49 protein-coding genes are annotated in these 57,371 nt (G+C 73.5%); 18 read left to right on the forward strand and 31 right to left on the reverse strand.

Annotated features, from left to right (window positions below; translation table 11 throughout):
• Positions 1-218: 218 nt before the first annotated feature.
• Together AB0H37_RS39665 and AB0H37_RS39670 are read left to right on the forward strand one after the other, a co-directional pair.
• Entirely contained in the window at positions 219-1,553 is a 1,335-nt protein-coding gene (locus tag AB0H37_RS39665; protein ID WP_329085639.1) for a UDP-glucose/GDP-mannose dehydrogenase family protein, read from the forward strand.
• Positions 1,554-1,603: 50 nt separating this feature from the next.
• Entirely contained in the window at positions 1,604-2,023 is a 420-nt protein-coding gene (locus AB0H37_RS39670) for a CoA-binding protein (protein WP_179837518.1), read from the forward strand.
• Positions 2,024-2,048: 25 nt separating this feature from the next.
• Here the strand turns inward: AB0H37_RS39670 and purE are convergent, their stop codons facing one another.
• Complete coding sequence (gene purE, locus AB0H37_RS39675; RefSeq protein WP_179839061.1) at positions 2,049-2,516, reverse strand: 5-(carboxyamino)imidazole ribonucleotide mutase; 468 nt, start codon at positions 2,514-2,516, stop codon at positions 2,049-2,051.
• Between the two features lie 49 nt (positions 2,517-2,565).
• On the reverse strand, positions 2,566-3,723 hold the full coding sequence (locus tag AB0H37_RS39680) for a 5-(carboxyamino)imidazole ribonucleotide synthase (protein ID WP_360617825.1): 1,158 nt from the start codon (positions 3,721-3,723) through the stop codon (positions 2,566-2,568).
• Between the two features lie 255 nt (positions 3,724-3,978).
• On the opposite strand from AB0H37_RS39680, the gene AB0H37_RS39685 reads away from it, so the two are divergent.
• Complete coding sequence (locus AB0H37_RS39685; protein WP_360617791.1) at positions 3,979-4,566, forward strand: GtrA family protein; 588 nt, start codon at positions 3,979-3,981, stop codon at positions 4,564-4,566.
• 18 nt (positions 4,567-4,584) lie between these two features.
• On the opposite strand, the gene AB0H37_RS39690 is transcribed toward AB0H37_RS39685, so the two are convergent.
• From AB0H37_RS39690 to glgX, 5 genes are all read right to left on the reverse strand, one after another.
• A complete protein-coding gene (locus tag AB0H37_RS39690; protein WP_329085634.1) occupies positions 4,585-5,856 on the reverse strand; it encodes an ATP-binding protein in 1,272 nt (423 codons plus the stop codon).
• 99 nt (positions 5,857-5,955) lie between these two features.
• A complete protein-coding gene (locus tag AB0H37_RS39695) occupies positions 5,956-6,627 on the reverse strand; it encodes a response regulator transcription factor (RefSeq protein WP_019629095.1) in 672 nt (223 codons plus the stop codon).
• A 123-nt stretch (positions 6,628-6,750) separates the two neighbouring features.
• A complete protein-coding gene (gene treZ, locus AB0H37_RS39700; RefSeq protein ID WP_360617794.1) occupies positions 6,751-8,616 on the reverse strand; it encodes a malto-oligosyltrehalose trehalohydrolase in 1,866 nt (621 codons plus the stop codon).
• Complete coding sequence (gene treY, locus AB0H37_RS39705; protein WP_360617796.1) at positions 8,613-11,006, reverse strand: malto-oligosyltrehalose synthase; 2,394 nt, start codon at positions 11,004-11,006, stop codon at positions 8,613-8,615. Before treY ends, treZ begins: the two co-directional genes overlap by 4 nt.
• 16 nt (positions 11,007-11,022) lie before the next feature.
• Entirely contained in the window at positions 11,023-13,188 is a 2,166-nt protein-coding gene (glgX, locus tag AB0H37_RS39710; protein WP_329085606.1) for a glycogen debranching protein GlgX, read from the reverse strand.
• A 234-nt stretch (positions 13,189-13,422) separates the two neighbouring features.
• Between glgX and AB0H37_RS39715 the strand changes: the two genes are divergently transcribed.
• The gene (locus AB0H37_RS39715) at positions 13,423-13,734 is read left to right on the forward strand and encodes a (2Fe-2S)-binding protein (protein WP_360617797.1); all 312 of its coding nucleotides are present in this window, start codon (positions 13,423-13,425) and stop codon (positions 13,732-13,734) included.
• A gap of 94 nt (positions 13,735-13,828) precedes the next feature.
• A complete protein-coding gene (gene bfr / locus AB0H37_RS39720; protein ID WP_329085604.1) occupies positions 13,829-14,326 on the forward strand; it encodes a bacterioferritin in 498 nt (165 codons plus the stop codon).
• Between the two features lie 3 nt (positions 14,327-14,329).
• Here bfr and AB0H37_RS39725 read toward each other — a convergent pair whose 3' ends face one another.
• On the reverse strand, positions 14,330-15,337 hold the full coding sequence (locus tag AB0H37_RS39725; RefSeq protein ID WP_329085602.1) for an adenylate/guanylate cyclase domain-containing protein: 1,008 nt from the start codon (positions 15,335-15,337) through the stop codon (positions 14,330-14,332).
• 123 nt (positions 15,338-15,460) lie between these two features.
• Entirely contained in the window at positions 15,461-16,345 is an 885-nt protein-coding gene (locus AB0H37_RS39730; RefSeq protein WP_329085600.1) for a biotin--[acetyl-CoA-carboxylase] ligase, read from the reverse strand.
• Between the two features lie 81 nt (positions 16,346-16,426).
• Here AB0H37_RS39730 and AB0H37_RS39735 point away from each other — a divergent pair, with 81 nt between their 5' ends.
• Entirely contained in the window at positions 16,427-17,200 is a 774-nt protein-coding gene (locus AB0H37_RS39735) for an enoyl-CoA hydratase-related protein (protein ID WP_360617799.1), read from the forward strand.
• A gap of 110 nt (positions 17,201-17,310) precedes the next feature.
• On the opposite strand, the gene AB0H37_RS39740 is transcribed toward AB0H37_RS39735, so the two are convergent.
• Positions 17,311-17,772 (reverse strand): GNAT family N-acetyltransferase, encoded by a 462-nt coding sequence (locus AB0H37_RS39740; protein ID WP_360617800.1) that lies wholly within the window; start codon positions 17,770-17,772, stop codon positions 17,311-17,313.
• Positions 17,769-20,369, reverse strand: coding sequence for a phosphoenolpyruvate carboxylase (locus AB0H37_RS39745; protein ID WP_360617826.1), 2,601 nt, complete (start codon positions 20,367-20,369; stop codon positions 17,769-17,771). The genes AB0H37_RS39740 and AB0H37_RS39745 overlap by 4 nt, the downstream gene beginning before the upstream one ends.
• 165 nt (positions 20,370-20,534) lie before the next feature.
• Between AB0H37_RS39745 and AB0H37_RS39750 the strand changes: the two genes are divergently transcribed.
• From AB0H37_RS39750 to AB0H37_RS39765, 4 genes are all read left to right on the forward strand, one after another.
• A complete protein-coding gene (locus AB0H37_RS39750) occupies positions 20,535-22,127 on the forward strand; it encodes an acyl-CoA carboxylase subunit beta (RefSeq protein ID WP_179837530.1) in 1,593 nt (530 codons plus the stop codon).
• A 30-nt stretch (positions 22,128-22,157) separates the two neighbouring features.
• Positions 22,158-22,400: an acyl-CoA carboxylase subunit epsilon gene (locus AB0H37_RS39755; protein ID WP_329085592.1), complete on the forward strand. Its 243-nt coding sequence runs from the start codon at positions 22,158-22,160 to the stop codon at positions 22,398-22,400.
• A 90-nt stretch (positions 22,401-22,490) separates the two neighbouring features.
• Entirely contained in the window at positions 22,491-23,549 is a 1,059-nt protein-coding gene (locus AB0H37_RS39760) for an NYN domain-containing protein (RefSeq protein WP_329085589.1), read from the forward strand.
• Positions 23,550-23,654: 105 nt separating this feature from the next.
• Entirely contained in the window at positions 23,655-24,872 is a 1,218-nt protein-coding gene (locus tag AB0H37_RS39765; RefSeq protein WP_360617803.1) for a hypothetical protein, read from the forward strand.
• Between the two features lie 10 nt (positions 24,873-24,882).
• Here the strand turns inward: AB0H37_RS39765 and AB0H37_RS39770 are convergent, their stop codons facing one another.
• The 11 genes from AB0H37_RS39770 to AB0H37_RS39820 all read right to left on the reverse strand — a co-directional run bounded on the left by AB0H37_RS39770 (position 24,883) and on the right by AB0H37_RS39820 (position 35,557).
• Positions 24,883-27,939: a BTAD domain-containing putative transcriptional regulator gene (locus AB0H37_RS39770; protein WP_360617805.1), complete on the reverse strand. Its 3,057-nt coding sequence runs from the start codon at positions 27,937-27,939 to the stop codon at positions 24,883-24,885.
• Positions 27,940-28,003: 64 nt separating this feature from the next.
• Complete coding sequence (locus tag AB0H37_RS39775; RefSeq protein WP_229810744.1) at positions 28,004-28,471, reverse strand: TadE family protein; 468 nt, start codon at positions 28,469-28,471, stop codon at positions 28,004-28,006.
• Positions 28,468-28,926: a TadE family protein gene (locus tag AB0H37_RS39780; protein ID WP_360617806.1), complete on the reverse strand. Its 459-nt coding sequence runs from the start codon at positions 28,924-28,926 to the stop codon at positions 28,468-28,470. Before AB0H37_RS39780 ends, AB0H37_RS39775 begins: the two co-directional genes overlap by 4 nt.
• Positions 28,926-29,315: a TadE family protein gene (locus AB0H37_RS39785; protein ID WP_229810746.1), complete on the reverse strand. Its 390-nt coding sequence runs from the start codon at positions 29,313-29,315 to the stop codon at positions 28,926-28,928. Before AB0H37_RS39785 ends, AB0H37_RS39780 begins: the two co-directional genes overlap by 1 nt.
• Before the next feature lie 53 nt (positions 29,316-29,368).
• On the reverse strand, positions 29,369-29,590 hold the full coding sequence (locus tag AB0H37_RS39790) for a hypothetical protein (protein WP_089314798.1): 222 nt from the start codon (positions 29,588-29,590) through the stop codon (positions 29,369-29,371).
• 40 nt (positions 29,591-29,630) lie between these two features.
• Entirely contained in the window at positions 29,631-30,548 is a 918-nt protein-coding gene (locus AB0H37_RS39795; protein ID WP_179837536.1) for a type II secretion system F family protein, read from the reverse strand.
• On the reverse strand, positions 30,545-31,483 hold the full coding sequence (locus AB0H37_RS39800) for a type II secretion system F family protein (protein ID WP_360617808.1): 939 nt from the start codon (positions 31,481-31,483) through the stop codon (positions 30,545-30,547). The genes AB0H37_RS39795 and AB0H37_RS39800 overlap by 4 nt, the downstream gene beginning before the upstream one ends.
• A gap of 19 nt (positions 31,484-31,502) precedes the next feature.
• A complete protein-coding gene (locus AB0H37_RS39805) occupies positions 31,503-32,804 on the reverse strand; it encodes an ATPase, T2SS/T4P/T4SS family (RefSeq protein ID WP_329085576.1) in 1,302 nt (433 codons plus the stop codon).
• Positions 32,805-33,779: a hypothetical protein gene (locus AB0H37_RS39810; protein ID WP_360617810.1), complete on the reverse strand. Its 975-nt coding sequence runs from the start codon at positions 33,777-33,779 to the stop codon at positions 32,805-32,807.
• 2 nt (positions 33,780-33,781) lie between these two features.
• Positions 33,782-34,630 (reverse strand): hypothetical protein, encoded by an 849-nt coding sequence (locus AB0H37_RS39815; RefSeq protein ID WP_329085572.1) that lies wholly within the window; start codon positions 34,628-34,630, stop codon positions 33,782-33,784.
• A 225-nt stretch (positions 34,631-34,855) separates the two neighbouring features.
• Positions 34,856-35,557 (reverse strand): TetR/AcrR family transcriptional regulator, encoded by a 702-nt coding sequence (locus tag AB0H37_RS39820; protein WP_360617812.1) that lies wholly within the window; start codon positions 35,555-35,557, stop codon positions 34,856-34,858.
• A gap of 179 nt (positions 35,558-35,736) precedes the next feature.
• On the opposite strand from AB0H37_RS39820, the gene AB0H37_RS39825 reads away from it, so the two are divergent.
• Positions 35,737-36,681 (forward strand): NAD-dependent epimerase/dehydratase family protein, encoded by a 945-nt coding sequence (locus tag AB0H37_RS39825; RefSeq protein WP_360617813.1) that lies wholly within the window; start codon positions 35,737-35,739, stop codon positions 36,679-36,681.
• Positions 36,682-36,719: 38 nt separating this feature from the next.
• A complete protein-coding gene (locus AB0H37_RS39830) occupies positions 36,720-41,246 on the forward strand; it encodes an FtsK/SpoIIIE domain-containing protein (RefSeq protein WP_360617815.1) in 4,527 nt (1,508 codons plus the stop codon).
• Between the two features lie 132 nt (positions 41,247-41,378).
• On the opposite strand, the gene AB0H37_RS39835 is transcribed toward AB0H37_RS39830, so the two are convergent.
• The 4 genes from AB0H37_RS39835 to AB0H37_RS39850 all read right to left on the reverse strand — a co-directional run bounded on the left by AB0H37_RS39835 (position 41,379) and on the right by AB0H37_RS39850 (position 43,956).
• Positions 41,379-41,648, reverse strand: coding sequence for a WXG100 family type VII secretion target (locus AB0H37_RS39835; protein ID WP_089314806.1), 270 nt, complete (start codon positions 41,646-41,648; stop codon positions 41,379-41,381).
• 277 nt (positions 41,649-41,925) lie between these two features.
• On the reverse strand, positions 41,926-42,477 hold the full coding sequence (locus AB0H37_RS39840; protein ID WP_329085563.1) for a hypothetical protein: 552 nt from the start codon (positions 42,475-42,477) through the stop codon (positions 41,926-41,928).
• Between the two features lie 76 nt (positions 42,478-42,553).
• Positions 42,554-42,883, reverse strand: coding sequence for a hypothetical protein (locus tag AB0H37_RS39845; protein ID WP_329085561.1), 330 nt, complete (start codon positions 42,881-42,883; stop codon positions 42,554-42,556).
• A gap of 32 nt (positions 42,884-42,915) precedes the next feature.
• Positions 42,916-43,956: an SPFH domain-containing protein gene (locus tag AB0H37_RS39850; RefSeq protein WP_329085560.1), complete on the reverse strand. Its 1,041-nt coding sequence runs from the start codon at positions 43,954-43,956 to the stop codon at positions 42,916-42,918.
• 207 nt (positions 43,957-44,163) lie between these two features.
• On the opposite strand from AB0H37_RS39850, the gene AB0H37_RS39855 reads away from it, so the two are divergent.
• The gene (locus AB0H37_RS39855; protein WP_360617816.1) at positions 44,164-45,930 is read left to right on the forward strand and encodes a biotin carboxylase N-terminal domain-containing protein; all 1,767 of its coding nucleotides are present in this window, start codon (positions 44,164-44,166) and stop codon (positions 45,928-45,930) included.
• Positions 45,931-46,072: 142 nt separating this feature from the next.
• On the forward strand, positions 46,073-47,494 hold the full coding sequence (locus AB0H37_RS39860; RefSeq protein ID WP_360617818.1) for a hypothetical protein: 1,422 nt from the start codon (positions 46,073-46,075) through the stop codon (positions 47,492-47,494).
• Between the two features lie 14 nt (positions 47,495-47,508).
• Here AB0H37_RS39860 and AB0H37_RS39865 read toward each other — a convergent pair whose 3' ends face one another.
• On the reverse strand, positions 47,509-48,894 hold the full coding sequence (locus AB0H37_RS39865) for an NAD(P)H-quinone dehydrogenase (RefSeq protein WP_329085552.1): 1,386 nt from the start codon (positions 48,892-48,894) through the stop codon (positions 47,509-47,511).
• Between the two features lie 296 nt (positions 48,895-49,190).
• Here AB0H37_RS39865 and AB0H37_RS39870 point away from each other — a divergent pair, with 296 nt between their 5' ends.
• Genes AB0H37_RS39870 through AB0H37_RS39880 form a run of 3 tightly spaced genes read left to right on the forward strand, consistent with a single transcriptional unit; the run spans position 49,191 to position 52,199 of the window.
• Positions 49,191-49,643: a gamma-glutamylcyclotransferase gene (locus AB0H37_RS39870; protein ID WP_179837553.1), complete on the forward strand. Its 453-nt coding sequence runs from the start codon at positions 49,191-49,193 to the stop codon at positions 49,641-49,643.
• Positions 49,644-49,683: 40 nt separating this feature from the next.
• Entirely contained in the window at positions 49,684-50,484 is an 801-nt protein-coding gene (locus tag AB0H37_RS39875; protein WP_329085549.1) for a purine-nucleoside phosphorylase, read from the forward strand.
• The gene (locus tag AB0H37_RS39880; protein WP_360617819.1) at positions 50,481-52,199 is read left to right on the forward strand and encodes a phospho-sugar mutase; all 1,719 of its coding nucleotides are present in this window, start codon (positions 50,481-50,483) and stop codon (positions 52,197-52,199) included. Before AB0H37_RS39875 ends, AB0H37_RS39880 begins: the two co-directional genes overlap by 4 nt.
• Before the next feature lie 13 nt (positions 52,200-52,212).
• Here the strand turns inward: AB0H37_RS39880 and AB0H37_RS39885 are convergent, their stop codons facing one another.
• From AB0H37_RS39885 to AB0H37_RS39895, 3 genes are all read right to left on the reverse strand, one after another.
• Entirely contained in the window at positions 52,213-52,872 is a 660-nt protein-coding gene (locus AB0H37_RS39885; RefSeq protein ID WP_179837556.1) for a PH domain-containing protein, read from the reverse strand.
• Positions 52,873-52,879: 7 nt separating this feature from the next.
• A complete protein-coding gene (locus AB0H37_RS39890) occupies positions 52,880-53,971 on the reverse strand; it encodes an adenosine deaminase (protein ID WP_360617821.1) in 1,092 nt (363 codons plus the stop codon).
• Between the two features lie 98 nt (positions 53,972-54,069).
• Positions 54,070-54,939 carry an alpha/beta hydrolase gene (locus AB0H37_RS39895; protein WP_329085541.1) on the reverse strand — a complete coding sequence of 290 codons (870 nt, stop codon included), beginning with the start codon at positions 54,937-54,939 and terminating at the stop codon, positions 54,070-54,072.
• 84 nt (positions 54,940-55,023) lie between these two features.
• Between AB0H37_RS39895 and AB0H37_RS39900 the strand changes: the two genes are divergently transcribed.
• On the forward strand, positions 55,024-55,611 hold the full coding sequence (locus AB0H37_RS39900) for an ABATE domain-containing protein (RefSeq protein WP_360617823.1): 588 nt from the start codon (positions 55,024-55,026) through the stop codon (positions 55,609-55,611).
• Between the two features lie 51 nt (positions 55,612-55,662).
• Here AB0H37_RS39900 and AB0H37_RS39905 read toward each other — a convergent pair whose 3' ends face one another.
• Positions 55,663-57,333 carry an MFS transporter gene (locus AB0H37_RS39905; protein WP_329085535.1) on the reverse strand — a complete coding sequence of 557 codons (1,671 nt, stop codon included), beginning with the start codon at positions 57,331-57,333 and terminating at the stop codon, positions 55,663-55,665.
• Positions 57,334-57,371 lie beyond the last annotated feature (38 nt).

A 57,371-nucleotide genomic window follows, 5' to 3' on the forward strand; every position in this document is an offset into this window, starting at 1 on the left:
TCCGCCGCGAAAGGAGCAATCTTGGCCTCGGCCAGCTCACGCACCGTCCGCCGCAACAGCTCATGCTCCTCAGACGGCGCGTACGAGGGAAAGTCAGCATCCATGGCGCCGATGCTACCGGCCAGTAGGCAATGGCCGGCGACGCGGGTACCCGCCCGCAGCGGGCACGTGTCCAATAAGGCCGCTAGTCGGCGACAGCGAACGGAGAGGAGCAGGCCTTGTCCCACCGGCTGACGGTCATCGGAACCGGTTACCTCGGCGCGACCCACGCGGCGTGCATGGCCGACCTGGGTTTCGAGGTACTGGGTCTCGACGTGGACGAGGAGAAGATCGCGCGGCTCTCGGCCGGCGACCTGCCCGTGTACGAGCCGGGGCTCGAACCCGTGCTGCGCAGGGGGCTGGAGACCGGGCGGCTGCGCTTCACCACGTCCTACGAGGAGGTCGCGGAGTTCGGCGACGTCCACTTCCTGTGCGTGGGGACCCCGCAGAAGGCCGGGGAGTACGCGGCCGACCTGACCTACGTCGACGGCGCGATCGCGTCGCTGGCGCCGCTGCTGGAGCGGCCCAGCCTTGTCGTCGGCAAGTCGACCGTGCCGGTCGGGACGGCCGCGCGGCTCGGCGAGGCGCTCGCCAAGGCGGCCCCGGCGGGCGAGGACGCCGTGCTCGCGTGGAACCCCGAGTTCCTGCGCGAGGGCTTCGCCGTCCAGGACACCCTGCACCCCGACCGGATCGTGATCGGGCTGCCCCCCGAGCAGGGCGCCGCCGAGCACGCCGAGAAGGTGCTCCGCGAGGTCTACCGGACGATGATCGCCGAGGGGACGCCCTTCATCACCGCCGACTTCCCCACCGCCGAGCTGGTCAAGGTGTCGGCGAACGCGTTCCTCGCCACCAAGATCTCGTTCATCAACGCGATGGCGGAGGTGTGCGAGGCCGCGCACGCGGACGTGACGAAGCTCTCGGAGGCGCTGTCCTACGACGACCGGATCGGCGGCAAGTTCCTCGGCCCGGGGCTGGGGTTCGGCGGCGGCTGCCTGCCGAAGGACATCCGGGCCTTCATGGCCAGGGCGGGCGAGCTCGGCGCCGACCAGGCGCTGACCTTCCTGCGCGAGGTCGACGAGATCAACATCCGGCGCCGGATCCGGATGGTGGACCTCGCCCGGCAGCTGCTCGGCGGCTCCTTCGCCGGGCGGACGGTCGGCGTCCTCGGCGCCGCGTTCAAGCCGAACTCCGACGACGTGCGCGACTCCCCCGCGCTGGACGTGGCCGCCTCCATCCGCGCCCAGGGCGCCAGGGTGACCGTCTACGACCCGCAGGCCATGCGCAACGCGCGCCGCGCCCAGCCGACGCTGGAGTACGGCGAGTCGGCGATGTCGGCCGTCCAGGACGCGCACGCCGTCCTGCTGCTGACGGAGTGGGCGGAGTTCCGGGACATGAACCCGGCCACGGTCGCCGAGGCCGTGGCGGAGCGCAACATCGTGGACGGGCGCAACGCGCTCGACCCGGAACTGTGGCGCGCGGCCGGGTGGAACTACCGGGCCCTCGGACGTCCCTGACGCGGATCCAAAGCGGAACTAAAGCGGCCGCGGGCGGCGTTGTGGCGGACATGACCACTGACTTCGCCGACCAGGCGGTGATCCGCCGCCTGCTGAACGAGTCGAGGACGTGGGCCTTCGTCGGCCTCGGGGACAACCCGGAGCGGGAGGTCCACAGCCAGGCGCGGCTGATGCAGCAGCGCGGGAAGCGGATCATCCCCGTGCACCCGGCGGCGCGGGAGGTGCTCGGCGAGAAGGGGTACGCCTCCCTCGCCGACGTCCCGGACGCCTCCGAGGTGGACGTGGTGGGCGTCTACCGCCGTGCCGAGCACGCCGGGCAGGCGGTGGACGAGGCGATCGCGGCGGGCGCCAAGGCGGTGTGGCTGCCGCTCCAGGTGATCGACGAGGCGGCGGCCCGGCGCGCCAGGGACGCCGGGCTCGACGTCGTCATGGACCGCTGCCCCGCCGTCGAGTGGGCGCTGCGGCGCTGAGCGGTCCCGCGGCGGCGAGCGCGCTTCAGAGCCGCTCTCGCAGCCGCGCGCCCTTCGCCTTGGCCTGCCCGTAGAGGTCCTGCTGGAACACCGTCATCTTGGCCCGCAGGTCGGTGTCGGAGGCGGCCAGGATCCGGACGGCCAGCAGCCCCGCGTTGCGGGCCGCGCCGACCGCCACCGTCGCGACGGGGACGCCCGCGGGCATCTGCACGATCGACAGCAGCGAGTCCATCCCGTCCAGGTACTTCAGCGGGACGGGCACGCCGATCACCGGCAGCGGCGTCACCGAGGCCAGCATGCCCGGCAGGTGCGCGGCGCCGCCCGCCCCCGCGATGATCACGCGGAGGCCGCGGGCCGCCGCGTCCTCGCCGTAGGCGATCATGTCGTGCGGCATGCGGTGCGCGGACACCACGTCGGCCTCGTAGGGGACGCCGAACTCCTCCAGCGCCCGGGCGGCGGCCTCCATCACGGGCCAGTCCGAGTCGCTCCCCATCACCACGCCGACGACCGGGTCGCTCACGCGCGCCTCCCCTCGAACTCGCTCACTGATGATCTTTCATGGCGGGGCCCCAGCGCAGGTAGTCGGCGGCGTGCCGGGCGCGCTCGCGGACCTCGGCGAGGTCGGCGCCGAGCGCGGTCACATGGCCGATCTTGCGTCCCGGACGGGACTCCTTGCCGTACATGTGCACCTTGACGCCCGGGTCGTGGGCCATCACGTGGATGTAGCGGGGGTAGACGTCCGGGTCGTCGCCGCCGAGGACGTTGGCCATCACCGTGTACGGGGCGGTGGGCTCGGTGGAGCCGAGCGGCAGGTCGAGGACGGCCCGCAGGTGCTGCTCGAACTGCGACGTCCGGGCGCCCTCGATCGTCCAGTGCCCGGAGTTGTGCGGGCGCATGGCGAGCTCGTTCACCAGCAGGCCGCCGTCCGTCTCGAAGAGCTCGACGGCGAGGAGGCCGACGACGCCCAGCTCGTCCGCGACGCGCAGGGCGAGGCTCTGCGCGCCGGCGGCGAGGTCCTTCGACAGGCCGGGGGCGGGCGAGATCACCTCGGTGCAGATCCCGCCCTCCTGGACGGTCTCCACGATCGGGTAGGCGGCGCCCTGCCCGTAGGGGGAGCGCGCGACGAGCGCGGCCAGCTCGCGGCCGAAGGCGACGTGCTGCTCCACCATCAGGTCGACGCCCTCGGCCTGCAGCCGCTCGGCGACCTCGGCCTCCGCAAGGTCGCCGACGACCCAGACGCCCTTGCCGTCATAGCCGCCGCGGGTGGACTTCAGGACCAGCGGCCAGCCGTGCTCGCGGCCGAACGCCTCCAGGAACGCCCGCGGCTCGGGCGACGGGACGGGCGCGTAGGCGGGACAGGGAACGCCCAGCTCGGACAGGCGCTCGCGCATGACGAGCTTGTCCTGGGCGTGCGCGAGGGCGGCCGACCCGGGCCGGCACGGGACGCCCGTGGCCTCCAGCTTCTGGATGTGCGGCCCCGGGACGTGCTCGTGGTCGAACGTCACCACGTCGCAGCCCTGGGCGAACGCCAGCAGGTCGTCGAGCGCGCGGTCGTTGCCGACCCGCACGTCCGAGACGACCCGGGCCGCCGACTCCTCCGGCGCCCCGGCGAGCACGCGCAGCGGCACGCCGAGCGCGATCGCGGCCTGCTGGGTCATCCTTGCGAGCTGCCCTCCGCCCGCCATCCCGACCACGGGCATCTCACGAACCTTCACGTCGAAAGGCTATCGGGCGGACGGGCGAACGAATCACGCGGCGTCCGCGTCGAAGGTGCGTGAGGATCATCAACGGTGTGTGGGCGGCTCGGCAATGGGCACGGAACGGGGCGTGAGCGTGAAACGTTCATGTTCCGACGTCCCGGGGGCCACGGGCGTCTATCCTCGTGGTGCCTCCCCCGCAGTCGCCGGCCGCCGGCCGCGCCCCACAGTGCAAGCCCGGAAGGACGGTTTCGCTTCGTGAGCCTGGTCGCCAAGATCCACCGGCGTTTCGCGCACCTCGTGCGGGAACTGGCCCAGTTCGGCAGCGTGGGCGCCATCGCGTTCGTCATCACGTTCGCGATCGGCAACGGCCTGCACACCGGCCTGGGGGTGGGCCCGCTCACGTCGAACGGCGTCGCCACGGTGATCGCGACGACGTTCTCCTACCTGGCCAACCGCTACTGGACGTTCCGGCACCGCGACCGCACCGGCCTCGGCCGCGAGTACGTGCTGTTCTTCGCGCTGAACGGCGTCGGCCTGGTGATCACCGAGCTGTTCATCGGCTTCTCGCACTACGTCCTCGGGCTGGACGGCGCCGTCTTCTTCAACATCGCGCTGGTCGTCGGCACCGGGGTGGCGACGCTGTTCCGCTTCTGGTCCTACAAGAAGTGGGTGTTCCTGCCGGCGAGCGCCCCGCACGTCGATCCGGCGTCCGGGCTGCCGGAGGCCCCCGCGGGCGAGCCCGCCCCCGAGGGCCCCGGCGCGACCCGCGCCACCGCCCCGGGCCCCGCGCCCCGGCTCGCGCACCCCCTCGACCGCACCGCCGAGGACTACGCCGAGATCTGACCGGAGCCCGGCCGGCTCTCAGGCGGGGCCCATGACCACGCGTTCGGCGGCCAGCCGGACCTCGGCGGCCTGGCGCAGGAAGACCCCGAACACCGCGGGACGCGACTGGATCAGCTCCAGGCGCCCGCCGTCCACCACCGCCAGGGAGCGGGCCAGGTAGAGGCCGAGGCCGGTGCCGAGGCCCCCGGAGACGCTGCGCTCGAAGATGCGGGGCTCCAGCTCCGACGGGATCCCCTCGCCCTCGTCGCCGACCTCGACCACCACCGAGCTCGCGCCCGGCTTGGTGTGGATGGTCACGATGCCGGCGCCGTGCGTCAGGGAGTTCTCCAGGAGCGTGGCGACGATCTGGGAGAGGCCCTCGGGGTTGGTCATGCCGACGAGGCCCTGCTCGCCGATGATCCGCACGTCCCGGCCGGCCTTGCGGAAGCTCGGCCGCCACTCCTCGACCTGCTGGGCGATGATCTCGTCGATCGGGGACGGGACGGCGCCGCCGGTCCGGTCGTGCCGGGCGCGGGCGAGCAGCTGCTCGACGACCGCGACGAGCCGCTCGGCCTGCGCGAGCGCCGCCGCGCCCTCCTCCCGGACGACGTCGGGGTAGTCGGCCGCCTCGATCATCTCCTCCAGCCGCATGGACAGCGCTGTCAGCGGGGTGCGGAGCTGGTGGCTGGCGTCGGCCGCGAACTCGCGGCTGGCGACCAGCAGGTCGGTGATGCGGACGGCGCTGCGGTCCAGCACCTCGGCGACCCGGTCGACCTCGGGGATGCCGTAGCGGCGCGGGCGCGGCCGGGCGTTGCCGCTGCCGAGCCGGTCGGCGGTCTCGGCGAGGTCGACCAGCGGCAGCGTCAGCCTGCGGGCCTGCACCATCGCCAGGCAGACCGTGACGGCCACGCCGAGCAGGGCCAGGCTGCCGACGAGCAGGAGCAGTCGCAGCGCGGCGTCGCGGACCTGGGCCTCCGGGCGCGACACCCGCACCCGGACCCGGCCGTGCACGGCCGTCGACGACAGGACGCGCCCGCGCCGCTGCGGCCCGGCGGTGAGCGTCCGGCCGTCCGGCAACGTGATCGAGACGTGCCGGCCGGGGTACTCCCGGGCGAGGACCGCCGGGGTCACCGGCTGGCGCGCCTCCAGGCTGTAGCCGACGCCGCCGGCGATGGAGGACGCCTCCCGGTCGAGCGACCGGCCGGCCTCCTCGTAGACGAGCTTGTGTGCGGCGTAGGCGAGGGGTATGCCGAGCAGGAGCAGCGCGACCACCGCCACCGCGAGCGTCGACAGGAGCAGTCGGCGCCTCATCAGGGCTCCTTCGAGGGTGGGGCCGCGGACCGTGCGGCACGCGCCCCGGGGGCCTCTCGGGAAGGCCCCCGGCGTCCCGCCGGGCCGCGGCGGCCGGTGCTAGTCGCCGCGCTCGAACCGGAAGCCGACGCCCCGCACCGTGGTGATGTAGCGGGGACTGCCGGCGTCGTCGCCGAGCTTGCGGCGTAGCCAGGAAATATGCATGTCGAGGGTCTTGGTGGAACCCCACCAGTTGGTGTCCCACACCTCGCGCATGATCTGTTCGCGGGTCACGACCTTGCCCGCGTCCCGCACGAGGACGCGCAGCAGGTCGAACTCCTTGGTGGTGAGCTGCAGCTCCTGGTCGCCCATCCAGGCGCGGCGCGACTCGGCGTCGATCCGCACCCCCTGGACGATCGGAGTCTCGGTGCTGCCCCGGCGCAGTAGAGCCCGCACCCGCGCGAGCAGCTCGGCCAGCCGGAACGGCTTGGTCACGTAGTCGTCGGCGCCCGCGTCCAGTCCGACGACGGTGTCGACCTCGTCGGCACGGGCGGTCAGGATCAGGATGGGCACGCCGTGCCCCTCGGCCCGCACCCGGCGGGCCACCTCAAGGCCGTCCAGTTCGGGAAGGCCGAGATCGAGGACGATCAGGTCCACGCCGCCCCCGAGCGCCCGCTCCAGCGCCTGCGGGCCGTCGGGACTGACTTCGACGGTGTACCCCTCGCGACGCAGCGCGCGGGCGAGAGGCTCGGAGATGGACGTGTCGTCCTCGGCGAGCAGTACTGAGGTCATGAACCGATCGTATGACCAATCTTGACCTTTGCACGGCTGCCGCCGCGCTCTTGACCTGCGGTTTGCCACTCGTAGTACATACACGAACACCCCTTTTCGGGTGCGATCGGGAGGTAGGCCGTATCATGCCCGCAGTGCTCGGACCCCGGCCAGGTCGAGTACCGCGACCGAGGCGCCCGGCAGCACCACCGACGCCGTTCCGGAATCGCCGAGACCGACCGGGTCGAGGTGAATAGCCGGATCCGACGCGAGCAGGAGCCCCGGGGCGGCCCCGCCGGGACCGGGCAACGGAACCAGGACGGGCCGGTCGCCGAGGTTCGCCGCCACGCACACCGAGCCGCGCCGCACGGTCAGCCGGCGCGCCGCGACATCGTCCGCCTCACCGGCCGTCCCGTTGTCCGTCCCGTTGTCCGCCCCCTCGTGCGTCTCGACCGTCGTCGCGGTCAGCCGGGGGTCGTTCAGTTCGGGGCGGGAGCGGCGCAGCGCGATCAAGTCGCGGTGCCATCCGAGCAGGTCGGCGTGCGGCGGCCGGTCCGGTTCGGCCCAGTCGAGGACGGACCGGCGGAACGTGTCCACAGCCTGTGGATCGGGGACCTCGCCGCTCCAGCCGTGCCGGGAGAACTCGCGCCGCCGTCCCTCGCTGACCGCGCGTGCCAGTTCCGGGTCCTGGTGGTCGGTGAAGTAGCACCACGGGGTCGTCGCTCCCCATTCCTCGCCCATGAAGAGCATGGGCGTGAAAGGCCCGAGCAGGAGCAGCGCCGCACCGACTTTGAGCAGGCCGGGGGACGGCAGAAGGGCGCCGATGCGGTCGCCCGCCGCGCGGTTGCCCACCTGGTCGTGGTTCTGCAGGAAACCGAGGAATCTGTGCGCGGGCGTCTCCCGGACATTCACCGGACGGCCGTGGCGCCGCCCCCGGTAGGTCGACATCGTCCCGTCGTGAACGAACGCCCCGGTGAAAGCCTTCTTCAGCGTTTCCAGGGAGCCGAAGTCGCAGTAGTAGCCCTGCCTCTCCCCTGTGAGCGCCGCGTGCAGGGCGTGGTGGAAGTCGTCGCTCCACTGGGCGTCCAAGCCGTATCCGCCCGCTTCCCTGGACGTCACCAGGCGCGGGTCGTTCAGGTCCGATTCGGCGATGAGGAACAGTTCCCGGCCAAGATGGGCCGAAAGCGCAGCCACGGCGCGTCCCATCTCTTCCAGGAGGTGGACCGCGCCGTGGTCGGTGATGGCGTGGACGGCGTCGAGGCGCAGCCCGTCGAAGTGGTAGTCGCGCAACCACATCAGCGCGTTCTGGACGACGAACGCGCGGACCTCGTCCGACCCTTCCTGGTCGAAGTTCACGGCGTCGCCCCAAGGGGTGGCATGGGCGCTGGTGAAGTACGGGCCGAAGCTTCCCAGGCGGTTCCCGTCCGGCCCCAGGTGGTTGTAGACGACGTCCAGGACGACGGCCAGGCCGCGCGCATGGGCGGCGTCCACGAAACGCTTCAGACCGTCTGGACCGCCGTAGGGCTCGTGCGGCGCCCAAAGGTGAACTCCGTCGTAACCCCAGCCGTGATCGCCGGGGAAAGACGCGACCGGCAGCAGTTCCACGGCGTCTATGCCGAGCGCCACCAGATGGTCGAGCCGCTCGGTCGCCGCGTCGAACGTCCCCTCGGGCGTGAACGTGCCCACGTGCATCTCGTACAGGACACTGCCGGCGAGCGGGCGGCCGTGCCAGTGCTGGTCGGTCCAGGCGAACCGTCCGTGGTCGTAGACGCGGCTCCGCCCGTGCACGCCGTTGGGCTGCCAGGGCGAACGGGGGTCGGGCAGCACCTCGTCCGCCTCGTCCAAGACGAACCCGTAGTCCGTCCCATGAGAGACGTCCTCGACGTCGGCCTCCCACCATCCGGAGGACACCGAGCCGGAAGACCGCGCCTCCATGGCGTGACGGGCGCCGCCGGCCTCGACGTCCACGCGGCCGGCGGCCGGGGCCCACACCTCGAAACGGGTGCTCACCGATCGATCTCCCGGGGGACGAGCAGCGCGACGGGAAGGTGCTCGAACACACGCGAGGCGTCCAGGATCGGGCCCATGTGCGTGCAACCGGTCAGGACGTCCCGCCACCCCTGGCGGCGGACGTCCACACGCGTGCCCTTCCAGCCGCCGCGGCCTTCCAGGCCCACGGGGAGCCGGGTGGCCAGCGCGACGGCCTCGCCCCGGGCGAACCCCACGACGTGGTCGGCGGCGGGCCCGCGCGCGGTGACCGGCTCATGCCGGGAACCGGGGCCGAACCACTCCGGATGGGACCGGCGCAGCCGCAGCGCCCGGGACGTGACCAGCAGCTTCTCGTCGTCCACTTCCTTCGGCTGCCGCCCCGTGTCGAGCCGGAACAGGTGCTCGCGGCGCCGCCCGTAGTCGACCGGCCGCCGGTTGTCGGGGTCGACCAGCGACAGGCCCGTCATCTCGCAGCCCTGGTAGACGTCCGGGACGCCCGGCATCGCCAGCTGGACGAGCTTCTGCCCGAGCGTGTTCACGCGCGCGTACGGGGTCAGCTTCGCGACGAACGACGTCATGTCGGTCACCAGGTCCGGATCGGCCAGGACGCCGCGAGCGTACTTCAGGACGGCCTCCTCGTAGTCGGGATCCTGTTCGGCCCAGGAAGTGCGCGTCTTGGCCTCGCGCATCGCCTTGGTGAGGAACTCCTCCAGTCGTCCGATGGTGAGCGGCCACGCACCGACGAGCGTCTGCCAGAACAGGTATTCCAGGTCCGGTTCCAAGGGTGATGTGCCGGGACCCCAGTTCCGCCACCGATCCACCGATGCGGCCCACTCCGCGGGCAGTTCCGACAACACCGCCAGCCAGGCGCGCACATCCTCCTCGCGCTTGGTGTCGTGCGTGGACAGCGTCGTCATCGTCAACGGCCAGTCGCGGGCAAGCCGTATGCAGAACGAGTGGAAGTCGGCCTGGCCGACGCTGAACCGCCCTGGCGCACCGCCGACCTCGTTCAGCGCGGCCATGCGGTTCCACCGGTAGAACGCCGTGTCCTCCACACCCTTGGCGGCGAGCGGGGACGACGTCTGCTGGAACCGCACGATGAACTCGGCGTCAGTGCGCTCACCGCGTCCGAGGGCCAGATCCACGATGACCTCCAGGTCGCCGTGCATGTCCTCCGGCAGGTGTGCGCGCGCACGGCGGGCGGCCTCGTTCACGATGTCCACGGCCTGCTGGGGGGCGTCCTCCCCGGGCACGACGTACGCGCGGTAGACGGGCATGGCGACCAGCAGTTCGACCAGCGCCCGCTCAAGGCCGGGACGGCGCTCGCCCACGACCCGGTAGAGCACGCGCTGGAGCCGCCCGATCTCGGGGGTGAGGCCGTGCGTGGCGGCGTGCATCCGGGCGTCGCGCTCGACCTCCTCGAAGCCGGCCGGGGCGCCCGTGAGCGACACGTAGTAGTCGGTCAGCGGCTTCTCCCCGGCGGGGTCGAGGAACAGCCCGCCGATCATTCCGAGCGCGTCGTAGCCGGTGGTGCCCGCGCACGGCCAGTCCGGCGGCAGCCGCTCCTCCCCCTCGGTGATCTTCTCGACGAGCAGCCAGCGGTCCGGGGCGGCCTCGGAGAGCCACCGCAGGTAGCCGCGCGGGTCGGCGAGCCCGTCGGGATGGTCGACGCGCAGCCCGTCCACCAGGCCGTCCCGGACCAGGTTCAGCAGCAGCGCGTGCGTGCGCTCGAAGACCTCGGCGTCCTCCTGCCGCAGCCCGATCAGGCCGGAGATGTCGAAGAAGCGCCGGTAGTTGGGCTCGCCCTCGCCGGGCGGCACGATCCGCCCGCCGCCCGCCTCCCAGTCGATGTCGAACCACCCGGCGAACCGCGACCGCGGCCCCTCCGCCAGGACGTCCGCGAACGGCAGGTTCAGCTCGGCCGGCTCCGGGATCGCCATGTGGTTCGGGACGACGTCCACCAGCACCCGCAGGCCGTGCGCCCGGAACCGGGTCACCATGGCGCCGAACGCCTCGGGCCCGCCCAGCTCCTCCGACAGCCGGGAGTGGTCGACGACGTCGTAGCCGTGCGTGGAGCCCGGCGCGGCCTGCAGGACCGGCGACAGGTAGACGTGCGACACGCCGAGGGCCGCCAGGTAGGGGGCCAGCGCCGCGGCGTCGGCGAATCCGAAGTGCTCCTCGGGCGTCCCGCGGAGCTGGAGGCGGTAGGTGCCGGTCGGCGGCGCGGCGAGGGCGTCCTCCTCCGGGACGCCCCTGTCCACGTGTTCGGATGTCTCCGCCCGTTCGGGCCTGTGGTCCTCGGACACGGTTTCCTCGGGGGGTTCGGCGACGGGAAGCGGTTCCTCGGGGACGGGCTCGGCCTGCGTGCCGTCGTCCGCCGGCGCGCCCTCCGTCTGCGTGTCGTCGTCCATCTGCGTCATCCCTGCCTCAGACCCGGCGCATGACCTGGATGGAGCGGGCGCCGACCGGCACGTTCTCGCGGGACTTCACGACGGGCGACTCCTCCTCGGCGAGCAGCGGGTCGGCGGTGTCGAGCACTTTTATCCACATCTGCCCGTACAGCACGGGCGGAAGCGCGAACGCCAGGTCCCCGTCGTGGGCGTTGACGAGCAGCAGGAACGAGGCGTCCCTGACCTGCCGTCCGCGCCGGTCCGGTTCGCCTATCGCGTCGCCGTTCAGGAACACGGTCAGCGACTTGTTGAAGCCGGCGGACCAGTCCCCGCCGGTCATCTCCGTTCCGCCGGGCGTGAACCAGACGAGGTCCGGCAGATCCTCGGGCATCGTCCCCTCGCGGGTGCGCTTGGAGCCGTCGTCGCCGCCGCGGAAGAAGCGGCGCCGCCGGAACACCGGATGCTCGGTGCGCAGCGCGGACAACCGGCGGACGAAGTCGAGCAGCGGGCCGCGCTCGTCGAAGAACGTGTCGTCGCGCAGACCCGTCCAGTCGACCCAGGACAGCTCGCCGTCCTGGCAGTAGGCGTTGTTGTTCCCGCGCTGCGTCCGGCCGATCTCGTCCCCGTGCAGGAGCATCGGCACGCCCTGCGACAGGAACAGCGTGGTCAGGAAGTTGCGCTTCTGCCGCTCGCGCAGCGAGATGATGTCCAGGTCGTCCGTCGCGCCCTCGTGGCCGCAGTTCCACGACCGGTTGTCGTCGGTGCCGTCCCGGTTGCCCTCCCCGTTGGCCTCGTTGTGCTTGCCGTCGTAGGAGACGAGGTCGTGCAGCGTGAAGCCGTCGTGGCAGGTCACGAAGTTGATCGAGGCGATGGGGCGGCGGCCGTCGTCGGCGTACAGGTCGGACGAGCCCGTCAGCCGGGAGGCGAAGTCGGGCAGCGTGCCCGGCTGCCCGCGCCAGTAGTCGCGCGTCGTGTCCCGGTACTGGCCGTTCCACTCCGTCCACAGCGGCGGGAAGTTGCCGACCTGGTAGCCGCCCTCCCCGACGTCCCACGGCTCGGCGATCAGCTTGACCTGCGAGACCACCGGGTCCTGCTGGACGAGGTCGAAGAACGCCGACAGCCGGTCCACCGCGTGCAGCTCGCGGGCCAGCGTCGCGGCGAGGTCGAAGCGGAACCCGTCCACGTGCATCTCGGTCACCCAGTACCGCAGCGAATCCATGATCAGCTGCAGGACGTGGGGACTGCGCATCAGCAGGCTGTTGCCGGTGCCCGTGGTGTCCATGTAGTAGCGGGCGTCGTCCTCCGTGAGCCGGTAGTACGAGGCGTTGTCGAGGCCGCGGAACGACAGCGTCGGCCCGAGGTGGTTGCCCTCGGCGGTGTGGTTGTAGACGACGTCCAGGATCACCTCGATCCCGGCCGCGTGCAGCGACTTCACCATCGCCTTGAACTCCAGCACCTGCTCGCCGCGGTGCCCGGACGAGGAGTACTCGTTGTGCGGCGCGAAGAAGCCGATGGTGTTGTAGCCCCAGTAGTTGCGCAGCCCGCGGCTCGTCAGCGCGTCGTCGTGGACGAACTGGTGGACGGGCATCAGCTCGACCGCCGTCACCCCGATCGAGCGGAGATGGTCGGTGATCACCGGGTGGCCGAGCGCCGCGTACGTGCCGCGCATCGCCGGCGGGATGTCCGGATGCCGGGCGGTCAGCCCCTTGACGTGCGCCTCGTAGATCACCGTCTCGTGGTAGGGGGTGCGGGGCGGGCGGTCGTCCCCCCAGTCGAAGTACGGGCTGACCACCACCGACCGCATCGTGTGGCGCGCCGAGTCGGCGTCGTTGCGCGACCAGGGGTCGCCGAAGTCGTACCCGAAGCACGCCTCGTCCCAGTCGACCTGTCCTTCGACGGCCTGCGCGTACGGGTCGAGCAGCAGCTTCGCGGGGTTGCAACGCAGCCCGCGCGGCGGATCGTAGGGGCCGTGCACGCGGAACCCGTACCGGCGTCCCGGCATGACGCCCGGCAGGTAGCCGTGCCACACGAAGGCGTCCACCTCCGGCAGCGTCAGCCGCGTCTCCTCACCGTCGCCCGCCGGTCCGTCGAACAGGCACAGCTCCACCTTCTCGGCCACCTCGGAGAAGACGGCGAAGTTCGTCCCCGCGCCGTCGAACCGGGCCCCCAGGGGGTAGGCGTCACCCGGCCAAACCTGAGCCAATTGTTCCGCCCTTCGTAGGGTGCGGCGCCGCGCGCCCGACCGCGCACGTACCGCCGGCCGCACCCCCGAAGCTCTTCCCCCTAGGGGATAGATCACACCGATCAGGACCCCACTGGCCAGAACGGACATCAGTGGGTTACGTTAGGGGAGCCTTACCTTAATGAGGGCGCCCTTACCGGTGCCGGTGGGGCACGCTGCGAAGACGACGAGCCGCACGGAAGGTCTCCCACCGGAATGTACGTGTGCATCTGCAACGCCGTCACGGAGGACGACGTTCACGGCTGCATGGCGAGCGGTTGCACGACCGCCAAGGCCGTCAAGGCGGCCTGCGGCTTCAAGCCGGGCTGCGGGCTGTGCACCAAGCGCATCCACACGATGGTCAGCGAGTACCGCGACTCCACCGCCCTGGCGGACGCCCTGGCCGGTGGCCCGCACGCCCTGGCGGCCGTCCCCGAGGCGCCCCTCGCGAGCTCGCCGCTTCCCGCTCCCGCGCAGGTCGTGCACGGGGTGGGCGGCAGCGCCCCTGCCTCCTCGACCGCCGCCTGAACGCCCCTTTCCTTACCGTCCGTTTCTATATCGGAACGCACTGTGTGCGAATAGGTACTGTCCCGGATCCGGTCCGGCATGGAAGCATGGGGCCATGGAAGGCGACAACGACATCATCGCTCTGCTGAACGAGCAGCTCACCGCCGAGCTCACGGCGATCAACCAGTACTTCCTGCACGCCAAGATGCAGGAGAACTGGGGCTTCACCCGTATCGCCAAGCACACCCGCGACGAGTCCTTCGACGAGATGCGGCACGCGGAGCGGCTCACCGACCGGATCCTGTTCCTGGAGGGCCTGCCGAACTACCAGAGGCTCGGCACCCTGCGCATCGGGCAGACCATCGTCGAGCAGCTCAAGGCGGACCTGGAGGTCGAGATGGAGGCCGTGGCCCGGCTGCGGCCCGGCATCGAGCTCATGCGCTCGCGCGGCGACGTCACCTCCGCCCGGATCTTCGAGGACATCCTCGCCGACGAGGAGGAGCACATCGACTACCTGGAGACCGAGCTGAGCCTCGTCCAGGCCCTCGGCGAGCAGAACTACCTGCAGCGCCTCACCGACTCGCCCGGCGAGGGCGGCCCGAGCCCCGTCTGAGCCCTACGTCGCCCGCCCGCCGCTCCTGCGCAGCACGTACGGCTGGACGATGCCGAGGCCGCGCACCGGGCGCTTGACGATCCGCGTGACCTCGTAGCCCGGCGCCTTCTCCAGGCACGCCGCCAGCTCGGCGTCGATCACCACCGCGCCCGGCCGGGCGAGGGAGGTGAGCCGGGCCGCGAGGTTCACGGTCGTGCCGAACACGTCGCCCATCAGCGGCAGGACGGGCCCGTGGGCGACGCCGACCCGCACGTCCGGGACCTCGGTCTCGTCCTGGATCGCCGCCGCCACCGTCAGCGCGATCTCCGCGCCGATCTCCGGCGTCCCCGCGCTGAACAGCACCTCGTCGCCGAGCGTCTTCACCAGCCGGCCGCCGCAGGAGGCGATGATGTCGGCGGCGGTCTCCTCGAACCACTCCACCACGCGGGCCAGCTCGATCTCCTCCAGCTCCCGGCTGACCTGGGTGAAGGAGACCATGTCCGCGAACCCGACCGTGGTCATCGGCCGGCCCGCGGAATCGCCGTTCTCCCGGCTCGCCGCCGCGGCCAGCGCCCGCGTCCCCGCGGCAGCGAGCTGCCGCCGCCAGGCGTGCAGCACCAGCGGTTCGAAGTCGCCGATGTGCTTCTCGGCGATGTCCACCACCGTGTCCACCGCCTGCGCCGACGGCGTCTCGGTCAGATCCTGCGTCAGCATGCTGCGCAGCAGGTTGACCTGCCACTCGGCGAGCCTGGTCATCGTCTGGCCGAACGCCCTGACCAGGCGGATCACGCCGTCCTCGTCCAGGACCCCGTCATCGACGAGCCTGCGGAGGCGGTCCAGCGCCGCCACGTCGCCCTCGGTGTAGGCGATCGTCTCGTCCGGCATCGACGGGTAGCCGAACGCCCGCCAGATCCGGCCGGCGAAGTCCCGGGACACCCCGGACAGGCGGACCGCCTCGACGCGGTTGTACCGCAGCTCGCCTCCGAGCAGGAGCTCTTCGATCTCCTTCGGATCCGGCAATCCGGCCGCCATCATCCGCCCCTCAGTCCGCAGCCGCCGTGGGCCGTGGCGGCGGCGTCGTGGATCGGTACCCGCACATATCGTCGCAGATCAGCATCAACGTCAGCGGCCGGATGCCGGATCGTCCTGTCCCGTTCATCGGACGTGCACCACATCGCCCGCACTGACCGCCGTGTCGCCGTCCGGTCCGGCCACCACGAGCCGCCCCGCCTCGTCCACGTCCCGCGCCGTCCCGGTCAGCCGCTCGCCGCCGGGCATCTCCACCCGCACCTCGCGGCCGAGGGTCGAGCACAAGTCCCGGTACGCGGTGCGCAGCCCGCTGGTCTCCGGATCACCGCCGAGCGCCGTCCACTCCTGGTACCAGGTGCCGAACTCGCGCAGGATCGCGCGCAGCAGCGGCGCCCGGTCGCTGTGCGGCGCGCCCTCGATCGCGAGGGACGTCGCGGTCGGCACCGGCAGCTCCTCCTCGCGCAGCCCCACGTTCAGCCCCACCCCCACCACGAGCCCGTCGTCGACCATCTCGGCGAGGATCCCGGCGAGCTTGCGGTCCCCGACCAGCACGTCGTTCGGCCACTTGAGGCGCACGTCCACCGCGGCGTCACCGGCCTCGTCGCCGCCGTCGCCGCCGCCGTCGCCGAGGAACCCCTCCCCCGCCTGCGACCAGGCGGTCATCCGCCGGAGGGCGGTGGCGACCGCGACGCCCGTCAGCAACGACGCCCAGGCGAACCGCGCCACCGGCAGCCGAGGGCGCAGCAGCATCGAGAACATCAGCCCCGACCGCGGCGGCGCCGTCCAGGTCCGCCCGAGCCGCCCGCGGCCCGCCGTCTGCAGCTCGGTGACCAGCACGGTCCCCTCCGGTGCGCCCTCCCGCGCCCGCTCCGCGAGGTCGGCGTTGGTGGATCCGGTCTCCTCCACCACGCGGACGTCCCGCCACAGCCCGCCCTCCCGCACGAGCGCGCGCCGCAGCGCCGCCTCGTGCAACGGCGGCCGGCCGAGATCCCCATACCGTGATGCGCTCACACCACCAATCCAACCCCATGACGAATTCGATCTTGGGACCGGCGTCCGGCCGCGGCGGCCGCGCTCGTTAGGGTGCCCCCTATGGATGGTGTGACGCTGCGGCGCGACGGGCACGTCGCGGAGATCGTGCTGGACCGCCCCGAGGCCCTCAACGCCCTGTCGACCGCGATGGCCCGGCGCCTCGCGGACGCGTACGCCGAGATCGCGGCGGACGCGGTGGTCCGCGCGGTGGTCCTCAGCGCCGCCGGGGAGAAGGCGTTCTGCGTGGGCGCCGACCTCAAGGAGCGCAACGCGATGACCGACGAGGAGATCCTCGCGCAGCGCCCCGTCTTCCGCGCCGCGTTCGGCGGCGTCCTGAACCTCCCGCAGCCGGTCGTCGCGGCCGTGCACGGCTACGCCCTCGGCGGCGGCTGCGAGTTCGCGCTGTCCGCCGACATGATCGTCGCAGACGAGTCGGCCGTGTTCGGCCTCCCCGAGGTGAGCGTCGGCCTCGTGCCCGGCGGCGGCGGAACCCAGCTCGCCCTGCGCCGCCTCGGCCCCGGCCGGGCCGCCGACCTGGTCTTCACCGGCCGCCGCCTCGGCATCGAGGAGGCCCTCGCCTACGGCCTCGCCGACCGCCGCGTCCCCGCGGGCACCGCCCGCGAGGAGGCCCTCGGCATCGCCCAGGTGATCGCCCGCAACTCCCCCACCGCCGTCCGCGCCGCCAAGCGCGCCATGCGCCTGGGCGGCGGCACCACCCTGGACGCCGCCCTTGACCTCGAAGAGAACGCCTGGCGCACGGCCGCCTTCTCCGCCGACCGACGCGAAGGAATCGCCGCCTTCAACGAAAAGCGCAAACCCAACTGGGGCGGCTAGACGCCTTTTCCCAGGGGGCGACCCCCTGGAACCCCCGTCACGAGCCGGGCGACCCGCGCCCCGGCTCTGGTTCCCTCCAAGAGCGTCGGGGCGCGGCACGTCCCAGAGCGCTAGGGGCTCTCAGCCGGGTTCGGGGCGAGGTCTTTGGCCATGTGGACGACGTTGCGGCCGCCTATGTCCTCGCGGGTCGTCTCCTGGTAGCCGAGGCGCTCGTAGAGGGCGATGTTGGGGGTCATCAGCTCGTTGGTGTAGAGGCGCAGGCTTGGTAGGGACAGAGCGCGGGCGTGGTCTTCGGCGAAGGCCAGGAGGGTGCGGCCCACGCCCTGGCCGTGGCGGGCCGGGTCCACGGCCACGTTCTCGATCAGGAGGGTGCCGTCCTCGGGGATCAGGACGATCAGGCCGTCCCCGGAGTCGGTCACGAAGACCTGGCCGGCGGCGATCAGGGTCGTGTAGTCGGCGTCCATGGGGATCGGGCGCGCGCCGATGATCTCGGCCCAGGGGGCGTAGGCCGCCTCGACGATCTCCTCGATGCGGGGGCGGTCGGGCTGGGCGGCCGGTCTGATCATCGTCATCCCGTGTTCTGGAGTCCGGCGGCGACGCCGTTGACCGACAGCAGGAGGAGTTCCTCCAGGTGGGCGCGCTCCGCGTCGTCCTGCACGCCGGCGCGCAGCACCTTCAGGGCCCGCAACTGCAGGTGGGAGAGGGCGTCCACGTAGGGGTTGCGGAGCTCGACCGCGCGGGAGAGGACCCTGCGGTTCTCCAGGAGGCGGTCGTGGCCGGTGACCGCCAGGACGAGGCGGCGGGTGCGGTCGTACTCGGTCAGGACGGTCTCGGAGAGCTCGGGGCGCTCCCCGAGGGCCAGGTAGCGCTCGGCGATCGCGCGGTCGGACTTGGCGAGGCTCATCTCGGCGTTGTCGAGGAGGGTGTTGAACAGCGGCCACGCCTCGTAGGCCTCGCGGAGCTCGGCGAGGTCGCGGCCGTCGTCGGAGACGGCGGCGAGGCCGCTGCCGAGGCCGTACCAGCCGGGGAGGTTGACGCGGGTCTGCGTCCAGGCGAACACCCACGGGATGGCGCGCAGGTCCTCCAGGCCGCGGGCGGCCTTGCGGCGGGCGGGGCGGGAGCCGATGCGCAGCTGGGCGATCTCCTCCAGGGGGCTGACCCGGGCGAACCAGACGGCGAAGTCCTCGGTCTCGATGAGGGCGCGGAACGCGGCCCTGGCCGCCTCGCTGATCTTGTCGGCGAGGGGGCGGAAGCGGGCGGCGGCCTCGCGGGCGCGGTCCTGGACGGCGTCGGTCGAGGCGAGCAGGACGGCGCTGGTGACCTGCTCGACGTGCCGCTTGGCGATCTCGGCGTGGCCGTAGCGGGCGAAGATGACCTCGCCCTGCTCGGTGACCTTGAAGCGGCCCCCGACCGAGCCCGGCGCCTGCGCGAGGATCGCCCGGTTGGCGGGCCCGCCGCCGCGGCCGAGGGAGCCGCCGCGGCCGTGGAACAGCGTGAGCGTGACGCCGCCCCGGGCCGCCCACGCGGCGAGGGCCTCCTGCGTGTCGTACAGCCGCAGGGTGGCGCTGGTCGGGCCGAGCTGCTTGGCGGAGTCGGAGTAGCCGAGCATGACCTCCAGGCGGCGGCCGGTGTCCTCCAGGCGGCGCCGGACGGCCGGGATCTCCAGCATCCCGTCGAGGACGGACGGCGCGCGCTCCAGGTCCTCGCCTGTCTCGAACAGCGGGATCACGTCCAGGACGGGGGCGCCGCCGCCGAGGGTCTCGGCGAGGGCGTGCACGTTGGCGATGTCCTCGGCGGAGCGGGTGAAGGACACGATGTAGCGGTGGCAGGCGCGGACGCCGAACCGCTGCTGGATCCAGGCGATGACCCGGAGCGTCTCCAGGATCTCCTCGGTCATCTCCGAGCGCGGGCCTCCCGAGCGGACCTCCGCAAGGGCCTTCTCGTGCAGCTCGGAGTGCTGGCGGATCTCCAGCTCGGCGAGGTGGAAGCCGAACGTCTCGACCTGCCAGATGAGCTGCTGGACGCGCCCGTAGGCCTGCCGGGGGGCGCCCGCGGCGGCGAGGGAGTCCTGGACGGTGCGCAGGTCGGCGAGCAGCTCCTCCGGGGAGGAGTAGGCGAGGTCGGCGTCGCGCTCGCGGGTCGCGGAGATGCGGGCGGCGGCGTGCAGGAGGAACTGGCGGTGCGGCTCGCCGGGCGAGCGCTTGGCCGTCCCCCCGACCAGCCGTGGGTGGGCGGTGCGGGCGGCGGCGAGGGCGTTCAGCAGGTCGCCGGACGCGGGGGTGGTCGACTCGTGGACGGTCAGCTCCCGGCCGATCCGGGCGCACGCCGCCTCCAGGGCGCGCAGGACGTGGTCCGCCTGGATCATGACGGCGTCCCGGGTGACCTGAGCGGTGACGTGGGGGTTGCCGTCGCGGTCGCCGCCGATCCAGCTGCCGAACCGCAGGTACGGGCGGGCCTTCGGCGGGCGGGCGCCGAGGGTCTCGCCGGCGGCGTCGCCCTCCAGGGCGCGGTCGAGGGACCGGTAGACGTGCGGCACGACCCGGAAGATCGTCTCGTCGAACGCGGCCATCGCGGTGCGGACCTCGTCCAGCGGGTCCATCTGCGAGACCCGGCGCAGCGCGGTCCGCCACAGCAGGTCGATCTCCTCGCGGAGGCTGCGCTCGGTCTCCTCGCGCTCGCTCGCGCCGGGGTCGCCGTTCAGCCGGGCCAGCAGGTCGCTGATCCGCTGGATGGCGGTGACGACCGCGCGGCGGCGGGCCTCGGTGGGGTGGGCGGTGAAGACCGGCCGGAACTCCAGGCCCTCGACGACTGCGTCGAGCCGGCCGTCGCCCCCGGCGCGGATCTCCTCGACCGCGGCGGCCACCGACCCGGCGACGGCGCCGCCGGTGTCACGTTCCCGGAGCGTCCGGATGCGGTGGTGCTCCTCGGCCAGGTTCGTCAGGTGGAAGTACACGGTGAACGCGCGGGCGACCTGCCCGGCGCGTTCCGGCGACCAGGCGTCGACGAGGGCGGCGACCTCGTCCCCGCCCGTCTCGCCGCGGCGGGCCGCGATCACCGCGTGGCGGAGCCGTTCGACGTCGTCCAGGAGCCCCTGGCCGCCGTACTCCACGAGGGAGTCGCCGAGCATGGCGCCGAGCAGCCGCACGTCGCGGCGCAGCGGTTCGGGCATGTCCTGCCGGAGGTTGTCTCGCGTCTTCGTAGCCACCCGCCCAAGGGTAACGAGAGGCCGCGAGGCGCCTGCCCACCGGGCCGCGCCTCCCCCCGAGCCGCGTCCGTCCCGGTCAGCGGGCCCCGGCGGCGAGCGCGGTATCAGCGGGCGGTTACCCTGGCGCGCATGGCGACGGAAGCCCCTGAACCCCCGGTGGACTACGACATCCACACCACGGCGGGAAAGATCGCGGATCTGGAACGGCGCCGCTACGAGGCGGTGCACGCCGGCTCGGCGCGCGCCGTGGAGAAGCAGCACGCCAAGGGCAAGATGACGGCCCGGGAGCGAATCGACGCGCTCCTGGACCCAGGCTCGTTCGTCGAGTTCGACGAGATGGCGCGGCACCGCTCCACCAACTTCGGGATGGAGAAGAACCGCCCCTACGGCGACGGCGTCGTCACCGGGCACGGCACGGTGGACGGACGTCCCGTCGCGGTCTTCAGCCAGGACTTCACCGTCTCCGGCGGCTCCCTCGGCGAGGTCTTCGGCGAGAAGATCTGCAAGGTCATGGACCACGCGGTCACGACCGGCTGCCCGGTGATCGGCATCAACGACTCCGGCGGTGCGCGGATCCAGGAGGGCGTGGTCGCGCTCGGCCTGTACGCGGAGATCTTCAAGCGGAACGTGCACGCCTCCGGCGTCATCCCGCAGATCTCGCTGGTCATGGGGCCGTGCGCGGGCGGGGCCGTGTACTCCCCCGCGATCACCGACTTCATCGTCATGGTGGACCAGACGTCCCACATGTTCATCACCGGGCCGGACGTCATCAAGACGGTCACCGGCGAGGAGGTGACCATGGAGGAGCTCGGCGGCGCCCACTCGCACAACGCGCGCTCCGGGGTCGCCCACTACCAGGGGTCGGACGAGGACGACGCGATCGAGTACGTCAAGGCGCTGCTGTCGTACCTGCCGTCGAACAACCTGTCCGACGCGCCCGCGTTCGACGTGCCCGTCGACCCCTCCGAGGTGGACGCGGAGCTCGACTCCCTCATCCCCGACTCGCCGAACCAGCCGTACGACATGCACACCGCCATCGAGCACGTGCTGGACGACGGCGAGTTCCTGGAGGTCCAGGCGCTGTACGCGCCGAACATCATCGTCGGGTTCGGCCGGGTCGAGGGCCACTCGGTCGGCATCGTCGCCAACCAGCCGATGCAGTTCGCCGGGACGCTCGACATCGACGCCTCCGAGAAGGCCGCCCGGTTCGTCCGGACGTGCGACGCCTTCAACATCCCGGTGCTGACCTTCGTGGACGTCCCCGGCTTCCTTCCCGGCACCGACCAGGAGTGGAACGGGATCATCCGGCGCGGCGCGAAGCTGCTGTACGCCTACGCCGAGGCCACCGTCCCGCTCGTCACGGTCATCACCCGCAAGGCCTACGGCGGCGCCTACGACGTCATGGGGTCCAAGCACCTCGGGGCCGACATCAACCTGGCGTGGCCGACCGCGCAGATCGCCGTGATGGGCGCGCAGGGCGCGGTCAACATCCTGTACCGGCGCGAGCTGGCCGCCGCGGACGATTCCGACGCACGCCGCGCCGAGCTGATCACCGAGTACGAGGACGCGCTCGCCAACCCCTACATCGCGGCGGAGCGCGGCTACATCGACAACGTGATCAAGCCGTCCGAGACGCGCGGGCAGGTGGTGCGGGCGCTGCGGGCACTGCGGGAGAAGCGCAAGACGCTCCCGCCCAAGAAGCATGGGAACATCCCGCTCTAGCGGGAACACGCCCGGAAGGTGGGAGATCTCGTGACCGCCGACAGCAAGCCGTTCCTGCGGGTCGTCCGCGGCGACCCGGGGCCGGAGGAGGTCGCGGCGCTCGTCGCCGTGCTGACCGCCCGCGCCAGGGCGGCCGCCGCGTCCCGGGACGGCGCGGCCCCGCCCGCGCCGTCGCGCTGGGCCGACCGCTCCCGGCTCGTCCGCGCCACCCTCGCGGGCGGGCCGAGGCCGCGGGGGCCGGGCGCGTGGAAGGCGAGCGGCCTGCCGCGCTGACGCCCGACGCGGGCCTCGCCGGGGCGCCCCGCGACATGTAACCGTGGTTCGCACCCGGCGGGGCGCTCCGCACGAATAGGGTGGAAGGCCATGGCCACCTCGGAGTACGTCCCACAGCCCGCGCGATACGCGATCTTCGTCGACGCGGGATACCTCTACGCGGCCTCCGGGGCCCTGCTGCTCGGCTGTGGTTCGCGGCGTGAGTACCGGGTCGCCGCCGAGAAGCTGATCAAGGCGCTCACCGACCACGCCGACGAGCAGCGGCGCGGCGAACTGCTCCGGGTGTACTGGTTCGACGCCGCGCCGAAGCGCCAGCCGACCGTCGACCAGCGCGTGATCGCCAACCTGCCGCTGGTGAAGCTGCGCCTCGGCAACCTGAACGCGCAGGGACAGCAGAAGGGCGTTGACGCCCAGCTGCGCGCCGACCTGGAGGCCCTGGCCCGGCACCGCGCGATCACCGACGCGGTGCTGCTGGCCGGCGACGAGGACATGCTGCCCGCCGTGGAGGCCGCGCAGCGCTACGGCGTCCGCGTGCACCTGTGGGGCGTGGAGCCGACGCACGGCTCCAACCAGGCCGAGTGGCTGGTGTGGGAGTCCGACACGGTCGAGGTGCTGCCCGCCGAGTTCCTGCGCCCGTACTTCACCAAGGCCAAGGTGCTGCCGGCGCCCGCGCCCGGCTCCGCCGCCGCGGTCCGCGACGCCGCGGCCGCCGCGCAGCGCTCCAGCCCCGTCCCGTCGCCGTCGCAGGTGTTCGCGGGACGCCCCCCGGCGGTCAAGCCGACGCCCGCGGCGGCCCGCGCGGCCGTCCCGGTGCCGGGCGCCGTCACGCCCGCCACGGTGGCCGCGTCGCTGAACTCCGCCACGGCGGCGCCGTCCGACGGCAAGCTCGGCCCCGACCGCGACCACATGCTGGAGATCGGCGAGCACGTCGCCCAGAAGTGGATCTTCGAGCGGGGCCGGGACAACATCCGCGACCTGCTGCCCGGCCCGATCCTGCCGCCCGTCATCGACAAGGAGCTGCTGATCGAGGCGGAGAAGGAGCTCGGCGGCTCGCTGCGCCCCTACCAGGAGGCCCGCACCTGGCTGCGGGACGGCTTCTGGGAGCGCGTCTACCGCGAGTTCGGCATAGGCATCGGCAAGTCCGACTAGCCGATACCGCGTTACCGCCGCCGCGGGGAACGCGTTTGGCAATGAGCCGGATACCGAGCGTCGTCCCTAGGTAAGGTCCCCGCCGTGACAGGGGGAGACCTTCGCATGCAACCTCACCAGGGACGATCACGGGCCGTCGCGCTGCCGCTCGCCGCGGTCCTCGCGCTGACCGGCCTGGCCGGATGCGAGTCGCCCGTCCCCTTCTACCGGCCTGGGGAGGGCACCCCGGACGGCCCGGTCGTCGGGCTCGGCGGGCCGGCGCCCTACCTGCCGGCGCACCCGGGCGGCACCGCTCCGCGCGCGTCCGAGGCGGCGCCGCCGGGCGGGGTGCCCGTCGCGCCCGCGGGCGGACGCGTCTACGCCGCCACCGGCCCCGGGATGCTCGCGCCGACGGCGCGCGGACTGCCGCCGCGGCTGTACGTGCCGAACGGCCCTTACATCGACGTCCTCGACCCCGCCGGGCTCCGGCTCGTCGGCCGGTTCCACACCGGGGCGACGGCGGCGGGGGTGGCGCCGTCGTGGGATCTGCGGCGGCTGTGGGCCACCGACCGCGTGAACGGCCTGCTCGTCCCGCTCGGGCCGCGCAGCGGGAGGCGGGGCCGCGCGGTCGGGGTCACCGCGCCGACCAGGCTCTACTTCTCCCCCGACGGGCGCGACGCGCTGGTCCTGGCGCGCCGTCCGGACCGGATCGACCTGCGCGACCCGCGCACCATGGCGCCGCGGGCGTCGGCGCCCCTGCCGTGCGCGGCCGGCCACGCCGACTTCACCCCGGACGGCGCGTCCCTGGTGGCCACGTGCACCGCCGCCGGCCTGCTCGCCCGCGTCGACCTGGCGGGCCGCGCCGTCACCGGCACGGTCCGGCTGCCGGACGGGGCCCGGCCCGGCGACCTGCGGCTCTCCCCCGACGGGTCCGCCTTCTACGTCGCGGACGCCCGCCGCGGCGGAGTGTGGCTGGTGGACGCCCGCCGGTTCGCCCTGGTGGGGTTCGTCCGGACGGGGCACGGCGCGCGGGGCCTGGCGATCAGCAGGGACGCGCACCGGCTCTTCGTCGTGGGCGGCGGCGCCGTCACCACCGTCGAGTTCGGGTCGCGGCGGGTCACGGCCCGCTGGCCGCTGCCCGGCGGCGGATCACCGGCGCCGGGCGGGGTGTCCTCGGACGGGACGGCGCTGTGGCTCGCCGACCCCGCCGGGCTCGTCTACGCCGTCTCGACCCGGACCGGGCGGGTCGTCCAGTCCGTCCGGGTCGGCGGGCGCCCGGCGGGGCTGTGCGTGCATCCGCAGCCCGGCCGTTACTCGCTGGGCGGCACCGGCCTGTACCGCTAGCGCGGACCGGCTAGCGCGAACCGACGTGGTGCCAGTCGGGGAGCAGCTCCTCGACGAGCGCCTCCGTCTCCGGCTGGAGCCCGTCGAACAGCGGATCCCGGCCGACGCGGCCGCGCAGCTCGTCCACGGCCACCTGGACCTGCGCGACGTCGCCGGTCGCGTGGGTGGCGCGGAGCAGGTCGCGCCACAGGCCCTCGTCCTCGGGGGCGAGCCGCAGCCCGGCGCGGGCCGCGCTCACCGCGCCGCGCGGGTCGCCCTCCTCCAGCCGCAGCACGACGAGGCGGTGCGCGACGTCGATGACCCGCGCGGGCGCCTCGAACTCCAGGTCGTGGTCGGCGAGCCAGGCGTACCGCCCGCGCGGCCGGTCGGCGAGGAGCGGGCCGCGGACGAGGTCCAGCGCGTAGGCCATGTAGGCGGTCTCGGACGCGGGCTCGGCCGCGGACCGCCAGATCAGCCAGCGGAACACGTTCAGGTCGACGCGCACCTCGGAGCCGAGCCGGATCCGGCCGCGGTCGTCGTAGTACAGGTTGGGACGGCCGCGGGCGTCGCGGCCGAGCCAGTCCGACACGCGGGCCACGCACGCGTCGCGGACCCCGGTGCTGACGCCGCGCGGCCAGACCGCGCCGGACAGCACCGTCGGGTGGACGCCCTCCGGGTGCGCCGCGAGGTACACCAGCAGCTCCGTGCACAGCTCGCGGCGGGACTCGTCCATCGGCCCCGGCGCCTCGACCTCGATCGGGCCGAGCAGCCGGACCTCCACCGACGACTGCTGCGCGGTCGGCGGCTCCTCGCCTCCGGCGAGGCCGGGCAGCTCCACCGGCTCCAGCCGCGCGGCCGTCCGGAACAGCTCGAACACGCCGCGGTAGTCGTCGTCGCCGACGAGCTGCGCCTCGACGTCGAAGCCGAGCACGCCCGCCTGCAGGCGGCCGGCGGCGTCGGCGTCCCACGTCCACGTGGCGCCCTGCACGTCCCCGGGGACGAGGTAGCCGGCGGCCATCCGGGTGCCGGTTCGGGCCAGCGCGACGAGCCGGTCCGCCTCCCGCTCCGGAGGCTGGTCAGCCATGATCAGGTAGTGCGGCATCCACGCCTCGCCGAACACGCCGCGGCAGCGCCCGGTGAGCACCGAGTCGACGCCGGACGCGGCGAGCGCCTGCCGCACCTCCTCGCTGCGCCCCTCCAGCTCGGGCAGCGCGTCCTCCAGCGTCGGGACGGACCGGACGCGGTCCGGGGCGATCTCCGCCAGGCCCTCGCCGAGCTCGGCGTCGAACCCGACGAGCGTGATCCGCATGTGGTCGGACCAGCGGTTGGTGGCCAGCTCCAGCGCGACCGCCGACAGCACGGCGCGGCGGATGTCCTCGGGCCCGCGCAGCGCGATCAGCCCGTGCGCGGCCTCCAGGTCGACGAGGATGCGGCCGTTGTCGTTGGTGCCGATCGAGACCAGGCCGGGGTAGGGGGCGAGGACGTCGACGAGGTCGGAGGCCTCCAGGCCCGGCAGCGCGTCGGCGCTCAGCCGCCACACCTGCCCGTCGTCGAACGCCTGCCAGGGCGCAGGCGGGTTCCGGTCGGCGGGCGCGATCCACAGGTCGAGGCTGCCGTGTCCGAGGTGCACCCCGTAGATGGTCGGCAGGGCGCGCCCGCCCGCCGCCATCGACTTGGACATGTGCCGCAGCCCGAGGTCGAGCAGCCGCGCCGCGTCGTCGTCGGCGCCGATCCGCAGCGCGCGCTCCGCCTCGGCGGCCGCCCCCTCCGGCCGGACGATCATGTGCCCGAACGCGCGGTTCCACATCTGGGTGCGGCGCCGCCGGCCGAGCGCGCCGAGCAGCCCGGCGGCGAGCAGCGACGCCGCCGCGAGGCCGTGCGGCCAGCTCACGTCGAACGTGCCGCCGGTCTCGCCCGTGGGCCTTTCCGCCCCGCCGTCGTGCGCGGGCGGCTGCGCGGTCTCTGATTTCTCCGGCGCGGGCGTCTCCGGCACGGGCGTCTTCGGCTCGGTGTGCTGCGGCGCCGGGGTCTGCGGGGCCGACGGCCGCGGGACGGCCGGCGGAGCCTGGGAGGCGGGCGGCTGCGTCGGCGGCGCCTCGTGCGTGGGCGGCTGATGCGTGGGCGGCGCCTGATGGGACGGCGGCGCCTGCTGCGGCGGTGCCTGCTGCGGCGGTGCCTGCTGCGGCGGTGGCGTCTGCTGCGCCGGCGGGGTGGGCTTCGGCGCCGTGGGCGGGGCCGGGCTCGGCCTGGCGGGCGCGTCGGGGACGGCGTGCCCGTGCTTGAAGTAGTCGTGGAGGTCCTTGGTGGGGATGACCTGCGCGTGCTTGGCGTCCGCGGGCATCTCCAGGATCCAGCCGGGACGGATCAGGCTCGCGATCGTCAGCCGCGTCCCGTCCGGCTGGATGTGGCCCTTGTTGAGGGAGTAGATCTCGTTGTACCGGCGGCCCTCGCCGAGGCACTTCTCGGCGATCTCCCACAGGGACTCGTGGTGCCGGCCCTCCGGCGGGTGCACCCGGTAGATCTTGGTGGTGGCCGCCTTCTCCGCCGGATGCGCGGCGAGGTTCTCGGCGGCCGGGGCGGCGGCGGGACGCTCCGGCGCCTCGGGGATGTGGTGGAACTCCTGCGACTGCGGCTGCATCTGCACGACGGGCGGGCGCTGGGACAGCCCGCCGCCGGAGAGCGCCGGCATGATCGCTGTGGTGGCGGTGAACAGCAGCAGCGCGGCCACGACGAGCCGGTGCACGAGCGACTGCGTCCCGCCCGCGAGCGGCACCCGGGCAGGGACGCCGACGCCGCGGATCCCCGCGTACACCTCGACGACCACGCACGCCGCGAGCTGGATCCAGGCGAGCCACACCAGCACCACGAGGATCGCGATGAGCGAGCCCGGTCCCACTTTGTGCGTGAGGTCGGACGCCGACGGCACGTGGTCCGGCAGCGGCGAACCGAAGATCGTCAGCAGCGCGAACGGGACGCCGGCCATCAGCGCGGCGAGCAGGACGAGCGCCCCGATCCCGGCCAGTACGTCGCCCGCGCTGCGCTGCCTTCTCACCCGGACGGGTGTCCTGCGCCCCTGCTGCGTCACCATCGCGCCCCTGCCGTTCTCCGGTCCCTGGACGTCGTCCTCATGGTAGATCTGTTCTCGCTGATGCTCACGGGTTGATTCCTCCCGGTCCGCCCGTAACGGGGCGGGCGGTCGCGCTGGAGGTCAGCTGGAACTCGCCGAAACCCGGAATGATCCCGAGCAGCTGGGGCCGTACGCTGATCCGCACGCTGACGGCGACCTCCTGCTCGTCGGCGTCGCACTGCGACCCGGTCACCTGGTCGCTGTAGGAGGCGAGCAGGTCGCACGCCGCCGCGCGGGCCCTGCCCGGGTCGAGGACGGGTTCGCCGGTCTGGCGCAGCACGTCGGTGTCGATCTGGTTCGCCCCGGCGCGGGCGGCCTGCTCGGCCATGTCCGCGGCGCGCTGCCGGGCGTGGATGGCGAGGCCGCCGTCCACGAGGAGCCCGGCCAGCAGGATGACGACCGGGGTGAACAGCACCGTGTACATCGCGATCGTGCCCCGGTCACGGCCGTCGCCGGCGGCCCGCGCCCCCGGCGCGGTGCGTGGGCCCGTCATGGCGCGTCCTCCGGCTGCTCGCCGTCGGTCCCGCGGAAGGTGAAGGTGTCGACGGGCGCGATCGCGTGGCCCTGGAGCCGCTTGCTGCCGGGCAGCCCGATGAACGCGAGGTCGCCGAGGTCGACGTCGCAGGTGATGGTGACGCCGACGCTGCCGCCCGGCCCCCAGCGGGACACGTCGGTCTGCACGGAGGGACCGCCCGAGCACCAGGCGGTGCCGCGCAGCCCGGCGGACGCCGTTTCGGCGGCGAGGCTCTGCGCGGCTCCCGCGCTGCGGGCGATGGACGCGGCGCGGGCGGCGTCGCGGGCCGCGCCGTCCACCTGGCTCTTGGCGTCCACCATCCGCCCGGCGCCCGCGAGGAACAGCAGGAACGCGACGAAGATGGGCGTGACGAGGACCATCTCCAGGGACATGGAACCGCCGTCGGCGGCGGGACGCGGCACGCGGACCCTCATCAGCCGGCCCCCCGCTGGCAGGCCGTCCCGGAACCGACGTCGGGACGGAAGCACTCGATCGGGCCCTGCGAGCGCTGCGACACGTGGAACCTCATGAACGGGACGACCTGGACGGCCTCGCCGCTGACCTCGACCCAGCGCTCGTCGTTCTCCTCCCCCGCCCGGACCTGGAGCCCGCCGAGCAGGTTCGGCCCGATCTCGCGCACGCTGCCGGACGCCTTCGCGGTCGCCGCGCCCTCCCAGCCGCCGCCGACCGGGGACGTGCGCGCGACGCGGGCGCCCGACTGCGCCGCCGCGAGGGCGACGTGCCGCGCGTGGAAGACCATGGCGAACTGCACCGCGGCGAGCATCATCAGGATGAGGACCGGAGTGAGCAGCGCCCACTCCATCGACGAAGCACCCGCGTCGGAGGAGACGCCGGGTTCCCTGGGCCGCACCGCGGTCAGCCCGTGTTGATGCTGTTGGCCTTGTCCTGGATCTTCTTCTGGATCACCGCCCCGATCGTGATCGCGATCAGCGCGAGGATCGCGGTGATGATCGCCCATTCGATCGCGGACGCACCGCGGCACCGCTCCTCCTCGTCTCGCAATCGCGCCAGCCGGGTGCCGAGCAGGGCGCGCAAGTAGACGACGGCCGGGTCGTTCAGGGGATTGAGCGGACTCATCGTGACACCTCCAGAGTGGTTCGGCGGGGACGGATCGCGGTCATGAGGCGAGCACCCGCATCAGGGCCGGATAGGCGAGGAAGATCAGGAAGCCGGCGCACAGGAACAGCTGCGCGATGAGCATCGACTGGGAGCGCTCGCCCGCCTTGCCCTCCAGGTCCGACAGCTCGCGGCTGCGCATCGACGCGGCGCGGGCGGCGAGGGACTTGCGGATCTGGGCCCCGTCGTCGGACACCAGCGCGAGCGCGCCGGCGAGGTCGCGCAGCTCGGCGATGTCGACCTCCTCGCCCAGCCCGCCGAGCGCCTGCCAGGGGGTCTGGCCGGTGATGCGGGCGTTGGACAGGGCGTCGCGGATGCGGTGCATGGCCCAGCCCTCGCCGACGTTCGAGGCGGTCATCAGCGCCTCGGGGACGCCGCGGCCGCCCGCGAGGTTCATCGAGACCAGGTCGAGGAACGCGCCGACGACATGCCGGAAGTCCTGCCGGCGCGACTGCGCCTCCTGCCGGAGCTGCATGTCGGGGAAGAAGAAGAACAGGGCGGCGAACAGCACGCAGATCCACACCGGGACGGCGACGGACGAGCCGAGCCCGAGCAGCGTGAAGTAGGCGACGATCAGCGGGATGAACAGCAGCGCCGCGGCGGGCAGCAGGAACTTCGTGGCGAGGAACGCCTCCAGCGACCGCTCGGTGATCGCCAGGTCGGCGCGGACCGACCGCAGCCGCCAGCCGCGCGCCTCGCAGACCCGCGCCAGCTCCCGTCCGATCTTCGCCCGCGTCCCGCCGACCCGCTCCAGCGTCGGCGAGGCCGTCCCGGCCCGCTGCTCCTCCAGGTCGCGGCGGCGGGCGGCGTCGAGCGCGGCCATCCGCGCGGCGAGGCCCGGACGCGACGGGAACAGCGCCCGGACGAGCACGTACAGGCCGAAGCCGACGACGGCGCCGGCGATCATCGCGCCGTTCACGTCGCGCCACCGCCCTCGGCGGTCCGGCCCTGCCAGCCCGCGACGGTGCTCGGCACCTCGCCCGGCACGCCGGGCTGGGCGGCCCCGCGCGGCTCGCTGAGGAACCGTCCGGGCATCTCGTACCGCGACAGGCGGCGCAGCCACAGGAACGCGGCGCCGTACAGGGCGACGACGATGCACAGGACAAGCTGCCCGAGCACGTCGTCGTACGGCTCCACGTAGGAGTGGTTGAACACGGCGAGCGCCAGGGCCGTCCCGACGGAGACGGCGACGACGATCCGGACGCTGCGCCGGGTCGCGCGGCGATCGGCCTCCACGCGGCGCCGCATGTCCAGCTCGGCGCGGGCCGAGTTCGCGAGGGCGCCGAGCATGTCGCGCAGCCCGGGGCCGCGCAGCTTGGCGTTCAGGATGAGGGCGGCGATCACCAGGTCGGCGGACGGGTCGTCCAGGTCGTCGGCGAACCGGCGCAGCGCCTCCGGCATCGGGACGCGGGTGTGCAGCCGGTCGACGAGGTTGCGCAGCGGCTGCTGGAGGGCGGGCGCGGCGGCGCGCTGCGAGGCGGGGATGGCCTGCTCCAGCCCGACGGCGCCGGCGATGGTGTCGCGGAGCGACTCCGTCCACGCGGCGAGGGCCTCCAGCCGCGCCATGCCCCTGCGCTCTTCGGCGGCGCCGCCCGCCAGGCCGTTCCAGGCGAGGACGAGCGCGCCGGTGCCGGCGGCGGCGATCGGCCAGCGCGTCACGATCAGCACGACGGTGCCGACGATGACGGCCACGGCGGTACGGGTGGTGAGGGTGCGGATCAGGTCCTCGCGACTGCGGCCGCGGGCGGGGCCGCGGCGCGGCGGCAGCCCGCGCAGCGCGACGATCAGCAGCAGCAGGCCGCCGCCGACCGCGGCGCCGGTGACGACGGCGAGCATCACGTCCGGCGCGAACATCACCCACCACCCCCGCGCGTCACCAGGCACCCCCGGCGGCCGGGTCGTAGCCGTGGTCGACGAGGTCGGCGATGCACGCGATCGGGGCCGCGGGCACGGCGTATCCGGCCGGCCCGAGCGCGAAGATCTCCGAGGACAGCACGCGCCCGTCCACGCCGGTGACCTCCCGGACGCTGGCCACGTAGCGGCGCAGCCGGCCGCCGGAGGCGTACTCGTTGCGCTTCTCGATGAACACGACGAAGTCGATCGCGCCCGCGATCAGCATGTGGGTCGCCTCGACCGGCAGCCGCTCCTCCGCCTGGATCGCGTACGTGGCGACGCGGTTGAACACCTCCGCCGAGGAGTTGGCGTGGATCGTCGACAGCGACCCGTCGTTGCCCTGCGTCATCGCGTTCAGCATCGTGACGATCTCGTCGCCGAGCACCTCACCGACGATCACCCGGGACGGGTTCATCCGCAGCGACCGGCGGACCAGCTCGGCCATCGAGATCGCGCCCTGGCCCTCGGAGTTCGGCAGCCGCTGCTCGAACGCGACGCAGTTCGGGTGCAGCTCGGGGAACGCGTCGAGGCCGAGTTCGAGGGCGCGCTCGACGGTGATCAGCCGCTCGTGCGGCGGGATCTCGTTGGCGACGGCGCGCAGCAGCGTCGTCTTCCCCGCGTTGGTCGCGCCCGCGATCATGATGTTCTTGCGGGCGTGCACCGCGGCGCGGAAGAAGTGCCCGACCTCCTGCGTGATCGTGCCGTTGCCGACCAGGTCGGCGAGGAACACCTTGCCGAGGCGGGCGCGGCGGATCGACAGCGCGGGCCGGACGGTCACGTCCATCACCGCCGACAGCCGCGAGCCGTCCGGGAGGCGCAGGTCCAGCTGCGGGTTCGCGGTGTCGAACGGGCGCGAGGACAGCCCGCTGTAGGCGGCGAGGATCTGGATCAGCTCGACCAGTTCCTCGTCGCTCTCGGCGACGGGCTCGCCCATCGCCTCGCGGCCGTCGGCGTAGCCGAGGAACACGCGGTCGCAGCCGTTGATGTCGATGTTCTCGACCTCGGGGTCCTCCAGCAGAGGCTGGAGGCGGCCGACGCCGAACAGGGCCGCGTGCACGCCGGCGGCGAGGGCCTCCTCCTCTTCGGCGTTCGGCGGCCGGCGCCCCGAGGTGATCTCGCCGCGCGCGTACTCCTCCAGCACCTGGCCGATCAGGGCGCGGGCGAACTGGCGCTCGTCCTCGCCGGACATCGGCGGCAGCCCGTTGGCGGCGTCCAGCCTGCGCTGCCGGGCCAGCCGGTCGCCGACCTCCTGGCGGAGACGTTTGACCAGAGCGTGGTCCATCTAGCGCCTCCCCTCCTCGGGCCCGCCGCCCGCGGGCACGTGGGGCGCCTGCTGCGGGGGTGGCTGCGGTCCCGGTGGCGGTGACTGCTCGGGACGTCCCGGCGGGGACGGGACGGCCTTCCCCGCGGGCGGCGCCCCCGGGTGCCCGGCAGGGGGCATGGCGGAGGGCGCGGCGGGCAGGCGCCCGGTCAGGTCGGCGGCGACCTCGCGCGCCGACCGGATGAGCAGCGAGCGGTCCAGCCGTCCGCCCCAGCTGCCGGACAGCAGGTCGGCGCCCTTCGGGTCGAGGGCCAGGCCGCCGAGGACGGTGACGTCCGGGGGCGGGGGCCCCTGCGCGGCGTCGGAGGCGCGGCCGCGCACGCCCGCGAGGATCCGGTCGACCTCGGCGATGGAGCCGCGGAAGTCGCGGGGGTCGGCGAGCACCAGCACGCCGACGGGCGGCCCGCCGCGCAGCTCCGCGGTCAGCGCGGCGACGCGCTCGCGCAGGTGGGCGACCTGCTCCAGGGTGGCCCTGGTGAGCAGGACGACGAGGTCGGCCTCGTGCATCAGGTCGACCAGCGGGTTGGCCGCGCCGAGCCGCCCGCAGTCGGCGATCACGTCGACGGGGGCGAGGCCGGCGAACGCCCGGCCGAGCGGCCCCCACAGCCACGTCATCGCCTGCGCCTGCTCGGCGTTGGTGACGCCGACGAGCACGTCGAGGCCGCCGACGAGCCGCTGGCAGTGCTCGGCGACCTGGTCGGGGCGCAGCCCGCGGCGGGCCGTGGCGGCGAGGCTGAGCAGCCCGCGCGAGGGGTTGAGCGTGCCGCCGTCGGCGTCGCCGTCGGGCTGGGCGGAGGGCAGCCGGTAGACCAGGTCGCCGCCCGCCTGGTCGCACTCGGCGACCAGCACGGGACGCGGCCACACGGCGCCGAGCGCGACCGCCGCGGTCGTGACGCCCGGCGCCCCCTTGTCGGCCGCGAGCGCGATGAGTGCCACCGTCAGTTACCGCCGCCCGTGCCTGGGCCCGGGGTGCCGGTTCCGGGGACGGGCTGGACGCCGGGGCCGCCGCCGTCCGGCCCCTCGGGCGCCGCGGGCGGCACCGAGACGTTCGTACCGGGCGGGATCAGCGCGAGCGCGACCGTCCCGGCCGAGGCCGCCTGCGTCACCCGCGCCGCGTCCGCCGGGAGCACGGCGACGTCGACGCTCGTCTGCTCCGAGCGCAGCCGCGTCGGGCCGCCGTCGTCCCCGCCGCCGACGTTCAGCACGACCGCGTCCCGCGCGAGGACGGTCCCGGCGCGCGGCCCGCCGCCCGTCCCGCCGCCGACCGCGAACAGGGTGACGTGCGCGCCGCGCGAGACGTCGCCGGAGGGCATCTGGCCCGGCTTGAGCGCGAGCCCGACGACGAGCCGCCCGCTGGCGGGCGCGTCGGCCGGGCTGATCATGGAGTTGGTCAGCAGCGCGCCCTTGACCAGCGGGACGGCCGCGAAGTACCGGCTCACCTTCGCCCGCTCGGTCCACTTGAGGTACTGGATGCCGGTGTCGCCGATCTGCACCTCTTCGAGGGCGCTCGCCGGGATCCGCTGCCCGGCCGCGACCGGCTGGGCGATCCGGATCGCCGACACCCGCTCGCCGCTGGCCATCACGAGGTAGGCGCTGGCGAGGGCGCCGCCGAGGATCAGCAGCACCGCGAGCGCGGCGAGCGCCGGTTTGCGCTCGCGCGACGACGCGGGGAGCCGCTGCCCGCCCGAGGTGCCGAGCCCCGACCGTCCGAGTCCCGTCCCACCGGACGAGCCCGCCGTGCCGCCGCCGGAGATGGTCGACTGGTTGGCCTTCATCGCGCTGCCCACGCGCTCCTTCCCGCCCTGACGCGCCCCGTCCCACCGGAGTCCGCGTCTTCGAGCGATCCATGCTCGCGGGGGTGGAGAGGCCGCGTCAATGGATTCGCGGGAGCCAAGCGCCTCCATATCCGAGCAGACGGCGATGACCTGCGAATTCACGGATCACATGCCTACTTACCACCAGTCACATCTGTCACTGACCCCCGGCCCGGACGGTCCGGAAGCCCCGCCGGGTCACGGCTCCAGGCCGACGAGGCGTGCGAGCAGGGTCATCGTGTGGTCGAAATAGGCGGCCCGTTCCTCGATCACGTTGTTGTACTGGCCGAACAATTCGAAGCTGACGGTCCCGTACAAAGCGGCCCACGCGGTGAACGCCCGCGCCATGACGTCGTCGGGGACGTCCATGGGGAGCATCGCGCGTGCGCGGGCCATGTCCTCGGCGATGGCGGGCGGGGGCGGCGGGCAGGGCCCGGCGGGGTCGAGCGCGCCGGCCGCGTGCGCCTCGGAGACGATCCGGGACATCACGACTGTGTCGCGCAACGCGGCGGGGACGGTGTCCTCCGGGGCCTTGTAGCCGGGCACCGGCGACCCGTAGAGCAGCGCGTACTCGTGCGGGTGCGCGAGGGCCCACTCCCGGACGGCCCTGCACACGGCGAGCCAGCGTCCGCCGTGGCGTTCCGCTCCGGCCTTCGCGTCGGCGCGCTCGACGGCCTCGCCGACCGCGTTGTATCCGTCGATGATCAGCGCGGTCAGCAGGTCGTCGCGGCTCGGGAAGTACCGGTAGATCGCCGACGACACCATGCCCATCTCGCGGGCGACCGCGCGCAGCGACAGCCCCGCGGCGCCCTCGGTGGCGAGCTGCCGCCTCGCGATCTCGGTGATCTCCCGGACCAGCTCCGCCCGGACCCGTTCGCGCGCCGTCTGCCCCGCGCCCATGCCCACCTCCTCGGGGACGGTCTCCCGCCGCCCCCTCGCTCTGCCCGTCTCCCCGGAGGCTAGCAGAGCGCCGCGCTCATCCAAGAGCGGCGAGCTGTCGCGAGAGCACTGCTCTTGACAACACCGCTCTCTATGGAGAGCATTGCTCTCGTAACGGAGCACTGAATCGCAAGGAGAGCATGATGGGCAAGCACGTGATCGTCGGAGCCGGGCAGGTCGGGACGCACCTCGCCGAACTGCTGACCGGGCGGGGGCTCGACGTGGCCGTCGTGACGCGGTCCGGGTCGGGCCCGGACGGGGTCGAGCGGATCGCGGCGGACGTCGCCGACCGGGAGCGCCTCACCCGGATCGCCAAGGGGGCCGACGCGCTCTACAACTGCGTCAACCCGCAGTACCACCGGTGGGCGCAGGACTGGCCGCCGATGGCCGCGTCCTTCCTCGGGGCCGCCGAGGACACCGGGGCCGTCCTCGTGACGCTGAGCTGCCTGTACGGGTACGGGCCGGTGGACGGGCCGATGACCGAGGACCTGCCCCTCGCCGCGACCGGCACCAAGGGGCGGGTGCGGGCGAAGATGTGGAAGGACGCCCTCGCCGCGCACGAGGCGGGCCGCGCCAGGGTCACCGAGCTGCGCGGATCCGACTACTACGGGCCGCGCAGCACCGACCAGGCGTACATCGGCGAGTCGCGGTTCGTGAAGCCGCTGCTGGCGGGCAGGCGCGTCCCGTACTTCAGCGACCCGTCCGTCCCGCACGCGTGGACGTACCTGCCGGACGTCGCGGAGGCCCTCGCCATCGCCGGGACGGACGAGCGCGCCTGGGGACGGCCCTGGCACGTCCCCACCGGCCCGGCGGTGTCCACGGTCGAGGTCGGCGAGCGGCTGTGCGAGATCGCGGGGGCGCCGGCGCCGCGCATCCGCGAGGTGCCCCGCGCGGTCTTCCACGCGGCCGGGTACCTCTCGCCGATGCTCCGGGAGTTGCGGGAGACCCGGTACCAGTTCGACAAGCCCTACATCCTGGACTCTTCGGCGTTCGAGTCGACTTTCGGGATGGCTCCGACGCCGCTGGACGACGCCCTGAAGACGGTCGTGTCGGCTTCCCGGATGGCGGAGGGGGCGGGTAATTAAGCTAGGCCCGGTTGTCCCGAGGACGTCGGAGGGCTCGGATGCGGATCTCGTTCACGGCACTGACCGGTGGAGGCCCCCGCGACGTCGTGCTGAACCTCGACTCCGAGGCCACCGTCGACGGCGTCGCCCAGACGCTCGCCGCCACGCTGGACGGCCGTCCCGCCGTGCCCGCGCCGCGCTTCTCCAAGGACGCGCTGCTGTCCAGGGGCGCGCGCAAGGCCCTCTGGATGGACGGCCGCATGCTGGACCCGCAGGCGCTGGCGGTGAAGGAGCTGCGGGACGGCGCCGTCGTGGCGGTCGAGCGGCGCGGCGCCGCCGCGACCGTGCTGACCGAGCCGACAGGGCTGGTCGAGGTGCGCGTCGTCGGCGGCCCCGCGGCCGGGTCCGTGCACCGGCTGGGGCTCGGCGTCTGCACGATCGGGTCCGGGCACGACGTCGACGTGGTGCTGGACGACCCGTCCGTCCCGGCCCGGTCCCTGCGGCTCACGGTCGAGCGCGCGGCCGTCCAGGTCGAGGCGTCCGCCCTGACGATGCAGGGGGCGGTCGTGCTGGACGGGACGCCCCTCGGCGCGAAGACGGCGTGGCCGATGGGCGCGCTGCTGACGGTGGGGGCCAGCGTGCTGGCCCTCGCGCCGTGCGCCGCCCCCGACACCCATCTGGAGCCGCTGCCCGAGGGCGGCCTCGCGTTCAACCGGCCGCCGCGGCTGAACCGGCCGCGGCGGGCGCGGACGCTGGAGGTCCCGAAGCGTCCCGAGCGCAACCCGCGCGAGCGGCTCCGGCTCTTCGGCGCGCTGCTGTTCTCGGCGTTCGGGCTCGCCATGGCGTTCGGGCTCGGCCAGTGGTGGTGGGCGCTGTTCGCGCTGGCCTGGCCGGTGATGACGCTCGGCGAGTGGCTCGGCGACCGGATGCACGGCCGCAAGTCCTACAAGAAGTCGCTGAAGGAGTACCACCGCAAGGCGGGCGAGTTCGACGGCGAGCTGGAGCGGCTGCGGCGCGAGGACGAGGCCGAGCGCCGCGCGCTGCACCCCGACCCCGCCGAGGTCCTGCTCACCGCGACGGGCCCGCGGCGCCGCCTGTGGGAGCGCCGCCGCGACGACCCCGACGTCCTCCACCTGCGGGTGGGCCTCGCCGACCTGCCCGCCCGCATCGAGCTGACCGGGGACACCGAGGCGGCGGGCGGCCCCGGAGGCGAGCAGGCGGGGCCCGAGGAGCCGTCCTCCCGCGGCGGGAACGGGATCCGGATCCCGAAGGCCCGGCAGGTCCCGGTGGTGCTGCCCCTCACCGAGCTGGGCGTCATCGGCCTGACCGGGCCCCGGCACGCCTCGCGCGCCCTGGCCCGCTGGCTGGTCGCGCAGGCCGCCGCGCTGCACAGCCCCCGCGACCTGGCCATCGTCGTGCTGTCCGCGGACCAGAACGCCGGGCACGAGTGGAACTGGGTGCGCTGGCTGCCGCACTGCGCGCCGCGCGAGGGCGAGGACTGCGTGGCCCTCGTCGGCACCGACCCCGAGTCGGCGGCGCACCGCGTCACCGAACTGGCGATCCGGGTGACCGAGCGGCGGCGGGCAGCGCAGGCCGAGTCGTCGTTCTTCGGGCAGGGCGCCCGGCCGGCCGACGGCGCGCCGTACAACATCCTGATCGTCCTGGACGGCGCCCGCGCGCTGCGCCGCATCCCCGGGATGCCGATGCTGCTGTCGCGCGGCCCCGAGTACGGGCTCTACGCCGTCTGCGTGGACGACGAGGAGCGGATGCTCCCCGAGGAGTGCCGCGCCGTCGCCGCCTGGGACACGCAGCGGCACTCGACGATGCTGCTCCAGGGGCAGGGCCTGGACGTCCTCGGCCCCGTCCTGGCCGACCAGGTGTCCGCGACCTGGACCGACCGGGTGGCGCGCGCGCTGGCCCCCGTCCGGGACGTCTCCCGCGAGGACGCCGAGGACTCGCTCCCGGCCGACGTGCGGCTCCTGGACGTCCTCGACATGCCGGAGCCCACGGCCGAGCACGTCCTGCAGTCGTGGAGCAGGACGGGCGGGCGCACGACCCGCGTCCCCGTCGGCCTCGCCTCGGGCGGCCGCTACGAGATCGACCTGCGCGTGGACGGCCCCCACGGCCTCATCGCCGGGACCACGGGCGCGGGCAAGTCGGAACTGCTCCAGACCCTCATCGCCTCGCTCGCCGTGGCGAACCGCCCCGACGAGATGACGTTCGTCCTCATCGACTACAAGGGCGGCGCGGCGTTCAAGGACTGCGCGAACCTCCCCCACACCGTCGGCATGGTCACCGACCTGGACGGCCACGCCACCGAGCGCGCCCTGGAGTCGCTCGCCGCCGAGCTCCGCCGCCGCGAGGAGATCCTGCTCGGCGCGGGCGCCAAGGACATCGACGACTACGACGACCTGCGCCCGGCCGATCCGGGGCTGCCGGCCATGCCGCGGCTCGTCCTCGTCATCGACGAGTTCGCCGCCATGGTCACCGAGCTGCCCGACTTCGTCGCCGGCCTGGTCGACATCGGCCGCCGGGGCCGCTCCCTCGGCGTCCACCTGATCCTCGCCACGCAGCGTCCCGCCGGGGTCGTGACCGCCGACATCCGCGCCAACACCAACCTGCGCATCGCGCTGCGCGTCACCGACCCCGACGAGTCCGCCGACGTCCTGGACTCCCCGGACGCGGCGCAGATCTCCAAGTCCACGCCCGGGCGCTGCTACGTCCGCTCCGGGGTGTCGTCGCCGCAGGCCGTCCAGTCGGCGCGGATCGGGGGCCGCCGCCCGGGCGCCGGAGCCGGGTCCGGCGGTCCGACCGTCCACCCGCTGCCGTGGCAGGGCCTCGGCCATCCGCTGCCCGCGCCGCGCGAGGCGGCCGACGACGCGGTGCTCGCCACCGACCTCGGCGTGCTCGTCCAGGCGGTCGACGAGGCCGCCCGCCGCGCCGGGATCGCCCGGCAGCCGTCGCCGTGGCTGAGCCCACTGCCCGAGCGGGTCGCGCTGGCGCCCCGCATCGCCGCGGGCGGCTCCGTCGTGGACGTCCCACCGGTCCCGTTCGGCGTCACGGACCTGCCCGCCGTCCAGTCCCGCGAGGAGCTGACGCTCGACCTCGCGACCGGCGGCCACCTCTACGTCGCCGGGTCCGCGCAGTCGGGCCGATCCACGGCGCTGCGCACGATCGCGGGATCCCTCGCGGGCGCCTGCTCCCCCTACGACGTGCACGTGTACGCCGTCGACTGCGGCGCGAACGCGCTGCTCCCGCTGGTCTCCCTGCCGCACTGCGGCGCCGTCGTGACCCGTGACCAGCTCGACCGCTGCGAGCGGCTCCTCGCCGCGCTCACCGCCGAGGTCGCCCGCCGCCAGCAGGTGCTCGCCGAGGCGGGGTTCTCCTCGCTCGCCGAGCAGCGCGCCGCCGTCGCCGCCACCGACCGCCTCCCGTGGATGGTCCTGCTCCTCGACCGCTGGGAGGGCTTCCTCGGCGCGTTCGAGCACTACGACTACGGACGCCTCGTGGACCAGGTCGTCCGGCTGCTGCGCGAGGGCGCCGCGGCCGGCCTGCGCGCCGTCTTCACCGGAGACCGCTCCGGTCTCGGCGGCCAGGTCTCCACCGTCTTCGACCGCCGCCTCATCCTGCGCATGGCCGACCCGAACGACTACGGGTACGGCGGCCTGCAGGACAGGCAGATCCCGGCCGAGATGCCGCCCGGCCGCGCCCTGGAGCCCGCCGGCCCAGGCGCACCGCCCCGCGAGTCGCAGATCGCGCTCCTCGGGGACGACGCGTCCGGCGCGTCCCAGGTCGCGGCCCTCCAGGAGATCGCCCGCGCCTGCGTGTCCCGCTACGGCCGGCTGCCGCGCCGCCGGGGTCCTCTGCACGTGGACGAGCTGCCCGTCCGCGTCACCTACCGGGAGGCGATGTCGCTCGACCCGGAGTTCCTGGCCCCGTCGGCGCTGTGGGCGCTGGTCGGCGTCGGCGGCGACACGCTCGCGCCCGTCGGGATCGACCTGCTGGGCGAGGGCCCGGGGTTCGCCGTCGCCGGGCCGCCCCGCTCGGGCCGCTCGACGACGCTGCGGACGATCGTCCAGTCGCTGCTCGACCCCGCGGTCGGCGGCGGGCTCGTCCCGGTCGTCCTGGTCACGCCGCGCCGCTCCCCGCTCCGCCTGCTGGCGGGCCGGCCCGGCGTGCTCGGCGTGCTCACCTCCGACGCCGACGCCGGCGACCTGGAACGCGCGATCGGAGACGAGCACCGCTACACCGTGGTCGTGGACGACGCCGAACTCCTGGACGAGACCGAGCTGGACGAGGCCCTGACCGCCGTCCTGCGCACCGCCCGCGACGGGGAGCACGCCGTCGTCATCGGCGGCACCACCGACGATCTGGGCCGCGGCTACCGGGGCTTCCTGTCCGACACCCGGCGCTCCCGGTCGGGCGTCCTGCTGTCGGTGGACTCGCCGGACGACGGCGACCTGTTCGGGCTCCGCCTGCCCCGCAACGCGCCGCTGGGCGGGCCCACCGGGCGCGGCCTGTTCGTCGCCGCGGGCGCCACCACCCGGATCCAGGTGGCGCTTCCCCCTCCGGTCAGCGCCGACTGATCGCCTTCGCCCGGCGTTCCTCGCCGGGCGAGGAAAGCCCGGCAAGGAAACGCCGGGCGAGAAAGGCCGGGCAGAGAAAGAGGCGGGTCCCGGCCTCGGGGGGATGGGCCGGGACCCGCGGTTCGCGGAGGCTCAGCGCGTGGCGGCCTCGATGTTCTGCTGGGACCGGCGGATGTCCTGGCTGCCCTGTTCGAGGGCGACGGCCATCTTGTCGAAGGCGGTCTTGGCCTCGGCCCAGGAGGCGCGGAAGCGGTCGGCCCCGGGGCCCCACCAGGCCGCGCTGCTGCTCACGGTGCGGCCGTTGAGGTCCTTGATGAGGGCGTCGAGGTTGCGGGAGTGCTTGCTGAAGATGCGGGACAGTTCCTCTAGCTCGCCCAGGTTGGCGCCGCGCTTGTCACCCATCGCCCCGGCCCTTTCCTCGCTGATCGTTGGAACGTTTCCGGCCGCTACCGCAGGAATGGCGCCAGCTTACGCCCCACCGATCACATCCAGCCAGCGACCCCCGGTGGATCGCCCGTCGAAACGGTCACATTCCCGCCATCCCGGCCTGTCCGGATGTGGCCAACGAAGCCATGGTCACATGGCTTGTGACGAGCATCATTACTGTCCGTCAAGGGAGTTTCAGAGCGGTTTCCAGGCTCGAATGGAGGAGCGCGGCGAGAAAGGAGAAAACGGCGCGTCAGCGGCTCTCGCCGAGCGGGTCGTTCACCGGGTGGGCCCCCGGGTCCAGGACGCGTTCGCCGACCATGGTGATCTGCTCGCCGGTGGCGCGGAAGTCGAACCGGCGCCGCACTGACTGGGTGACCTTCCCGCGGCCCCCGCTGCCGTAGCGCATCTCGGTGTGCTCCACCGCCTCCAGCGTGATGCGGTCCCCCGTGCGGACGGCGCGGCCCCCGTCCAGGCGGGTGCGCGCGCCGGTGTAGGCGGGGCCGCCCTCGACGGGGGCGCGGTTGCGGGTCTCCAGCTCCCGGACGGCCTTCTCCTGCGACCGCACCAGCGACGGGGAGATCCGCACGCCGAGCACCTCCGTGGGCGCGGCGCGGCGGTCCCGGCCGCCCTTCTGGACGAGGGCCTGGGACCGGCGCGCCAGGTAGGAGTTCGCGGCGACGGTGAGCTGGCGGGTGACGTAGTCCTCCACCACAGGGGCGTCCCCGCGCACGCCGGACGAGGGCGCCAGCAGGCAGGCGGCCAGGGCGACCGCCAGTCCGGCCCGGGGCCACGGGCGCACCATCGGCCTCTCCCGCTGATCAATGGCTGGATGGATCCGAGCCGACATTACACGGCCGGGCCCCGGGAAGAACGCCGGTTCAGTCCGCTTCGCTCTCCAGTGCGGCGACGCGTGAGCGGGCCTGCGCCATGGCCTCGTGGTAGCGCTCCTCCCATTCCGGATCGGCGTCCGGAATGGCGGCGACCGTCTGGCGGCCGATCTCGGCGAGCACGTCCCCGGCGGCGCCGCGGGAGACCCGCCGGACGACGACCGCGGTGACGCCGCCGGTCGACTCGGTGTGCGGCTCCCACCGGGCGCCGCCCTCCAGCCGCGCCCGGCTCCGCGACGACCGGTCGGAGAACCCGTAGAGCAGCAGGACGACCACCACGGCCACCACCGCCAGCGCCGCCAGAACGATCAGGAACCGCACGACCGCCTCCCCTCGGCGTCCACCTCGGGCGCCTACTTGTCCCGCAGGAGCGGCCCGTTCGGGTTGCCGGGCGCGTAGACCGTGATGCCCTGCGGGAGGGCCTTCAGCTCCTCGATCCTCGCGCAGGTGGGGCACTTGTTGTAGCCGTCCTGGCGGGCCTTGTTGGCCGAGGCCTCCGCCTTGGCCGTGGCGACCTTCGCCTGGGCCTCGCTGATCTGCGCGAACGCGGCCTGCGCGCGGTCCACCGCGTCCTGCACCTTGGACGGCAGGGTGATCCGCACCAGGTTGAAGTGGATGTTGGTGACGAACCTGCCGCCGAGCGTCTGCTCCAGGTCCGCGGCCAGGCTCGTGTTGATCGCGTTCTGCACCTTGGCGATGTTGCCGTTGTTGCTCTGCGCCTGCTGCCCCGCGGCCTGGACGTTCCTCGGCGCGGAGGAGTTCTGCACGAGGGCGCAGGAGGAGACGAGCTCGGCGCAGCGGAAGCTGTTGATCTGGCTGCGCAGGTCGTTGTCGATCACCGGCCGGACGATCTGGTCGAGGAAGGCCGACCAGCCCTTGTCGCCGTCGTAGACGTTGTAGGTGTCGCCGCCCGCGCTGCGGAACTTGCGGGTGCCGTACTTGTCGTCGAACTGCCTGAGGGCCTGGTGGTCCTGGTTGAGCGTGAAGTACAGCGTCCCCTCGATGCCCATGTTGACGCCGTCCGAGCTCGGCACGGTGACGACGTCCACGCCGGACTCGTCGCCCTTCCCGGCGTCCGAGGTGATCGTGTAGAAGCGCTGCTGGGCCGGGTACTTGTGGACCTGCGAGTAGAGCCCGATCCAGACGCGGCCGGATCCGGGGTCGATGACCTGCCGGATCCTGTTGTTGTCGAAGAACCCGCCGTTGCGGACGACGGCGATCTCGCCGCCGCCGGTGCGCTCGTAGCCGCCGAAGAGCGCGCTCAGCACCGGCCAACCCACAACGACCAGCAGCACGGCGGCGACGATGGCGGTGCGCCTGCTGGGCGCCCTCGCCCCGGAGAGCCGGGTCGCACCAGCCCGCTCCCTGCCGGCGGACGTCTTCTTCTCGGCCACGATGGCTCCTCTCACACCCGCACGGGGGGGTTCTGCCGCGGGTTCCCGGATGAGACGGAGCGGAGCCTCGCCGGGATCCCCGCGGGGGTACCGCTTTCTCGTGATTCCTCCCGCTATCCGGGACCTCGCCCCCAATAAGGAGGGGCTTACGAAAACCTGGGATCGGGGTTATCTAGACTGCCTGCGAGGTTGAAGGAGGAGACCCACGTGCGCAAAGTCCTGATCGCCAACCGCGGCGAGATCGCGGTCCGTATCGCCCGTGCCTGCCGCGACGCGGGGCTGGCCAGTGTGGCGGTGTACGCCGAGCCCGATCTGGAGGCGCTGCACGTTCGGGTCGCCGACGAGGCGTTCGCCCTGGGCGGGCGGACGGCGGCGGAGAGCTACCTGGACATCGACAAGCTGCTGAAGATCGCCTCGGAGTCGGGCGCGGACGCCGTCCACCCCGGCTACGGGTTCCTCGCGGAGAACGCCGACTTCGCCGCGGCGGTGCAGAACGCGGGGCTGACCTGGATCGGCCCGCCGCCCGCCGCGATCACCGCGCTCGGCGACAAGGTGCAGGCCCGGCACATCGCGCAGCGGGTCGGCGCGCCGCTGGTCGCCGGCACCGCCGACCCGGTCTCGGGCGCGGACGAGGTCGTCGCGTTCGCGCGCGAGCACGGCCTGCCCATCGCGATCAAGGCCGCGTTCGGCGGCGGCGGGCGCGGCCTGAAGGTCGCCCGGACGCTGGAGGAGGTGCCCGAGCTGTACGAGTCGGCCGTCCGCGAGGCCGTGGGCGCCTTCGGGCGCGGCGAGTGCTTCGTCGAGCGGTACCTCGACAAGCCCCGGCACGTCGAGACGCAGTGCCTGGCCGACAAGCACGGCAACGTGGTCGTGGTCTCCACCCGCGACTGCTCGCTCCAGCGGCGCCACCAGAAGCTCGTCGAGGAGGCGCCGGCGCCGTACCTGTCGCAGGAGCAGCTGGAGCTGCTGTACTCCTCGTCCAAGGCGATCCTGAAGGAGGCCGGCTACGTCGGCGCCGGGACGTGCGAGTTCCTCGTCGGCCAGGATGGGACGATCTCGTTCCTTGAGGTCAACACGCGCCTCCAGGTCGAGCACCCCGTCACGGAGGAGGTCGCCGGGGTCGACCTCGTCCGCGAGATGTTCCGCGTCGCCGACGGCGAGGAGATCGGCTACGGCGACCCGGAGCTGCGCGGCCACTCGATCGAGTTCCGGCTGAACGCCGAGGACGCCGGTCGCGGGTTCCTGCCCGCCGTCGGCACCCTGACCGCCTGGCATCCCCCGACGGGCCCCGGCGTCCGCCTGGACGCCGGCTACGAGGCCGGGCAGACCGTCCCGCAGGAGTTCGACTCGCTCATCGCCAAGCTGATCGTGACGGGCGCGACGCGGCGGCAGGCGGTCGAGCGGTCCCGCCGCGCCCTCGCCGAGTTCGTCATCGACGGCATGCCGACCGTCCTGCCCTTCCACCGGGCGGTGCTGGACGACCCGGCGTTCGTGCCGGCCGGCGACGAGACCCCGTTCAGCGTCCACACGCGGTGGATCGAGACGGAGTTCGACAACCAGATCCCTCCCCACGAGGCTCCCCCCGCGGGCGAGGAGGACGAGGGCGAGCGCGAGCGCGTCACCGTCGAGGTCGGCGGCCGCCGCATCGAGGTCGTCCTGCCCGCCGGGTTCGGCGCCTCCGCCGCCCCCGCCGCGGGCAAGGCGGGGCCCGCCAAAAGGCGCGGCGCCAAGAAGGGCGGCGGAGCGCAGGTGTCCGGCGACTCCCTGGTCAGCCCGATGCAGGGCACCATCGTCAAGCTCCTCGTCGAGGAGGGCGCGACCGTGGCGGCCGGCGACACCATCGTGGTCCTGGAGGCCATGAAGATGGAGCAGCCGCTCACCGCGCACAAGGCGGGCACGCTCACCGGCCTGTCCGCCGAGGTGGGCCAGACCGTCTCCGCGGGCGCCGTGATCTGCGAGATCAAGGACTCCTGACCGCGGCCGCCGAGCCGCACCCCCGTCCGGGGCCCTGAGACACGGGTCCTGGGCGGGGATGGGGGGCGGTCCCCATACGGGGCGTGCGCAAATCCGTCCGGCGAAGGACGTATCGGCGCGTTCACGTGGGCAGACTGTACATATGAGCACCGAGAACCGGGCCGTCCGGGCGGCTCGCGGGGGCGCCGCCGCAGCGATCATCGCCGTCGTCGCCGCCCCGGCGTTCGCCCTGGCCGCCCCGGCGGGCGCCGCCGCGTCGCAGGCCACCGAACCGAAGACCGCGACGACGTCGGGAACCGCGGGAGCACAGACGACCGGGGCGCCGGCCGCGGCCGTGCGGGCGGCGGCCCCGCGGGCGGCGGCCGACGACACCGTCGGCCAGATCGCCAAGGGTCTGATCGACTCGCGGCTCTACGTGACCAGCGGTGCCGGGAACCCGCTGTCCCAGGCCGACCGGAACGAGATCGAGACGTCCCTGGGCGGCGACAGCGACGCCGACATCCGCGCCGTCGTCGTCCGCAACGACGTCACGGGTACCGAGGTCCGGCAACTGCTCCCGGCCGTCGCCGAGCGCGTCGGCAAGGACGGGACCTACGTCGCGATCACCGCCGACGGCGCCCGGATGGGCGCGGTCTCCAAGAAACTGGACCGCGCGGAGATCAACCAGATGGTCACCCGCACGGAGGGCGCGCCGCTGAAGCAGCGGCTGATCCAGTTCGGCGGGCTCGCCGAGAAGAAGGTCGACAGCGACTCCCGGTCCAGCGCGACGGTCGGCTACGTGCTGCTCGGCGTGCTCGTGCTCGTGGTGGCGGCCATCACGGGCGTCATGCTCAACGCCCGGAAGAAGCGCCGGGAGCGCGCGGCCCGCGAGATGGCCGACCTCAAGGCCGGCGTGCAGGAGGACGTGACGCTCCTCGGCGAGGACATCGCCCGCCTCGACCTGAACGTCATGGACAGCGGCCTGGATCCCGACACCCGCGCCGACTACGAGCAGGCGATGAACTCCTACGACCGGGCCAAGTCCGCGACCGGGCGCGCCGTCCGGCCGCAGGACATGCAGGAGGTCGCGACGGCGCTGGAGGACGGCCGCTACCACATGACCGCGACGCGCGCCCGGCTCGCCGGGGACCCGGTGCCCGAGCGGCGCGCGCCCTGCTTCTTCAACCCGCAGCACGGGCCGTCCGTCCAGGACGTGACCTGGGCGCCGCCCGGCGGCGTCGCCCGCTCCGTCCCGGCGTGCGCGGCCGACGCGGAGGCCGTCCTGCACGGGAACGACCCGGACGTCCGCATGGTCCCGATGGGCGGGGGACGGCAGCCGTACTGGAACGCGGGTCCCGCGTACGCGCCCTACGCCGGCGGCTACTACTACGGCTACGGCGGGGTCGACCTGCTCAGCGGCCTGCTGATCGGCACCGCGCTCGGCTCGATGTGGGGCGGCGGCTTCGGCGGAGGCTTCGGCGGAGGCGACTTCGGAGGGGGTGACGGCGACATCGGCGGCGGCTGGGACTTCGGCGGAGGCGACTTCGGGGGCGGCGGCGGAGGCGGCGACTTCGGCGGCTTCTGAGGCCGGGCACGCCGCTAGTAGGCGTGCTCGGCCATCAGCCGGCGGGACGCCTCGGTGATGCTGCCCGACAGCGACGGGTAGACCGCGAACGTGTGCGCCACCTGGTCGACGGTGAGGTGCTGCTGGACGGCGATCGACACGCCGAGGATCAGTTCGCTCGCCCGCGGCGCCACGATCACGCCGCCGAGCACGATCCCCGTGGACGGGCGGCAGAACAGCTTCACGAAACCGTCCTCGAAGCCCTGCATCTTGGCGCGCGCGTTCGTGAACAGGGGCAGCATGACCGTCCGGGCGTTGACGTCCCCGGAGTCGACCATGTGCTGCGTCACGCCGACCGACGCGACCTCGGGATCGGTGAAGATGTTGGAGGAGACCCAGCCGAGCTTCAGCGGCTGCACGGCCTCGCCCAGCGCGTGCCACATCGCGATGCGCCCCTGCATGCCGGCGACGGACGCGAGCATGAGCACGCCCGTGCAGTCGCCGGAGGCGTAGATGTGCGGCACGGACGTCCGCGACACCTTGTCGACCTCGACGAAGCCGCGCGCGTCGCACCGCACGCCGATCTCCTCCAGGCCGATGCCCCGGGTGTTGGGGACCATGCCCACGGTCATCAGGCAGTGCGTGCCCTCGACCTTCGTCCCGTCCTCCAGCGTGACGATCACGCCGTCGCCCGAACGCTCCACGGCGGCCGCCCGCGACCGCGACATGACGTTCATGCCGCGCCGCAGGAACACGTCCTGCAGGACGGCCGCGGCGTCGGCGTCCTCGGTCGGCAGGATCCGGTCCCGCGACGAGACCAGCGTCACCTTCGAGCCGAGCGACAGGTACGCCCCCGCGAGCTCGGCGCCCGTCACGCCGGAGCCGACCACGATCAGCTCCTCGGGCAGCTCCGGCAGGTCGTAGAGCTGGCGCCAGTTCAGGATGCGCTCGCCGTCGGGCTCCGCGCCGGGCAGCACGCGCGGCGTCGCGCCGGTCGCGAGGAGCACGATGTCGGCGGGGATACGGCGCTCGCCCACCGCCACGACGTGCGGCTCGACCAGCCGCGCCTCACCGCGGACGATCTTCACATCCTCGTAGGCGAGCCGCTCCGCGACGTCGAACGACTGGGCCCGTGCGAGGTCCTTCACGCGCTTGTTGACGGTGGCCATGTCGGCCTCGAGGGCGCCGACGATCCCGTCCGGGCCGCCGTTGAAGCGCAGCCCGAGGCCGGCGGACTCCGACATGACCGCGATGCGGGTCGAGGTGGCGATGAGCGTCTTGGAGGGCACGCAGTCGGTGAGCACGCACGCGCCGCCCGGACCGTCCCGTTCGACGACGGTCACGTCGGCGCCGAGCTGCGCCGCGACGAGCGCGGCCTCGTAACCGCCCGGGCCTCCTCCGATGATCACGATGCGGGTCACATCTTCCATTGTTTCCTACTCACGGCAGTGAAAAGTCCCGCTCCGGACCCTTTCTTCCTGCACCAACCCCGGAGAGACCCATCCCCCGGTGTGGCGCGTTCCATCACAGCGCCCAACCGCCACGCCCCGCCTCCTGGACGACGCGTCCCCTGTGGGGGGCGTCCCCCACACCCCCGAGCCCCACTTGGCGTGTCCCCTGTGGGGGGCGTCCCCCACACCCCCGAGCCCCACTTGGCGTGTCCCCTGTGGGGGGCGTCCCCCACACCCCCGAGCCCCACTTGGCGTAGCCTTCCCACGTGGCTCTGTACGCGGCGTACGCCTCCAACATGGACCCCGAGCAGATGTCCGGCCGGGCTCCCCACTCGCCCATGCGCGGCACCGGCTGGCTCGCCGGATGGCGCCTGACCTTCGGGGGGCAGGACAAGGGCTGGGACGGGGCACTCGCGACGGTCGTCGAGGACGACTCCGAGCAGGTCTTCGTCGTCATCTACGACGTGCCCGCCTGGGACGAGAAGGAACTCGACGCCTGGGAGGGGGCCGCGCTCAACGTCTACCGCAAGTTCAGGGTGCGGGTGCAGACGCTCGACGGCGACGCGCTGTGCTGGATGTACGTCCTGGACGACTACGAGGGCGGGCTGCCGTCCGCGCGCTATCTCGGCATCCTCGCCGACGCCGCCGAGAAGGCGGGCGCGCCCGACGACTACGTCAAGGACCTGCGCACACGCCCCTGCAAGTCGCTGGGCGACTGATCTGCGGGCGGCGCGGCGACGCGGCGGTAGTGTCGGCGATGTGAGCAACGACGCTTTTGCACTGGCCCGGGACGCGGCGGACGAGCTGCGTTCCCGCACGTCCATCGACTCCTTCGACGTCGCCCTCGTCATGGGGTCCGGCTGGGTTCCGGCGGCCGACCGGCTGGGCGAGCCCGTCGCCGAGCTGACGGTGACCGAGCTGCCCGGGTTCGCGCCGCCGGCCGTGGAGGGACACGCCGGGCGGATCCGGGTCGTGGAGATCGGCGGGCGCAACGCGCTGGTGTTCCTCGGCCGCACGCACCTGTACGAGGGGCGCGGCGTCGAGGCCGTCGTGCACGGCGTCAGGACCGCGCTCGCCGCGGGCGTCAAGACGATGGTGCTCACGAACGCGGCGGGCGGGCTGCGGCCCGAGCACCAGCGGGTGGGCGACCCGGTGCTGATCTCCGACCACCTGAACCTGTCCGGCGCGAACCCGCTGACCGGCGCGACGTTCCTGGACCTGACCGAGGCGTACTCGGGACGCCTGCGGGCCCTGGCCAAGGAGGCCGACCCGAGCCTGTCGGAGGGCGTCTACGCGGCGTTCCGCGGCCCGACCTACGAGACGCCCGCCGAGATCCGCATGCTGCGCACGCTGGGCGCCGACATGATCGGCATGTCGACCGTGCTGGAGACGATCGCGGCCCGCCAGGGCGGCGCGGAGGTGCTCGGCATCTCCCTGGTCACCAACATCGCGGCGGGACTGTCGGACGAGCCGCTCGACCACGAGGAGGTCCTCGCGGCGGGACGCGCGTCGGCCGGCCGCATGGGCGCGCTGCTGGCCACCGTCCTGGCGAAGCTGTGAGCGACCTGCGCGCGCGGGCCGAGGAGTGGCTCGGGCAGGACCCCGACCCGCGGACGCGCGCCGAGCTGCGGGCGATCCTCGACGCGGACGACGGGGCGGCCCTCGCCGACCGGTTCGGGGCGCGGCTGGAGTTCGGGACGGCCGGGCTGCGCGGCGAGCTCGGCGCCGGGCCGAACCGGATGAACCGGGTGACGGTCATGCGCGCCGCCGCCGGTCTGGCCGCCCGGCTGCCCGCCGGCGGCCGGGTGATCATCGGGTTCGACGCGCGGCACGGCTCCCGGCGCTTCGCCGACGACACCGCGGCCGTGCTGAGCGGGGCGGGGCTGCGTCCCGAGGTGTTCGCCGACCCCGTCCCGACGCCCGTCCTGGCGCACTTCACCCGGGCGTTCGCCGACATCGTGGCGGGCGTCATGGTCACGGCCAGCCACAACCCGCCGCGCGACAACGGCTACAAGGTGTACTGGGCGGACGGGGCGCAGATCGTCCCGCCGACGGACGCGGAGATCTCCGCCGCGATCGACGCCGTCGGCCGCGTGGACGGGCTGCCCCTCGGCGAGGGCTGGCCCGTCCATGAGGGCGCCGACCTGTACCTGGACGCGGTGTCGTCCCTGCGCCTCGGCGGCGACCGCGACGTCTCGATCGTCTACACACCCCTGCACGGCGTGGGCAGGGACGTCCTGCTCACCGCGTTCGAGCGCGCCGGGTTCCCCGCGCCGACCGTCGTCCCCGAGCAGGCCGAGCCCGACCCGGACTTCCCGACCGTGGACTTCCCGAACCCGGAGGAGCCTGGCGCGCTCGACCTGGCGCTCGGCCTCGCCGAGGCCCGCGGCGCCGACCTGGTGATCGCGAACGACCCGGACGCGGACCGCTGCGCCGTCGCCGTCCCGGGCCCGTCCGGGTGGCGGACCCTCACCGGGGACGAGGTCGGCGGGCTGCTGGCCGAGCACGTCCTGCGGCACACCACGGGCGGCGACCGCCTCGTCGCGACGACGATCGTGTCGTCGTCGCTGCTGCGCTCGATCGCCGCCGCGCACCGCGTCCGGTTCGCCGAGACGCTCACCGGCTTCAAGTGGATCATGAAGGCGGACGGGGCCCAGAGTAGTTCCGGGGGGTGTGGGGGGTCGTCCCCCCACAGCGAACCAGGCGGTTTTGGGGGGCGTGGGGGGTCGTCCCCCCACAGCAGCCCCGTCCGGCTGGTGTTCGGCTATGAGGAGGCGCTCGGTTACAGCGTCGGCGACGATCGGGGCGTGCTCGTCAACGACAAGGACGGCATCGGCGCCGCGCTCGCCGTCGCCGCGCTCGCGGCCGACGCCAAGCGCGACGGCCGCACGCTGCTCGACCTGCTGGACGCGCAGGCCCGCCGGTACGGGCTGCACGCCACGTCCCAGCTGTCGATCAGGGTGAGCGACCTCTCGCTGATCACCGCGGCGATGGCCCGGCTGCGCGCCGAGCCGCCGCGCGAGCTGGGCGGGCGGCGCGTCGAGTCGTTCGACGACCTCGCCCGGCCGACCGGGGACCTGCCGCCCACCGACGGGCTGCGGTTCCGCCTGGCCGGGGGGTCGCGGGTGGTCGTGCGCCCCTCCGGGACGGAGCCGAAGCTGAAGTGCTACCTGGAGGTCGTCCTTCCGGTGGACGGGGACGTCGCCGCGGTCCGCGCGCGCGCCGCCGCCGACCTGGAGTCCCTCCGCGCGGACGTTTCCGCGGCCCTCGGCTGACCGGGCGGCCCCCTCAGCCGGCCGCGCCCACGATCAGCAGGACGACGACCACCGCCAGCGGGACGGCCAGCGATGCCACCGCGGGAACGGACCAGCGGACCGTCCCCCTGGCGGCCCCCTCCTCCGACTCGGCCCTGGCCTTGGCCGCCTTGTCGGGCGCTCCCGACCGGGCCTTGGGACGCTGGCGTTCCCTCATCTCGTTCAGCTGCTGCGCCGCGTAACCGGTCGGAGTCCGTCCCCGCAGGTCGAAGCCCTGCCCCTGGTCCTTGCCCTTGCGGGCCTCCTTCTCGGCACGGGCCTCCGCCTTGGCCTGCGCCCGGGGCGAGGTCTGCAGCACCCACGCCCGGGTCTCCAGGTCCGTCCCGTCCGGGCCGGCGAACACCACCGTCAGCGCGTTCCTGCCCTCGATCCGGCGGACCGCGCCCCACGGCGCCCGGACGTCGCGCAGCGGGTTGCGGATCGTCACCCCGGCCTCGTCGCCGGCGATCTGCGGCCGCATCCCGACCGTGTAGGCGATCCCGCAGCCGAGCAGCAGCAGGAACGCGATCGTCACCGTCGTCAGCGAGTAGTCGGGGTCACCGGTGATGCCGACGAACAGGTCGATGAGGTTGAGGGCGGCGAACACCAGCCACGCGTACGCGGCGACGCGCCCGCCGGTGGAGCGAATGGTCATGGCTCGATCATGCCAGGGGCCGGGCGCCGCTCCACTTGAGCTGCGCGAAACCGGGCTTGATCACCCCGTTGATCAGTTCGAGCCGCTCGTTGAAGGGCGCGAACGCCGACTTCATCGCGTTCACCGTGAACCACTGCAGGTCGTCCCATCCGTAGCCGAACGCGTCGGCGAGCTTGGCGAACTCCTCCGACAGCGTCGTGCCGCTCATCAGCCGGTTGTCGGTGTTGACCGTGACGCGGAAGCTCAGCCGCCGCAGCAGCCCGATCGGGTGCTCGGCGATCGACTTCGCCGCGCCCGTCTGGATGTTGGAGGTCGGGCACATCTCCAGCGGGATCCGCTTGTCCCGCACGTAGTCCGCGAGCCGGCCGAGCCGCGCCTCGCCGCCCTCCACCTCGATGTCATCGATGATCCGCACGCCGTGCCCGAGCCGGTCGGCACCGCACCACTGGATCGCCTGCCAGATCGACGGCAGCCCGAACCCCTCGCCCGCGTGGATCGTGAAATGCGCGTTCTCGCGCTGGAGGTACTCGAAAGCGTCCAGGTGCCGGGTCGGCGGGTACCCGGCCTCGGCGCCCGCGATGTCGAACCCGACGACGCCCGCGTCCCGGTACCGGACGGCCAGCTCCGCGATCTCCATGCTGCGCGCCTGGTGCCGCATCGCGGTGACGAGCGTCCCGACGCGGATGCCGAAGTCCTCGCGGCCGCGCGCGAAGCCGTCCAGGACGGCCTCGACGACCTGCTCCAGCGACAGCCCGTCCCGCAGGTGCTGCTCGGGCGCGTACCGGACCTCCGCGTAGACGATCCCGTCGTTCGCGAGGTCCTCGGCGCACTCGTAGGCCACCCGGGTGAGCGCCTCGACGGTCTGCATCACCCCGACCGTGTGGGAGAACGTCTCCAGGTACCGTTCGAGCGATCCGGAGTTGGACGCCTCCTCGAACCATGTCCGCAGGGCGTCCGCGTCGGTGGTGGGCAGGTCCCCGTACCCGGTCTCCCGCGCCAGGTCCACGATGGTGGCGGGCCGCACGCCGCCGTCCAGGTGGTCGTGCAGCAGCACCTTCGGCGCGCGGCGGATGTCCTCAAGAGTAGGCCGATCGTTCATTCCCCGAACCTACCCGCCCCGGGGCTCCCCGGGCGTCGTCATTTCCCGCCGGCCGACCGCCTCCCGGCGGCCCTCGACCAGGGGACCTGCCGCGTCCGTCACGCCCGGAGGCGGTCGAGGAACGCCGCGACGAGCGGCGCGATCTCGCGGAGGTGGGTTTCGAGGGCGAAGTGGCCGGTGTCGAACAGGTGGAGTTCGGCGTCCGGGACGTCCCGCAGGTAGGCGCGCGCGCCGGGCGCGGGGAAGAACGGGTCCCCGGCGCCCCAGACGATGAGGGTCGGCGGGACGTGCTCGCGCAGCCAGGCCTGCCAGCGGTCGTAGCGCGCGACGTTGGACTTGTAGTCGAAGGCCAACGCGACCTGCGCCTCCTTGCGTCCCGGCAGGTCGAGGAAATGCTGGTCGAGGGTCCACCCGTCCGGGGCGATCGATTCGGGGCGGGCGACACCCGCCTCGTACTGGCCGCGGGTGCCGTCCAGGGTCAGCAGGCCGCGGACGGTCTCCTGCGCCCCCGGCGCCTCGGGGCGCAGGGCGATGAACTCGCGGGCGCCGTCCGAGAGGCCCTCGTCGTAGGCGTTTCCGTTCTGGACGACCAGGCCCGCGATCCGCTCGGGGCACCGCTCGGCGAGCCGAAAGCCGACCGGTGCCCCGAAGTCGAACACGTACATGGCGAAACGGGTGAGGCCGAGCCGCTCGACGAAGCCCTCGACGACGTCGGCGAGCCCGTCGAAGTCGTAGACGAAGTCGTCCGGTGCCCGCGTGTGGCCGAAGCCGGGGTAGTCGGGGGCGATCAGCCGGTGGCGGGCGCCGAGGACGTCGATGAGCCGGCGGAACTGGTGCGACGCGGACGGGAAACCGTGCAGCAGCAGCAGGACGGGCGCGTCCTGCCGCTCCGGGAGGGACTCGCGGTAGAAGACGCGGACGCCGTCGACGTCGACGCTGCGGTGGACGGTACGCGCGATCGAGAGCATCCCTAACGCCTTTCATAGCGATTGATGCATTAGGTATAGCGATCGCGCACCTAACGGGTCAACTCTTCGATGTACCGTTAGGTCATGGACGATCCGAGCCCGCTGATCGGTGAGCCGCCGGCCCTGGACCTGGTCAACACGCGCCCTGCGGGCGCCGACCTGCTGTCCGCGCCGGACGACCTGCGTGTCTGGCTGCGCCTCCAGGCCGACCGGTTCGACGAGGCGGGGGCGTTCGCCGCCACGGACGCGACGGCCGAGTCGCTCGCCGCCGTCCGGCGAGTTCGCGAGCACACGGCTCGCGCCCTCGACCGCGTCCGCCGCGGCGAGCCGCCGTCGGCCGACGACCTGGAGGCCCTCGGCCGGGCCCAGCTCGCCGCCCCCGCCGTCACCGGGTTGACCTGGAACGGCCGGGCCCTGCTCGCGGCCCGCCGCCGCACCGGCCCGCCCGGCCTGCGGCCTGCGGCGTGGCTGGCCGAGGCCGCCGCCGGGCTCCTCTCCGACCCGGCGGTCACCGCGGTCCGGGAATGCGAGGCCGACGACTGCGTGATGCTCTTCCTGCCGGCCCACCCCCGCCGCCGGTGGTGCTCGGCGGCCCGTTGCGGCAACCGCGTCCGCGTCGCGCGCCACTACCGGCGCCACCGGACCGGCGAGCCCGGCTCGGCGTCCTCCTGACGTGCCGAGGCGGGGGCACGCGACGGCGCCCCCGCCTCACGCACCGAACGCTCAGTGCTTGGCCTTGGCGTATTCGCCCATGCCCCCGGCGAAGTCGAACACGACGCAGGGCTCGTCACCGACGACCCAGGCGTCGTGGCCGGGCGTGGCGACGAACACGTCACCGGGACCGACCTCCTGCTCGGCGCCGTCCCGCATGCGGATGTGCATCCGGCCCGAGACGACGTAGCCGTTGTGGTGGACCTCGCAAAGGTCGGTGCCCGCGATGTCCTTCACCGACTCCGTCCAGCGCCATCCGGGCTCGAACGTCGCCTTGCCGAAGACGAGGCCGCTGAGGTTGGCGATCTCCAGGTGTCCCCTGGGGAAGTCGCGCCGGTCGTCCGGCTTCTCGATGCTCTTGATCTCAATCATGATGGGTCCCCCTTCCCCCTCATTTTTCACGCTTGCACTGGTACTGACCTGCGTCAAGACGTCCGGGCCCGAGAGCGCCCCCCGGTTGCGGACCAGCAGCGCCGGGGTCGCCAGGGACAGGACGCCGGCGATCGCGATGGCGGTGCGGGGGCCGGTGAGGCCGGCCAGCAGGCCCCACAGTCCGGTCATGGCCGCGATCGTGAGCTTGCTGGTCACCGACCACGCCGACAGGACGCGGGCGACCCGGTCGGGCGGCGTCCACTCCAGCCGGTAGGTGGCGTACAGCGGGTTGAACACCCCCATGCAGGTGATCAGCCCGAGTTCGACGGCGATGACGAGCACCAGACCGGCGACGCCCGGACGGACGAAGGCCGGTCCGAGCAGCCAGCACGCGCGCAGCGTCCCGAAGACGAGCATGATCCTGGGGCGCCCGAACCGCGCGGCGAGCCGTCCGGACAGCCGCGAACCGACGAGACCGCCCACGCACGGGGCGGCGAACGCCAGCGCGTACTGCCAGGGCGCGAACCCGAGGCGGCCGAGCATCAGGACGGCCAGCACCGGCGCGGTCGCCATGATCAGCCCGCTGACCAGGATCGTGTTGAGGAACAGGGGGCGCAGCGCCGGGCTGGTGAGGATGTGGCGCCACCCTTCGAGCAGGTCCCCGGCCCGGAGCCGGGGGCCTGCCCGATGGACGGCACCGCTCCCGGCGGGGCGCGGCTCCGTCCCGCCGATCGCGCGGATCCCGGCCGCCGACACCAGGAAGCTGACGGCGTTGGCCGCCACGGTGACCAGCGGGCCGAACAGCCCGATCGCGGCCCCGCCGAGCGGCGGCCCGAGCATGGTGGCGGTCCAGGTCGTGGACTCCAGGCGCCCGTTCGCGGCGAGCAGGTCGTCCGGCTCGACGAGGGTCTTCAGGCAGGCTCCGCTCGCCGCGGTGAAGACGATGTCGGCCGCGGCGACGACGACCGACACGACCAGGAGCTGGACGAAGCCGAGCCCGCCGAGGAGGAACGCGGCGGGAAGGCTCAGCAGCGCCGCGCACCGGACCAGGTCCATCGCGATCATCACGGGCCGCTTGCGGCGGAACTCCACCCAGGGGCCGAGCGGCACCGCCACCGCCGCCCCCACCAGCAGGCCCGCGGCGGCCAGCGCCGACACCCTGGCCGGTCCGGCGTGCAGCACGGTGATCGCGATCAGGGGGAACGCGTCGAAGGCGAGCCACGTCCCGAACGCGCTGACCGCGTAGGCCGTCCAGAGCCACCCGAACCGCCGCCCGAGCGACCGTCCCTCCCCCGTGCGCACCCTCGCCACGCCCCTTCCGCCGGCCGCGCCTCCGGCGGCCAGGGGAG

Origin of the sequence: Actinomadura sp. NPDC023710 (assembly GCF_040639875.1) — a bacterium.
GTDB lineage: Bacteria > Actinomycetota > Actinomycetes > Streptosporangiales > Streptosporangiaceae > Spirillospora > Spirillospora citrea.

Bases quoted from the DNA above. Each gene is read 5' to 3' on its own strand.
- AB0H37_RS39770 (WP_360617805.1), bottom strand. From the start codon at position 27,939: ATGGTGACGCAGCAGGGGCGCAGGACACCCGTCCGGGTGAGAAGGCAG.
- AB0H37_RS39895 (WP_329085541.1), bottom strand. From the start codon at position 54,939: ATGCTCTCGATCGCGCGTACCGTCCACCGCAGCGTCGACGTCGACGGC.
- AB0H37_RS39765 (WP_360617803.1), top strand. From the start codon at position 23,655: ATGCAACCTCACCAGGGACGATCACGGGCCGTCGCGCTGCCGCTCGCC.
- AB0H37_RS39775 (WP_229810744.1), bottom strand. From the start codon at position 28,471: ATGACGGGCCCACGCACCGCGCCGGGGGCGCGGGCCGCCGGCGACGGC.
- AB0H37_RS39695 (WP_019629095.1), bottom strand. From the start codon at position 6,627: ATGACCTCAGTACTGCTCGCCGAGGACGACACGTCCATCTCCGAGCCT.
- AB0H37_RS39890 (WP_360617821.1), bottom strand. From the start codon at position 53,971: ATGAACGATCGGCCTACTCTTGAGGACATCCGCCGCGCGCCGAAGGTG.
- AB0H37_RS39745 (WP_360617826.1), bottom strand. From the start codon at position 20,369: ATGCCCGAACCGCTGCGCCGCGACGTGCGGCTGCTCGGCGCCATGCTC.
- AB0H37_RS39840 (WP_329085563.1), bottom strand. From the start codon at position 42,477: ATGGTGCGCCCGTGGCCCCGGGCCGGACTGGCGGTCGCCCTGGCCGCC.
- treY (WP_360617796.1), bottom strand. From the start codon at position 11,006: ATGGACGACGACACGCAGACGGAGGGCGCGCCGGCGGACGACGGCACG.
- bfr (WP_329085604.1), top strand. From the start codon at position 13,829: ATGGAAGGCGACAACGACATCATCGCTCTGCTGAACGAGCAGCTCACC.
- AB0H37_RS39715 (WP_360617797.1), top strand. From the start codon at position 13,423: ATGTACGTGTGCATCTGCAACGCCGTCACGGAGGACGACGTTCACGGC.
- AB0H37_RS39830 (WP_360617815.1), top strand. From the start codon at position 36,720: ATGCGGATCTCGTTCACGGCACTGACCGGTGGAGGCCCCCGCGACGTC.
- purE (WP_179839061.1), bottom strand. From the start codon at position 2,516: ATGGGGAGCGACTCGGACTGGCCCGTGATGGAGGCCGCCGCCCGGGCG.
- AB0H37_RS39820 (WP_360617812.1), bottom strand. From the start codon at position 35,557: ATGGGCGCGGGGCAGACGGCGCGCGAACGGGTCCGGGCGGAGCTGGTC.
- AB0H37_RS39885 (WP_179837556.1), bottom strand. From the start codon at position 52,872: ATGACCATTCGCTCCACCGGCGGGCGCGTCGCCGCGTACGCGTGGCTG.
- AB0H37_RS39825 (WP_360617813.1), top strand. From the start codon at position 35,737: ATGATGGGCAAGCACGTGATCGTCGGAGCCGGGCAGGTCGGGACGCAC.
- AB0H37_RS39900 (WP_360617823.1), top strand. From the start codon at position 55,024: ATGGACGATCCGAGCCCGCTGATCGGTGAGCCGCCGGCCCTGGACCTG.
- AB0H37_RS39750 (WP_179837530.1), top strand. From the start codon at position 20,535: ATGGCGACGGAAGCCCCTGAACCCCCGGTGGACTACGACATCCACACC.
- AB0H37_RS39835 (WP_089314806.1), bottom strand. From the start codon at position 41,648: ATGGGTGACAAGCGCGGCGCCAACCTGGGCGAGCTAGAGGAACTGTCC.
- AB0H37_RS39860 (WP_360617818.1), top strand. From the start codon at position 46,073: ATGAGCACCGAGAACCGGGCCGTCCGGGCGGCTCGCGGGGGCGCCGCC.
- AB0H37_RS39690 (WP_329085634.1), bottom strand. From the start codon at position 5,856: ATGAGGCGCCGACTGCTCCTGTCGACGCTCGCGGTGGCGGTGGTCGCG.
- AB0H37_RS39725 (WP_329085602.1), bottom strand. From the start codon at position 15,337: ATGGCGGCCGGATTGCCGGATCCGAAGGAGATCGAAGAGCTCCTGCTC.
- AB0H37_RS39785 (WP_229810746.1), bottom strand. From the start codon at position 29,315: ATGGAGTGGGCGCTGCTCACTCCGGTCCTCATCCTGATGATGCTCGCC.
- AB0H37_RS39790 (WP_089314798.1), bottom strand. From the start codon at position 29,590: ATGAGTCCGCTCAATCCCCTGAACGACCCGGCCGTCGTCTACTTGCGC.
- AB0H37_RS39780 (WP_360617806.1), bottom strand. From the start codon at position 28,926: ATGAGGGTCCGCGTGCCGCGTCCCGCCGCCGACGGCGGTTCCATGTCC.
- AB0H37_RS39805 (WP_329085576.1), bottom strand. From the start codon at position 32,804: ATGGACCACGCTCTGGTCAAACGTCTCCGCCAGGAGGTCGGCGACCGG.
- AB0H37_RS39800 (WP_360617808.1), bottom strand. From the start codon at position 31,483: ATGTTCGCGCCGGACGTGATGCTCGCCGTCGTCACCGGCGCCGCGGTC.
- AB0H37_RS39735 (WP_360617799.1), top strand. From the start codon at position 16,427: ATGGATGGTGTGACGCTGCGGCGCGACGGGCACGTCGCGGAGATCGTG.
- AB0H37_RS39680 (WP_360617825.1), bottom strand. From the start codon at position 3,723: ATGCCCGTGGTCGGGATGGCGGGCGGAGGGCAGCTCGCAAGGATGACC.
- AB0H37_RS39760 (WP_329085589.1), top strand. From the start codon at position 22,491: ATGGCCACCTCGGAGTACGTCCCACAGCCCGCGCGATACGCGATCTTC.
- AB0H37_RS39740 (WP_360617800.1), bottom strand. From the start codon at position 17,772: ATGACGATGATCAGACCGGCCGCCCAGCCCGACCGCCCCCGCATCGAG.
- AB0H37_RS39670 (WP_179837518.1), top strand. From the start codon at position 1,604: ATGACCACTGACTTCGCCGACCAGGCGGTGATCCGCCGCCTGCTGAAC.